This window comes from Rhodococcus sp. MPR-R1B (genome assembly GCF_058793255.1).
The window spans coordinates 53049-109027 of sequence record NZ_JBXAFO010000019.1 but is presented as its reverse complement, the minus strand read 5'-3'; the positions used below and the strand labels follow the sequence as shown (position 1 = coordinate 109027).

Below are 55979 nucleotides of genomic sequence, written 5' to 3'. Positions count from 1 at the left end.
GGCGGACTGCACGAGTGTGGTGACCATTGATGGTCAGCAGGCGACGGATCTGGATTCTCTTGGCATCCCGTTCGGAGAACCTCCGCTAGCTGCACCGGTCTTGCTGCAGCACAATCTTCGCTACGTCCTGTCTACCGAGCCGCAAAAACGGGCTGCGTACTTCCGTTCGATGCTCGAGCTGATTGACCTCGACATTGTGAGAGATGCGGTTAGCCGCGCCAAGGATCGGGTTGCGAATCTTCCTTCGCTAGTGCGGGTGGGTGCGATGAACGGGCTTGCGCAGGGAAACACGCCTGCGACGGCAGCGATCGACAAGGCTGCGAAAGCGAAAGACCAACCAACTCTGACAAGCCATCTTCTGACAGCCGCCAGCGCTCTTGGCTTGCCGTTGTCCGGTACGAATGCCGAAGACGCCATCGCTGATCTGCAGAAGATCAAGGCACAGGCAGAGGAGAAGGTCTTCCCGATCGGTGCTCTGACGCCGAATCTGACTCAGATACCCACCGATGTGGACACCTCGCGCTTGAGCCTGCACATCGTTACCTACTCCGACCGGCTTCAGGCTATCGATGCGGAGGCGGCCCGTCTGCTACCTGTTTTCGAGGCCGTTCTTGCACATCAGGACCTCGGCGCGGTGGCGGCGCCGACCAGTTGCCCCGTTTGCGAAGACGGAACTCTCCGTGCAGAGCGTATCGAGCAGATGCGTGAGCACTTAGCTGCAACTACGGGCATGCAGGAAGCAGCAAGAGCCGTCGTTGATGAGCTACAGTTCGCGCTCCGAGAAGTCGATCGAGTTGGGGTTGCGCTCAAGTCTGTGCTTCCTGCGGCTCAGTCTTGGCAGGACCACCAGTGGGCCGATGTCTCAGCGCACCTGGAGGCATTCGCGGCCGGTAGTCATACGGGCGCACCGGGATTGGATTCCGGGGACTCAGCCCGTGGGCATATCTCTCGTGCCGCCGGCGAAGTGCAGCGGCTCAGAGATATCCGGGATCAGATTAGGGACTTGGTTGCCGCAGGAACCCTCAAAGTTAGCGAGCGCACAGAGATTCGAGATGAAATTTCGCTTCTGCTCAAGCAAAGCAACGAGTGTATCGCCATCGTGCAGAAGGAAACACAGGCACTGAAGAAGCTCGTCGCTGACCTACACGAGGGGCTGGGTGAAAAATTGCAGGCGGCGTTGATGCCCGCCGGGACTCGGGAGATCCTCGAACTCTTGGAACACCGGGACGACCTTTACCGTGAACTACGAGTCCAGGCGCAGAGGAAGAAAGCGAAGCAGCGTATCGATGCGCTCGGTCGCGCTATCCAGAAAGCCGAGCAAGCACTCCTCGATGACCGATTCGCCAAGATGGGTGATGAAATCGATAGGTGGTGGGCTACCCTTCGCCCCGATGAGTTGGTCCGGTTCGGTGGAGTTGGACGACGGGCATCGGGACGACGCTACGTGAATCTGACTGCCGAGCTCGCAGTATCGGACGAGGCTTCGCCGCAGGTACGTGACGCCGTCGGTGTATTCAGCGACAGCCAGCTCAACGCGCTCGGGCTGGCGGCCTTCTTGGCGCGACAGCGTTTGCTTGGAAGTCCTGTCGTAGTCCTGGACGACCCGCTCCCTGGGTACGACCCCGAACATCGAATTACTTTTACTCTCAACACCTTGAGCGCCCTCATGGATGAAGGTGTGCAGGTGATCGTTTGTACGCACGATCCCAAGTTGGCAGTCAATATCGTCGAAGGCCATCGGCATCGAGGTTTGGAGCACTACGAGTTGGTGCTCTCGGACATGAGCGAGGGCACGGCTGTGACCAACGAAAGCGATGTCTTCGGAAGACATCTGTTGGAAGCCCAAGATGCCATTGCCAGTCTCACCGTCGAGGGGAGGCGCAATGCGGCCAATGCTCTGCGGCGAGCCGCCGAACGACTAGCGAAGCAGATCATCGCCACGGGACGGACACAAGCCGGCACGCCTACCCGAGTGTCTGAAGTTGGTGACAAGATTCTTGGCGAGTTGATCCCTGATGTGCTTGGTTTTGCGCTGGGTAATGACGAGCGCGGCCGCTGGACTCTCTGGAAAAGTTGTTTGAATCCTGGGGCCCACGATGACGATGTACCGCCGCCTCAGACCTTGAAGACCGTCCTTGGTGACATCAAGAAGCTGAAGAAGAACCACGAGAAACATTGGCCAGATGGGCTGTTGAAGTGAGTTCGAGTCCGCTTCACGTGGCCGTCCACAGTGTCGGGAAGATCTTCGCCCATCTCGGCAGGATGCCAATTCTGGTCGCGGAGTAGATGGCACCCGCCTGTAGGCGGCCCGGTCCGCAAGTGCATCTTCGATCGGCGGCCGCATCACCCCGTTGGGTAGACGGGCTGACTATCCGAGCTTTGGCGCGCAAGCATGAGGTCCTGAGATTTCAAGCCCCTGAAGCGCAAAGTAACTAGTTTTAAGAGCCGACCGTTCGGTCTTTGGTTCGATGGCACGTCCCGCCGCGCCATCGACCCCAGGGGGTTTCTCTGCAGCGGCAGTTTTAGTACCTCTGCGATGTGCATATTTCCCACTGCAATAGTCACGATGTACACGATTTTTGCAGTAGCAGACGGACACTTTGTCGGCACTATCAGGCTAGGTGCTTCAAATAGGTTCACCGAATCTGCAAAAATAATGCTCAGTGATACTATTGCAGTATGGCTCAAGGCTATTCCATCGTTGAACTAGCGGATCTTGCCGCTGGCCAATGGGGTCTGTTCACTACCGCCCAAGGCAGAGCGATCGGGTTCTCAACCCAGCGCATCGCACGGCTTGCCCGTAATGGCACCGTGGAGCGGATTCGCCACGGTGTGTACCGGGTTAGTGGCGCGCCGAGCGTCCCAAACGAACAGCTTCGAGCTGCCTGGCTCGTCATCGAACCCAGATTCACCGCAGGTGAGCGGCTCGATGGTAAGCATCCCGCCGTGGTTTCCCATCGCTCCGCTGCACGGGTCCATAACCTTGGAGACCTGGACGCGGATGTCATGGAGTTCACGGTCACTCGTCGGAAGCAGTCCCGGCTAGACGATGTTCGGTATCGCGTCGCAACACTGGACCCGGGCCGATGGACCCTAGTTGACGGACTTCCCACCACCACCATCCTCTCCACGATCGACGATTTGGCCACTGATCATCTCGACGGTGGGCATCTCGCCAGCATCGTTCGCGACGCCGTCACCACCGGTCGCGCCGACGCAGACGCTGTCGTTACTGTGCTGCGGCCACACGCTCACAAGTACGGGGTCGCCCTCGGTGATGGATCCGGTCTACTCGACCGGTTCCTCTCCGAGGCCGGAGTGCCGGAATCGACGCGGGCCCTTAGTCGACGCGTAACAGCCAGCGCCAGCGAATCGAATGTTTGGTCCAGGCTCGGCCAGACTGCGGCGTTCCGGGAGGCGCTGGAGACTCAAGGTGTCCTCGCCGGACTCAGTGAGAGCACGGCGTTCAGGGAGGCACTGGTCAACCAGAGTGCGGCGTTCCGGGAAACTAAAGATGTCCTCGCCCGACTCAGTGAGAACACGGCGTTCAGGGAGGCACTGGCCAGCCAGAACGTGTTCGCTCAAGATGCCCTAGTCGGCCCTGTGCAGTCTATGCAGAAGATCGCCCCCGAAAGGGTCAACTGCGGTGGCGAGGAGAAGCAACTTGAAGACTCGGATCTCAACAGTAAGGTCAACCCGCTCAACGGTGACAGCGACAGTCTCAGTTAATCGGGGCGAGATCAATGTCCACTTCACCGGCTGATCGGAAGGCACTATGACCAACGACAGACCCTCGCCAAACAACACGGCCGCGTTCATTCGCTCCTTCAAGGATCGTCTCCGAAACCAGTCCACGCTGCGCGGCCGAACGATCGAACAACTGCGTCGTGAGTTTTTCCTACAACGATTCCTCGCGCGAGTTTTTTCCGCTCCAGGGGATCGGTGGATGCTCAAGGGTGGGGCTTCGCTACTGGTGCGACGACCGGATGCACGGTACAGCCAGGACATCGACCTTCTACACACCTCAGCATCTGTCGCCGATGCGCTCAAGGAACTTGAAGCAATCGCGCAGATCCCCACCGACCTCGACTTCTTCCGGTTTGTATTTGACCCTCCTCGGCTGATGACAGGCGGTGTCGCGGGAGCCAGCGTGAAAGTGAGGGTCTACCTCGGCGTCACAGAACTCGCCGACTTTCCGATTGATCTGTCCACGGAACTTGATCCAGTAGGAATCGTGGATTACCACCCTCCGCTCCCAGTCCTTGAGTGGGAGGGGCTGGGGGCGATGCCTAAGTTTGCGTTATACCCACTACCGCAACAGATCTCAGACAAAACCTGTGCGATGTACGAACGGTATGGCGAGCTGAGACAACCCTCGACGCGCTACCACGACCTCGTCGACCTCACACTTATCGTCACTGCCTGGTCGATCGATGCCGCCATAACCCGTACCGCGCTTGAATGCGAGGCCGCTCGACGCTCGTTGGAACTGCCATTCGCACTGACGTCGCCTGCTCCGCCCTGGCCTGTCGGGTACAACAAAATCGCCAAGACGGTTGCTGGGCTGCCAGAGGAAGCGAAGAGTATTGATGGCGCCCTCAGCATTGTTGGCGCATGCCTTAATCCACTGCTCAGTAAGCATCTCGATGCTGGATCGTGGGATCCGATCGAGGCGAGATGGTCGTAACGGCGGGCACAGATTAACTCTCTGGCTCGGCTCGGTTCGGCTCCGCTTGGTTCGTCATTGACTTGTTCTGGGAGGATCTGAAACGCAGTTGAGTGTTCGGGCAATTAACACGGTTGCGATGATCCGATGCACTGCTAACGGCCAGTGTGTTGGCGTTCTTGGCTGCGGCCTTTGCCCGGACGTCCTTTCCTTGCGGCCGGTGGTTTACCTGTCCCGGTCTGCACCGCTCCTCGGGGATGCTTGGCCTGGTCGAGGTCGGCCGTCATCCGGGCCCCGATCGTTTCCTTGTCCACTCCTCCGGCGTTCATGTCGGCGGCGAGTGCATCGCGCCGTTCAGCCGAGTCGTACTCGGCTTCCGCGGCCGCCCGATGAGCGTCTGCGTCTTCGGCGATTTCAGTTTCGGCCGGCGTGCCTTCGGCTTCTGTTGCCGTCTTGTCGAGCCGATCGGCTTCGGCCATCAGCTCGGAAGCCTTCACGTTCTCGCGTTCGGCGAGTTCCTGTTCGGCGGCAGCGGCCCGCTTGGCTTCTTCGGCTGCCCGGAGCAGGTTCTCGATTTCTCGCGGGTCGATCCCGGGGGCGCCCGCATCTATTCCGTACCGTGTCTGGACTTGCGTGCGGATGCGATCTGCGGCGTCGGCCGCGGGCTGCGAGTGGTCCTGCCAACCGCGGGCCTGCTGCCAGCTGTCGGCGATCTGCGCGTGGGAGGCGTCCTCCCACCAGCGGTCCGTCATCACCGGACGTAGCTGTGCCTCGATCACGCTGCGCTCGGCGACGAGCCGTTCGCGCAGTTCCCGGGCCGCCTGCACGCTTTTGGCTTCGGCGTCGCGGATCTGCTTCTCACGTGCGCGACCCATCTGCTCTGCGAGACGGGACGCAGACTGCAAGCCGACCCGGAACATGCGCGTGAGTTCTTGATTGACCTCACCGATTTCGTCGTGCTCTGACATCAGTTGTTGCCTTCCTTGTGGGGTGACGCCGCTGTGGGCGCGGATTCAGGGGAAAGACGCATGTCGGGGAACATCGACGACGGTGCGGGTTCAATCGGCAAGGGCACGATCGCGAAGTCGCCGCCGGCATGACCGCCGCGGACCGAGCACGCTTTGAACGTGCCCTCTGGATCGAAAAGCTGTGCCATGTGGTGGTCAGCGTGATCGCGCCACCACACACTCATCCCGGTCGAAGGATCCAGGCGCAGACGCTCCCATGCGCGCCACAGGGCTTCCAACCGGGAGATAGCTTCGGCGTGTTTCCACCACTGCGTGCACCAGTTCCTTGACGTCCCCTCGATCACCTCACGCCGATAGACAGGGGCGATGCGTTCGCGCACGAACTCCTCTACCGATCCGAACACCAGTTCCGGTTCTGACGGCTGCTCCGGCTCCGGCTCCGCCTCCGGATCGGCGAGTGAAATCTCGAGCTGCGCCAGCAACCGGGCCGCCGCCGCGGCTTCGAGTCGCGCGTACAGCTCTGGAGTGAGGATTTCCGCCCACTTCGCTTCAGCGATCGCGTCGGCTTCCTTCTGGATGCGTTTGAGAACTGCCTTGCCGACCATCGCCTCGAGGTTCTCGCTCAGCGGCGCTTCGACGTTCGGTTCATCTCCTCCGCTGAGGGGCGTGTACGCGGATGGGGGTGGATAGTCCGCATCATCGGGCGGCAGATAGTCAGCCTCACCCGGATCGAAATCGCCGGCCGGTGGTGGCTCGAACGGCGCGTTCACAGCGACACAGCCTCACGCGCAGCCCCCGCGTGGTCTGGCTTGAGCCATTCGGACAGGCCTTCTTCTGCTTCCGCCAACCTCGCCGGGGCTGCCGGATCGTGGGCTTCGATTGACGCCCTGATCTGGTCGGCGTGCGGGCCGGCCATCCACGGCGCCGTCCGTACGATCACAGGCCGGTTACCAGAGGAACGTACGATCGCCCGGCCACGTGGCAGTGCTTCGAGTTCGGATTCGGTGAACGTACGAACTTTGGTGCGCTGCTTGGAAGTGGATCGGCCTTGCGAGGAGGCTGTGACCGACCCGGTGATCTCCCAATGGTCACCGATCGCGGTGGACATGTCCCGAAGGAACACCCCGTCATCGACGGCTACACCACCGCCGTAGACCTTGACGTTCGCCGCCGACCACAGTTTCTTCATCCCGCGTTCGCCCCACACCTCCACACCCTGTGACCAGGACTGCAAGATCGCCATGATGATGATTCCGCGAGAACCGTAGTGGCTGTAGAGGCTAGGCAGCTTGGACCAGCGCACGACGTTGGCCACCTCGTCGAGAGGAGCGACGAGAGGAACAGGCAGACGTCCCTTCGGCGAGGTGGTCGCGATTTCTTCGGCTGCGTCGATCACGGCGACGGTCAACGCCGTCACCAGTGGGCCGGCCGAACCGTTGCCCTCGCGGGAAAGGCTGTAGAGCGTGCCTCCGGAACGAACGAACTCGCGAGGATCGAAATGCGGCCGCGGATCGGACGAACCATCCGACGTCACCCAGGGATGAATCGTCCTGATCTTGAGCGAGCGGATCATCTTCTTGGCAGTACCGAACACACCGCCGCGTTGTTTGTCGGGTGCGTTGTACTGCCCGGCCAGGCCGTCGGCCTGCAATCCGTACCCATGTTGGCGAAGGATCTTCACCGCTTCCTGGTTCTGCACGTCCGTGACCCACGTATATGCCTGTGTGATCGGGCGGCGATCGAGTGCCGCAGCCAGGAACAGTGCCGCCAACAGGTCCTTTCCTTCCGGATCGAAGAACGCGTCCGTCTTCGCTTCGAGTCCGTCGTCACCGGAGGCGAAATGATCGGCCAGGTCGGCGGCCCTGACTTCGTCGGTCACCCACGTGAGCGGATTCCACCACCAGCTCGGTTCCTCATTGGCGACCCTCTGCGGATCGAACACCCAGACTTGCGAACCCATTGCCGCTCGAACGTCGCGGGTCGCGTCGACGACATCGCGCTTGTTCGAGGTGGTCAGGACTGCGCCGGGAGCATCGAGAACTGCGGGGATGACGCGACTGGTCGACTTACCGGTGCGAGGACCCCAAATATCGACGTGCAGGTCCTCCCAGCTGCCGCGCAACATCGGGGCCGACCCGAACACCGGCTTGCTCGGCAGCAACAGGTACCCGAGCTGAATGCCGACAACGTCGTCGGGACGGAGCCGCACCTGCAAGGATTCGGCTTTCGCCCGGCATGCCTGTTCCGTCAACGAAGCGATGTCGCGACCGCGGCCCATGTACTTGGCCAGCTCGTCGACGCGGGTGCTGTCCCGCTTGCGCAGGATCAACAACCACATGCCCACCGCAACCAACACGATCAACGCCAAGGCGAAGGCAATCGCCACTACGCTCGCACCGGACTCCCACACGAGATCGCCCTTGATCAGGCCCGCGACCATCGCCATCGGATTGACCGGAACATCCTGCTCGGTGCCGAACTGCATCGCGACGGAGGCGCCGACGACGCCGGCAACCGCGATCCCGGCGCACACACCGAGCACCTCGAACGCCACGTCACCTTGACTGGGATCACGCACGGAACCCTTACTCATGATTTACCTCCTGCGGTGTCGGAAACTGTTTACAGAGAAGAACTTCGGCGGAAAATTGTTGGGCACAGCTGTGGGTTGATTACTTCGGTCAGGACATGAGGCGCAGAAGGACGACGAGGGCGACTGCGGTCAGTGAAAAGACGATCAGGCGGAGGCCGTTGACGTTCGGTGATATGCGCGGTTTCCGGCCGGTCTTGCGGACGTACGCGGCGTCGGTGATCGCGGCTAGTCCGAACCAGCACACTGACTGCTGCGATCACGAAAACGGCTATGGTCAGGCCGGTGATGACGCTCTCCAAATGCACACCAGCTTGCCCGTCACTCGGGCCACTCGCGGATCGTCCAAACATGATGTTGTTTCCCAACTGTCGGATTTACGTGTTGTCCGTCGGTATCTCGACGACGGTGGTCAACGTGACGGCGTAACCGGCACGTGGTCTGCTTGTCAACGATGTTCCCGTTACTTGAGCGGGGATGACGGTGTGTGAATGTCCTTGTACTGCAACGAATCGGTGTTTCGTTTCGAGGTCGGCGACCAGGTCGTGCATCTTCTGTACTGCACTCTGCAATGCGGCCGACGGCTCACCGGCTTCGGTGGCGGTGCTGTAGAGGAAGATATGCGTCATTTACAGGCCTCTGTTCGCGGCGATCAGTTCACGGTTCACTTCGCGTAGTGCTTCGAGTTCGACGCGGAGGGAATGTATTTCGGAATTCGGGGCGCACGGTTGTGGTTTCACGGCGTCCGCGCCTTCCCGCTGCCGTAGCCACGCCCGCACGGTGGAGGTGTGGATTCCGGTATCGGCGGCGACACGCTCAATCGTTGCCCACAGAGACGGATACTGAGGGCGCAGCTTGTCGACCAAAGCGACTGTGGCACTGCGCACCTCTGCTCCGTAGCGGTTGCCGCGAGTGCTGCGTTTGCCGCTCATGCCGCGTTGTCCTTCGCTGTCTGTGCCGCGTGTCCGGCGTCGGTGGCGTCGACGAACCGACTGTCGGTGTCGTGCCACTGGTATTTCAGTTCCGTGGGGGTCAGGACGGTCTCGAAACGGTGCCCTGGAATGCGTTCGGTGCCCTGTTTGAGCAGGAAAAACCCTCGGCCTGGGGGTGGTCCTGGCTTTTCGAGTTGGGCGTCGTAGCCGGCTGGGGACGACAGCGCGGAGACCCATGCCTTGTCTGCGCGGGTGAACGGAATGATGGAGTCGAGTTTGTCCATCTCGTCCGAGGTCAGGGCTCCCACGATCAACGCTCCGGCGCGTTCGATGAAGCCCTTGGCTTTCATGATGTCGAAGTCCATTTCGAGCGATTCGAGGTCCTTGACGGTGTGGGTGATCATCACCAGCGCCGTTCCGACGGTGCGGGTCAGGCGGGTGAGGGCGTCGACGCGGCTGACCATTCCGGGGCCGGCGAGAACTCGCCAGAATTCGTCGAGCACTGCCAGGAAGAGCAACCGGTCGCGAAGTCCGCAATCGGCGAGGACGTGTGCGGCTTCGATGGCGCCGAAGCCGTCCTCCCAGCATGCGGCCATCACCGCAGCTTCGAGCTTGGTGTCACCGTGGCTGAGCGCTGAAATGTCCACGCACACCCCGGTCGGTCGATCCTCGCCGGTGAAGTCGATCGGGGTGGTCGTCTGCTGGGAGAACACCTCACCGAGATCGCCGTCGAGCAGCGCGGACAGCGTCTCGAGGAGGGATTCGACCTTGGCGAGGTACTTGTCCTTGTCGCGGGTGTACGCCTTGCGCATCAACTCTTCCGGCGGGTTCTCGATCAACGTGAGCAGATCGGAGATAAGCGGCGGGTTGTCGTATCCGAAACGGGGGTCCTTTTCGAGTAGGCGCAGCGCCGCGGTGATGATGTTGCGTTCGGCCTGTGTCAGCGCTGTTCCGCGCTCGATTTCGCACAGCGACTGCATCACTCGCTTGCGGCGTTGGTGAACCTGTTTGATCACTTTCTTCTGCAAGTCGGGGAAGTCCGCGAGCAGCGGAATCACCGACCCGAGAGCTCCGATCGCGAGCGGGTTGAGGTACCCCTCGCCGTGTCCCAGGCGCACGATCTTGCCGCGATCGCCGCAGATGATTTCGATTTCCTTGGTGAAGTCGGGTTTGGTGTCGGCGAACACGAACGGGATGTGACCTTGGGCGACGGCCCCGCTGACGAGTTTGCGGCCCACCGTGGACTTGCCGTTACTGGGCAGGGCGAGCATGAACACGCTGGGGGTGTTCTGTCGGCGTGAACGGTAGGTGGCGGTGATCGGGTCGTAGTGGAACGAGATGCCGTCGGGATCTTTCCCGAGCGGGGTTCCGACCATTGGATAGGTGCTGCCTACTACCCACGGGGAGAGCCCACATGCCTGCACACTGGTGCCGCGGAACTCCGGCGGCTTGGGTACGACGCCCATCTTGCCGCCGCCGTGGCCGGCGAAACCGCGGTCGGTGAGTTTGGGGGCGCGGCGCCATTTCGGTTCGGTTCGGGAAGGATCGCGTGCGAGTTCGGCGGCTTTCGCTGCTGCCTTCTCGTCTGCGATGCGTTGTTTTTCCTCTGCCTGGCGGCGTTTGCGTGCCGCTGCCATCGGATCGCGTAGGGAAGCATTCTGCTTCTTGCGTCCGGGTTCGTACGTGCCGGTCAGGTCTGCGATCCGGCGGCGCAACATCAAACTCATCGTTTTCTCCTTCTCGGTGGTGGTTGGCCGGTTCAGGCCTGCAAGGTTTTCGCCGTCGTTGCGTGGTCTTGGAGATAGACCCCGACTCCGACGCCCGAGAGAAATGCCGCTGCCTGGTATCGCCATGCGGGCCGTACCTTCGTCGAGCACCCGGCGACCAGGGATTCGATCGTGTCGGCCTGAATGTCGAGCTGGGCTTCGGTACTTGCCGACGCGGTGACGATCAGCGAGACCGCTGTCGCGCCGGCACCGTTGCCGACCTCGACGCGAGTACGGTCTGCTGCCTTGACCTTGAGGTCTGCGCGGACCGACCCGATACCGCGTTGGGCATTGCGTTCACCGACTGCGTAGACGTAGCCGCTCTCGACTGCGTTCACGGCGTCGGCCGGGGACATCGGCCGGTGAATCAGTGTCACGCGCTTGCGCGGGACGTCGCCGTGACCTTCGAGAAGTGCTTTGAGGATCCGTTCGTTGCGGGCACCGGACGGGGGTGCGTTCATCACCCAGGTCCGCGAGGCCGTGCCTTCGTGGAAGTAGGTGTTTTTGGTTTCCTCGGCCGTCATCGGGCCGGCATCGAGCCAGTCGACGTACATCTCTCCGCTGCGCAGTGACGATTCCACCTCGGCTTCGACAACCGGGCGGGGATCGTATGCGCGGCGCACGACTGCGGAGATTTCGTGATCGGACATCGGGACAGCGGTCACGCGGAATGTGCCGAGGTTCGCGCAGATCGACGGAAGACGTTCTGCCAGATCGGCAATCATCGCCATCGGATCCTTGCGTTTGGCTTCCGTGTTCGCGGTGAAGGTGAGCGCCATGTGGGTGTGCAACTGGATTCCGTGACGTACGCCGGTGCCCGATTCGCGGACCACCGCTTGTGCGAGTTCAGAGGTGCCGGGTTTGCACAGTCGCGAGATTTCCGCGTCTTGCCGCGCGCCTGTCTCCGGGAGGGTTTCGATGATGGTGGCGATCGCTTCGATGTCCGGCGTCTGTCCGCTGAGGTTGATGAACTCACCCCAGTTGGCGACGTCGAGGTCGACCTGACCCTGTTCGACACCTTTGTATCCGGGCACAGAGCAGCGCAGCCTGATCGTGTACTGATGCAGTTTCGGTAGATGACTCATTCCGAATCGTCGGCCCAGTTTGTCGATTCCCCACCACATTTCGATCGGAGCGCCGATTCCCGGGACTCGGGTTCGGCCTCCGGGCGCGTTCGAGAGAGAACCAGCGCGCAGGATGTGCTGGCCGCGCCGACGCTGCTTGCTCCACCCGGTGAGTTCAGTGGCGAATTCGTACCCTGACTTGCCGCCGATGCGTGCAGCGAGCGGCGCCCAGGTCAGCACCACTACGCCGAGGATCACCGCTCCGGAGACGAAAAACCCCGCGAGCAGTGCAACGATGCCGGCCACGATGCCCGACGCGAAGACGTAGAACATTTTCTTCGACACACCGAACAGGTACGTCGAGGGGGCTTCGTGAAGACCGCCGTAGGTGTTCGGGCGGCCCGGTGCTTCGGTGCTCATAGCTGCTCCTTGAAGATGGAATCAATGAGGTCAAACGGTGCGGTGCGGTGTGCGCTCATCCGGACCGCCCGCCTTGCGGCTCGTCCGGAACGTCCGCTCCCCCACTTGCTCCGGCGGCGCTGTCGCCGATCGTCGACGCGACGGCGCCCATAGCGCTGCTGATCCGGTCGGAGACTTCCTGCCCGACGGCGACGGCCGCACCGACAGGACCAGCGGCCGCGGCCGCGCCGCTCGCCGCGCCACCGGATGCTGCTCCGGATGCGCCACCGGATGCTGCTCCGGACGAACCGCTCGCGGTCGCTGCCCCAGAGGGACCGCTCGATGCAGCTTCCGTGCCACCGCCCGAGGGCGCCGGTGAGCTCGACCCGGATGAGGGAGTGCTGGAGCCGGTCGGTTCCGTACTCGGGCCGCCCTGAACGCTCGACGACGAAGAGGACCCGGAATCCTGTTCAGCCGAGGAGGACATCGACTGGATCATCGAAGCGCCCATACTCGCGCCGGTCGCGGCGAGCATTCCGCCCAGCACCGCGCCGCCGTTGCCGCCGGCCATCGAACCCATCGCAGGAACGATCAGCCTCGCCAACGCCGGCATCGTCAGGCACGAGAGTGTCAGCAGGATCATTCCGGCAAAGACACCTTGTGCGTCGGTAGCACCGGCGGCCGAGAGGAAAGCGATCCCGTACACACTGGAAGCGACGAACGGGAACAGTGCGAACACCACCGCCCAATTCCGTAGCTTCGTCCAGGCCTGCATTCCGGCGCTGCCGATTCCTGATGCGGCGGCCGCGATCGGCGCCCATCCGAGGACGAGGCGCAGCATCGCGATCTGCATCATGATGAACACCGCTTGCACGGCGGTTCCGACGATGCCCAAGATCGCGAAGACGAAGATCAAGCCCGGACCCAGGAGAGGGCCGACTTCGGCGACGGCGAGGAGTTTGTTCGCCGCTTCGTCGATGTTCTCTCCGACCATCGCTTGAACCAGCCACACACCCGCTGCTCGGGAGAGTTCGTCACCGGCGAGGATGAGCGGAACCAGAGTCCAGGACGCGAACACTGTGCGGGTCAACATCATTGCCGTTTCTTCGGCATGTTGCTGCGCCAGACGCGATTTGGCCCAGGCGAGTTTGAGTGCGGAGATCCCGACCGAGATCATGAACGCCGCTATCTGGAATATTCGCAAGAATTGGTGCACTTGCCAGACTGTGTTCTCGGTGTCACTGTTTCCGACCGCGCCGGTGACCGAGTTGGTCATCCACCACGTCAGCATGAAAGTGATGCCCTTTTTCCAACCGTCGAGGAACACTTCGGCGGCCTTGCCGACGCCCGATTTCCACATCCCGTCGGCGAACTCGCCGGCCGCGTCCTGTGGATTGGCCACAGCAGTGCCCAAGTCGCAGAACCGTTCGAGGAACCCACCGACGACCGGTACGGAATCACCGACGTCGCGGCAACCGGCATACATGTCGTCGTCAGCCGGCGCCTGCCCGGTTTCCGAAGTGCCCGGATCATCTGCCGGGGGCTGGGCATGCCCGAGCGCGACCGGCCCGAAGACCAGCACAGCCAGGAGCAGAGCCGCGATCGCAGCCAGACGCTTCACCATTGGGTCCACCCCGTCAGCGAAGTGATCGTCTGCGGCGGAAGCTGGGTGGACGGGCGACGGATCTTCCAATCACCGTCCTGCCAGACGACCTCGAAGCGAGTGGTGAACCAGGAGCCCGGAGTCTTGTCGCGGGCCGCGACCTCCACGACCGCAAACGAGTTGTCAGCACTCCAACCGGAAATCTTGAATGCCGCCGGGATGTACTGAGGGGGCAGCTGGCTCCAGTCGATCCACTTCTTCGGCGCCCACGACGCCTTGTTCCCCCGCGTCGAGGGTTCGATCTGGTTGTCGAAGACCGCATCGAGTGATTCCTGGTCCATGACCGTCCGCATGCTGATCTGCCAGGCAGCGAGCGCAGCGCCCTGAGGGGTGCGAGCGAAACCCGTGGCCAATGGGCCATCTACTCGAGTGGGACCGTCGGAGGTCGAGAACGGCAGGATGAACGGACCGACTTGCTGCCACATCAACCCCTCCGGAGCGGGGACCGGGTCACCTTCCTTGAACGAGGGGCGATCTGCCGGCGACTGCGGCAACGCCTGACCACGCGGGTTGACGGGGTTGGCGATCACGCGGCCGAACAGATCCGCCGACGGAACGCCGAATGCAGTGCCGCTGTCGGGTTTTGCTGGTGCCGTCGCGGGCGGCTGGGTGGCAGTGGGGGCGCCGGCGCCGGCGGAATCGTCGTCGCGGGTGACGGCGATGAACACGGCCACGGCCACGACCACCGCGAGAAGCGCGCAGAACACGGCAGCGGCAATCCCGGTCGTGCGGCTGGTCGCCAACCACTCGCCGGTGCGGCGAAGGCGCGATCCTTCTGTCGTCTCGCGGGGTTCGGTGCGGTTACTCACGGGTGGCTCCTGAAAAGTCGGGGGAAGATCAGTCGGCGTAGGAGAAGGCGGTGTATCCGTCGAGCGAGGTCAACGGCACGGGATCGGTGGGCGCAGCGTCGGAGGTCTCGGGCTGCGGATCAGGGAGAGTGATCTTCCAATCGCCGTTTTGCCAGATCAGCGAGGTCGGCGACGCAGACAGTGCAGCGTCCGGCATCCGTGTCGCCAGCCACACCACGGCTTCGTCGGGGCTGTAGTCCTCGATGCGGAATCCGGCGAACTGGGCTGTCTGAGCAGGATCGGCTTCGGTGGTGATGGAGGTCATCACCCGCGCCACGGCGTACGCGTCCCGGCCCCGGCCAGGGGCGGTCAGCAGTTGTGCGGTCTGCGCCCAGGTCTCGTCCGGTGCGAGTGCGAGACGGCTCTGGCCCTGAATGGCGGCCATCACCACCCCTTGGGGTGTTCGGCTGTATCCGAACGGGATCTTCGCCGAAACGCTCGTCGGTCCGTCGACAGCGGAGACAGGGACAGCGACACCGCGGTAGCTCTCCCACGTCACCTGCTGCGGCGCTGCGCTGGTGTCGACCGCCGCGCCGGTGCCGGTTCCGGGGTCCTCCTCCGACGATCCGCACGCGGTAGCCACCGACAGCGCGAGAGCTGCGGCGACGAGAGCGCCGACGAGGCGGTAACGGTGAATTGCCATGATTTCCTTCTTTTTTCGCAAAGTGAGTAGTGGAATCGAGACGGGCTAGATGAGGAGCCATCCCGCCCACGTGATTGCGGAGGCGGTGACGATGGCGCCGATGGCGATCGAGATCAACCGCCGGATTCCGGGGCCGGTGACTTCGCCGTCGTCGAAGCGGTGCGCGACTTCGACACCGGCGCGCATCGCGGCGACGATCAGACCGGCGGCGACGAACCACAGGAACACGCCGAGCATCTGTCCGAGCGGGACCAGCACGTCTTCGCCGGGCATCTTGATGCCGCCGCCTGCGGCCAGTATCGAAGTACTCACTCCATGAACCAGGTGACGTACGAGGCGGCGGAGGACGTGATGATCGCGCCGACGGCGACACCGACCACCATCATCTTTTCGCCGCGTCCAGCGGTGCCGTCGGCGAACGACTGGGCGAACTTGACGCCGGCCATCATTCCCAGTCCGATCAGGAAAGCTGTTGCCGCCCACAGGCCGACGCCGAGCAGGACCTGAAACTTGTCGCCTGACGGCGGAGTGGTCATCTGAACGTCGATCACGTCCCCGCCCTGTCCAGGCGAGGGGAAGGGCGCGGGCTGCTGAGCGAGGATGTAGGTGTTGAGGGTGTGGAGTGCGTTCATGAGAAAGTGCCTTTCGAGTTATGTTGCGGAAGAACTGATTTCCTTCACCCGAGCTGCTGCTGCGACTCGGATCTGGTCGTGGAGAGCGATGACCGGGGCGACGGGGTATCTCGTCGGGTCACGCGCCGCTTTCTTGTCGGCCGGCAACGTCGAGGACGGAGACCACTCGGGAAGTTCGCGAGGAGGCATGACCCGCCAGGGCTCGAGCCACGGCACGTCCCAGCAGTGACCGGCCAGCGAGCGCGCCAGCGACTCGACGACGGCCAGACGGTTCCGGACCGGCTTGGACAGTGGGCGATCACTGTCGGCGACGGACACGACGCCGAGGATGTGTGTTCCTTCCGGCGTGCCACCGGCGGCGTGTTGCAGAAGCAGTGAATGAGCACGCTCTACGCCGTGCATCGTCGTGCGAAAAACGAGCACCACCAGCGGTGAGTCCGCGCCCGGTAGGTCACCGATGTATCCGGGCCAGCCGCGCTGGCAGTCCCCCGCGTACGCGAGGGAACGCGTCAGCGAGGAGACTCCGGCGCCGCCGGTAGCTCCGAGAAGCCAGACAAGCGGCCGGGCGGGGGTCAGAGCCTCACGTTCGATCGGGCCTTCCCAGATCGGAGCGGATTCATCGGTCGCGGGCATCACAGCCCCCGCGATGCGTGGACCGCTCGGCATCGGAGCACCGCGACGCGGAACATCGGCATATGCGCTGGTCATCGGACCATCACCGCGCTCACGCGCCACACACCGAGCTTGGTGGCGGTCATGTACGCCGCGAACGGAACCCGATCAATCTCCCGGCCGCCGGCATCGACGGCGGTCACCGTCACGGCCACGACTCGCGAGACCTTCGCAGGCTTGTCCTCGGGGTGATTATCGGCGGTCACCGTCGCCGTGGCCGTGGCTACCGCGTTCTGCTCACGCCAGGACTCCCATTGGCGACCGGTGATCGGTGCCAAAGCAATGAAGGACGACGCGTTGTCGGTGTAGTACCGCTCGTCGAGCAGCGGTGCTGCCCGGTTCGCTGCGTCGATCTGGTTGGTGTCCGCCCCGGGGGTGTACGAGAACAGAGCTTGCGCGGCCGCGACCATCACGGCTTCCGGATCGCTTTGATCGACCGAGGAAAACGGTTCCGGCAGAGTGGGATCGGCGGGAACAGTCAATGATTGAGTGGGGCCGCCCTCATCCATCGGGTGGTCGTGGTCATCGCTGCGCCCGCATCCGACAAGTGCGAGAACAGCGAAGGTCATGGCGGCGAACGCGGTCAACCTCATCGGTCTGCGGTCAGTCCGGTTTGTCATCGTGCCTCCTGCGGTTGCGGTTGTGATGCGCCGAAGCGGCGGACGTGCATTTGTTCTCCCGACATCCCCGACAGCGGAGCGATGGTGACGGTCTGGCCTTCGGTCGGAGCGTGAAGCAACATCTCTTCGCCGTTCTCGAGGCCGTAGTAGATGCCGACGTGGTGCGTGTTCGAGGCGGGGCCGAAGAAGATCAGGTCGCCGGGCTGTTTCTGGTCGATGGGGACCTCTGCGCCGCGTGAGTCGTAGAGCTGTCCGGGATCTGCGGTCGATCCGGTGAAGTGCGGCAGGCTGATTCGTCCGCCGGATGCCTGGTAGACCGCGTACAGCGTCAGACCTGAGCAGTCGAATCCGCCGCCGGTGGGGCCGTTCGTGTCGCCACCGCCCCAGACGTACGGGGTACCGATCCAGCGCGAGGCAGCCAGGATGACGGCTCGTCCGAACTCGCTGGCCGGACCCTCGCCGCCGCCGCTACCGGGTGCGGGCTGCTGATCGTTGCAGGCAGCGCTGCCGCCGTCGGCGACGGCGATGGCTCCACCAGCTGCGATGGATGCGAGGTCGGCTTCGGACATGTTCGCCCCGGCGCCCTTGAACTTGGCCGCCAACGTGGTGGCGATCGGCTCGTCGTCGGCGTACGCGTCCGGGTACAGCGATCCTTGAACGTTCTGTGCTGCGACGGTGATCGGTAGCGATTCCCACCCGCTCTGCTTGGCCAGCGCTTCGTAGAATTTGCGTGATGCAGTGGCCGAGTTCATCAGTTCTTCGAGCGTTCCCCACCACGGGTACTGCTGTTGGAACTGATTGACGGAGCCGTGATCTCGTCCGACCGCATCGTGTGGGAAGTCCAGGGATCGGCCCACGTCCTTCTGATCGGCTTCGAGGCGAGGATCGGTGCCGTCGTTGGCGTACATGCGAAAGCCGGATTCCTGACTTGCGGTTGCGAGCGCGACGATGACGCCGCGATCGGGAATGCCCATGACTTCACCGACCGCGACGATCTGCTTCGCGATCGCCAACTGTCGGCCGTCCAAACCTCCGAACCCGGAACCTTCATCACCCGCATCGCCCGAGCCCGGAGATGTCGGTGCGGGCGCAGCGGGAGCCTCGCCGGGTTCGGCGGCCTTGTCGATCCACGGTTGCGGATCCACCGCGGTACCGGCGCCGTCGGGTAGACGACCGCCGTCCCACACCTCGAAATGAAGGTGCGGCCCGGTCGAGCCGCCGGCATTGCCGATCGCCCCGATCTGCTGACCTGCACGGACCTGCTCTCCGGCGCGGACCATCACACCGTCGTCGAACATGTGCCCGTAGACGCTGCTGTATACGTGGCCCTCGATTTCGTGATCGACGATGATCCAGTTCCCGAAGCCGTCAGCGGGACCGGCTTCCCGAATGCGGCCGTCGGTGAACGCGTAGATCGGGGTACCGACCGGACCTGCACGGTCGAGTCCTTTGTGTTCGGTGCCCCATCGCGGACCGAACGGAGAGGTGTCCGTTGTTTCGGACGACTTGGTGGGCTTGACCAGCGAACCGGCAGCGGCGACCTGGCCGCCCCCGTTTTCGACGGGAGCGCACTCTTCGTCCTCGGAAACGAGAACGACCACCACGGCCATGATCATCAGAAGGAACGCGACGGCTGCGGCACCGACAACGACGATGGCACCGCCGACGCCTCCGCTGCTGCTGTCATCTGACACGAGATGGTCCCTTCGGTTGGAGTGGGACGTCAGTGCGTCCCGGGGTTTGCTGGGCGGCGGCGCAGCAGAGGAGTTCCGTGCGCCGCCGACCGATCACTGCGCGGGCGGTGCGGCGGCAGGCGCCTGAGTGGGAGTCGGGATCTGGGCAGGCGCGAACGCGCCGCCCGGCCCGACGATTTCGGGAGAAACCGCCGAGGTCGTGGCGAACACCGAGCTGGTCAGCGGCGTCGACGACGAGGGGGCCGCAGAGGGCGTCCCGCTCGGACGAGTCGTCGGCGAGGCTGTTTTCGTGGTGCTCGCCCCGGCCGACGTGGATCCGGACGAGAGTTCTTTCGCGAGGGTGGAGAACCACTCGACGGTGAACTTCGCCGGGGTCTGCCCCTGTCCTCCCACGGGAATCGAGTCGTAGGTGCCGTGGTTGCGGGCCGTGTCCCAGTACTTGACCTGCGTTGCCATCTTCAGCAGGTCCTTGTTGTCGGAAATGCCGCGCTGGACTTCGTTGTAGATGTACTTCTGGATTTGGGTGCCGGTGGACGGCGGGAACAAACTCATTGCCGCGTCCCCGACTTTCGCTGCCAAGATGCCCAGTGCAGCAGGGGGATTGGCCATGCCGACGGTGGCGAGGGTGCCGATCGTGTCCAGTGTGAGGACTTTCTTCGCGACCGCGATGCCCGCTTGCAATCCCATGACACCGGTTTTGATGACTGCCCGGATGACATCGGCGTCCGCGTCCGGAGTGGCGGAGCGCGGATCGGAATTCGTGGACAGGCGCCCGAGGATGGTCTTTCCGGACGACTGCACGGTGAACCGGCCGTTGGAGAAGTTGATGTCGTCGTTGACGACGTCGGCGGCGGTACGAATTGTCGCCCCACCCAATGCACCCGCGAGGTCGACCAGAGTTTTCTGCGGATCCTGCTGCTCGAGGTGCAGCTGCCCAGCGATATTGGTGACCGTGCGGGCCAGCGTCGCATCTTGTGGTGTCGCGCATGCGAGGTCGCCGTCGGTGCAGAACGAAGCGACACGGCCGGCAACAGAGCCGTACCCGGACGAGGCGGCGTAGTTCGGGGCTATGCCGCCGCCGTCAGCAGGGGTCGGGGTGGTCACCGTCAGATCCGACAAGGCAGAGGTGGCAACGCCCTTGGGCGGTGTCGGTGAACTCTGCCCGGACGAGCCGCCGGGGAAGGTACCCGCACCTTGCGGGCGATTCGGGGACGAGAACAATGCACCGGCGGCGAGCTTGTCCGCTGTGATCGGGCCTTTGCCGCTGCCGATATTGCGGATGACGGTGTCCGCTATCTGCGCGCCTTGCGAATATCCGGTCACCGCGATCATCGACGAGGGGCACCTATCGGCGTAATCGGAGATCGCTTGGCTGGTCTTGTCGACCCCCTCGGTCATCGACTGCTCGTACGTCGCTCCCCGCCAACCGAAGTCGGCGGCGTACGGGACGAGCATCCGTGAGACCTCACCGGCAGCGGACTGGAGCAAGGGCACCATCACCGACATGCCGAGGAAGCCGCTGTCGATGGTGGGGTCGGCATCCGGAGCGGACTGGTTGGTCCCCTGAACACCGAAGACTCCCAAAGCGGTGCAGGGCATCGGTGCGGAGTCGCCTGAGGTGGGTGCGGCGTTCGCCAGACTGGTTCCTGCCAGTGCGAGGACGACCGTGGCCGTCACCGCTGTGGTGATCCCTCTCGCATATCTCATGCGGATTTCCCTTCGGATGTGTTTGTTCACTGCGTCGGCGCGGCTGCACCGAGGTTTCGTACGTCGGCGGCGAGAGCGGTGAAGTCCTGCTCGACACCGCTGCCCATCGCCGAGGTCACGATCGGTCCTCCTGCGGCCAACGACCGGTCGTGACCGATCAGGCGCACCGCTCCGATCCGGCCCGCCATATGGGCACTGAGGTGATCGGCCACCGGCGTCGAACCGGGACGGACCTCGACGACGGCCACGACGACCGATGCCAACGTGTGTGCGCCGAGGGTGCTCTCGATCCATTCCAGGACGGAGGGAAGACGGTTCACGGAGTCGCCGCGACTGGACACCACCAGGACGATCACGACCGACGCATCGGCTAGGAGCGGAGCGAGATGCTGTGCACGCAAAGGGTTTCCGGCGTCGTAGATCGGAAAATGACCGGACGCGGTCAGGAGTGAGTGAACGGACGCGAGCGCCGCAGCGTCGCCGCTCAGCTCCCCGAGCGTGCGGCGACCCCACAGCACCCCGTGCTCGGAGACCCATTGGCCGGGGTTCAACTCGCGCCCGCAGCCACGCTCGGACAGGTCACCGCCGGCGGGGGTCGTATCCACGGCGGCAGCAGTGACGAGTTCGGTGTGCAATGCACTCGCCAGGCCGACCGCTGTCGTGGTGGCTCCGACTCCACCGGCAACCCCGGCGATCAGCACAGCAGAAGGCGGTGCCAGCGGAATCAGTGCATCTTCTGGCTCAGGCACGTCATCGACCGGGGCTTCTGCCTCGGACCCGGGCACGAGCGGCGGTGCGGTGTCGTCGACCGGTGCCGACGGCTTCTCGTCGGATTCGTTGTCTTCTGTCGGCTCGCCCTCGAGCCAGTCCCCTGCCCACGTCACGGCGTGCCTACGCTCTCGTTGATGGCCGCGATCAGCGTCTTTCCGTCACGCACGGTCGTGCTGATGGTTTGCGCGTATCGCACGATCGCGCCGTCCGCGGCTTTTTGGACCATCTCTACGGCGAAGACACCCGGCTGACCGGACGGTCGGATCAAAACGCAATGCTCGGTGCCGACCGGGACGCCGTCGTCGATGCCGGCTTGCAAGGTCGACAGTTGGGTGGCCGCAGCTTCCGGAGTGGCGAAGCCTCGCGCTTTGTCCGCATTGCGATCGACGTAGAAGGCGTGCTGAAATCCGAGGATCGCATCAGGGCCAGATCCGGTACCGCCAGGTCCATTCCCGCTGATGACATCACCCTTGACGCTGCTCGGGCACCAGGACGAGGCGGCCTGCGCCCCGGCGACAGACGTCCCCGCCGCTGGCGGGGCCGTAGTGGTTCCAGGTACTTCGAGGGAGGCTGGAGCGTCCGGTTCGTCGGAACCGGAGGCCAGCGCGATTGCGGTGCCGCCCACGAGGACAGCCAGCACGGCCGCAGCGGCTCCCCCGACAGCGGCTTTCGTGCGGCGGCTCCGGCCACGCGCCCGGTCGGATCCAGGGAGAGGTTCGGGGATACCGATCCGCTCCCCCGCATCCGGGGTGGTCGGTGTCGGTTCCGGATCGGTGGCCGGCAGCTCCCATTCCGATGCCCAATCCGGTTGTGTATTCAGATCACTGACAGCGAGAGTGACGACCGGGAGCGTGCGGACAACACCGACGGACCCGGCGATCGGATCGGTCGCCGGTCCGGTCTCGTCCTCATCTGCGAGTTCGAATGTGGGAGTGAGGTGTTGGGTGGGTCGGCTCACCGCAGCGACAACGGTCTCGTCTGCCGAGGGAGCGTTGCCGGTGGAAACCGGTTCGCTCTCAACAGTTTCGGCATGGTCGAGTAGGGAGTCGGGTTCTGATTCCTCATCGGGGTTTTCGGACTCGGGCTCGGAATGTACGTCGGCGTCTGGGGTTTGCTCTCCCGTGTCCACTTCGTCGGCGAACTCGGTCGGGTCCAACGGTGGAAACCAGTTCTGACCTGACATGTCGATATTTCCTCTCGTGCAAAGAAAAAGAACTTCGACTAACACCGCCGGGGCCGAAGCCCCGACCCCGGCGGCGGTAGTGATTACGCGGGGGTCGCTCCAGCGGCAGCAGCGCCGAGGGCTTGGCCGATCAGATCGGCGGTAGGTCCGAAGGCGTAATTCGCTTCGACGGCCGCGTTGTCGAGTGCGGCGATGACCTGATCGCCACCGGGCTGAGCGAGGACGGTTTCACGTGCAGTAGTGAGCTGCGCGTTGACGTTCTCGGTGATCTGCGGAACGGACGCCACAGCATCGGTGACGACCTGCGCGACTTGCGGGGCCTGCGCCGCCAGCGCGTCACTGGTCTGCGAGGTGATCGCAGGTGCGTCCGGCTCAGGAAGGTTCGGCACGTCGATGTGGCGAGGCTCGGCATCGGTGTCACCGGCACCGATTGCTCCCGCCGTCAATCCGCCCACCACAGCGCCGCCCACGGCACTGGGAATCCCGAGAAGCAATCCACCTGCACCGGCACCGATCGCGGTGCCGACGACGCCTGTCGTCGCTTCCGGCAGTGGCGGCGGAAGCGGAACCAGACCGCCCATACCGGCCCCGATCAAACCGCCCACTGTGCCGCCACCCAATGCGCCCACTGTGAACCCTGCGGTTCCGGCAGCCAAGGCACCTGCTGCGGCTCCGCCGAAGGTTGCAGCCGAGACACGCTGTGAACGATCGACGTCGACGCCGACACTGGACCAGAATGTCGCGAACTGTGAAACACCGACAGATGCAGTGTTATTGGTGCGTTCGAGATACTCGTCGGACATCCAATTGGGCTTCGGCCCGACGTAATCACCCAGCTGCAACATCTGGGGCGGTGCTTCGATCGGAGCGATGATTTCGACTTCGGTCGGGAGATGGAGTGCCCCCACGTCGATCGGGTCACCGTAATACGCCGGCGCTACATAGTTCCCGCTGCTATCCCCTGCATTGTTCGGGGACGACTGCTGCGTCGACGGCGAAGGCTTCCACTGAATGTTGTCGTACTCAGCCGGAGGCGGAGTCCAGTACGAACGATCGGACGTCGGTGCAGGAACCTCAGGGGCAGTAGTAATACCCGGCTGCTCCGACGCAGGCGGAGGCGTCGTAATGCCCGGCTGCGACGGAGCGGTGATGCCCGGCTGGGTCGGCGCTGCGATCGCAACTCCGGCATTGACGAAGGCGGCTCCGACCATCGCCGCCAACGTCACGGCTGCGACCGCACCCGTCGACGGTGACCGATGACGACCACCGGACCGTGGTTTCTTGAACTGCTTCATGACATCCCTTCAATCGTGTTGTTTTGCAAACACTTAGGTGGATTCGTGGATGGGCCGGCCGCGAGAGTTGTGATCTCGGGCCATTAATCCCGGTAGGACGTACCGGGAAGCTGATGCGCGGCAGAGATCACGCCGTCGGCCGCGAAGCGTTTGAAGAAGCTGGACGTGGTCGGGAGTTGGGTGTGTCCGAGTGGGCACCGGTGGAAGAAGCCGGGAATCGGAAGGCTCACACAACCGCTGCTCGGACTGCGCCCCATGCAGTGGACGACGTTGGCGAATAGAGGAATGCAGCGTGCACGAAAAGGTGCACCCACCCGCTTCCCGGGCAGGGGAAGCGGGGTGGGTGCGTTACGGTCCACGTCGCCGGACAGCGCATGGTGAGGCGCTGGGCGAATGGCCGAGTCTGGTTTCGTAGCAAGGCATTCGGAAGCTCCACGGTCACCCAGAGCTAAACCAGGAGACTCGGGAGTTGCTGGGGTTAACCCAGGGCGGTAGCTGATTTGCGCAGGACCAATACCCACGGCGGCCTCCAGGCGCTGGTTGCGGTTTCAACCAGATCGCCTAGGCTTGGTGCCCTGCGGTCTGGACGCCCATGTGCGTGCTGCACCGTGGGCTGAAAGGGACCCCGGGGGCGGAGAGCGACGCCAATCACAAATCCGTCTCTGGGGCTTTTTGCATGACAAGGACCGGCCCGATTCGTATCTGGCCGGTATTCGTCGTTCAGTCGAGTGTCACGAGCAGGTCGAATGCCGCTCTGTGTGAGAAAAATAGTCAAGATGCCTGCCCCTGCCCGGGAGAAAGTGGGCACGCCTGAATAGGGCTGTGCCACTTGCGTGGTGCTGCATCTGGAACCGACCTCGACAAGATCCAGGAAACCCCCGGGTGGGAGCGCGCTCGAAGCGTATGGCAAACCGGCTGGTTTGTGCAACTTATACACGCGCCTTCACCTCGATCCTCGCTACGCTCACTGACGCTCCGGGCTAGCATTGCTGTCAACAATAACACGCAACGATGACGCGGGCTAGTGGCGGGTACCACTCCAGGGAGGCGCAAGAATGAGCGAGCAAGCAGGCGATCTGACCCCAGGAGTTGATGAAGTGCCACGGAGTGGAGTGCGCGGCTTTCGGGCCGACAGGCTCCGTGAGTTGCGTGTCAAAGCGGGGCTGACGCCAGACGATTTGTCTGTTCGACTAGGGTCCAGCCGTCAATCCGTTTCCCATTGGGAGACGGGGCGTTCCACGCCAGCTCCCCCGGTGCTCAAGCAGATTGCACAGGAACTCGACGTGTCGATCAGTGTGTTGGTTCCGATTCCGGACAACAGATTGCGCATGGGCGACCTTCGGGTGCGTGCCGGCCTAACTCAAATCCAAGCTGCCGAACGTCTCGGGATCTCGCCCACCTCTCTTGCCGAGATCGAAAAGGGCATGAAACCGGTGAATGACCAGCGTGTCTCCGCGATTGCGGAGCTTTACAACGTCGAGACGGCGCAGGTGGTCGAAGTTTGGGAGCGTGGCCGTGAGACACGCGAGACACGCGCAAGATCTAAGTAATAAATCACGCAACAAAATCACGCTCTCGCGGCATTAATTCGGTGATCTAACATTCAGTGCGGCGTGTCACGCGAACGAAACCGCCAACTTGGCGCAAGATGGCGGTGAACCTGGCGCACGTTCAGGCGCAGGATCGAAAGGAGAGGCATATGCCTAACCCAAGTAAAGGCAATCGCACTCGCGTGTCGACACGCCTTCCTGTGGACGTGGCCCAGGCGCTCGAAGAGCTTCGGGCCAAGACGGGTGTCAGTTCGGAGAGCCAACTCGTAGCCGATGTCTTGGCACTGGTAACTGGTCACTCTGAACTCGTGGTCGAGCTTGACCAGGGAATCCTGTTCGATCTTGGACTCGATCAAAAGCTGCACCGTGAGGAGGTTCTGCCGCTGACTGCGTAGCGAAACCCCTTCTCCGGCAGGAGAATACGTGACAATTTCACACGCTTTGCAGTAGCACGAACCCCCTAGAAATCGAAAATCCCCCGGCGGGCAGGCCGAGGGTTTCGAAGTGGGTGAGAGGTTGAGCTGGTAACTCGCGCTCTCGGTGGTACTGCGCTTCCCCGAAGGGACAGTCTTGGAGGACTGGTCTCAGGGTACATCGCGCCCTGTTGCAGATTCAATAACTGATTTTTCGCGTGTCTTGGTGATGGAACACGCGCCCACATCCGAACAACGCCCGTACTGCGGGAGCAGCCCCACGCGTCGCCGGTACGGCACAGCCCGCGCACCCCGCACAGTCCGCGGGCACGTACGCGGGCATCAGTGCCAATCGCTCACGCCGATGTTCATCAAGGCCCTTGGCGGGCCGAAAGAAGCGTGCCGGCGGTACTGCCAGATGCGGCTCGACCTCGGCGACGGCGCATACAACGGCATCCCCATTTGGCAGGGCGCTCAGCACTGGGTGGAAATCGCTGTCCGCGAGGCATATACGGCCGAATACAAAAACATTCGCCCCGCCCTGGTCAAGACGACAGGCGGCGGAATCAGCCTCAAGACTCTCCTAGCTGTCGCCACAGTCATGGCGTCAGTCGCTGAGTTCGACACTGGCCGTGAATCACGTTTGTCTCTCGATAAGACCATCGAACGCACGGGCAAGGGTGAGAGAACCGTGCAGCGTGCCCGCCAGGCCCTGAAACTGCTCAGAGTGGCCACCGAGGTCTTCCGTGGACGGCTTCGTAGGAAGAAGGGTGAACGACAGGGTTCATACCGGGTGGGCGACAAGGGCCGAGGATGGGCCTCAGTCTGGGCACTTCACCCGCGTAAGCCTGTGGATAAAACCCGTGTCTACGTGGACGGATCTATAAAGATGGCACCCCATCCCCGTAGGGGTCATCTTTTATCTCTTCCCTCTCGTAGAGAGGTTCTTAATACAAAACGATCTGTGAATAAACGAGCCGCTCCGCGGCGCAAGGAGTCCAAGGCCGAGGTCGAGAAGGTCGAAGCCATCCGGAAGGGCCTGTTGCTTGCATCCAAGTGGCTCAGCAATTCGCGAACGCCGGTCTGGGCGCGTCGGCACACCCCCCGAGGGTGGGCATCGGCACTGACCGAACTAGCCGCGCACGGTTGGACGGCAGCGGATCTGAACGACACGATCGACGCCTGGGCGAACGCCCAGAACACGGTTCCGACCCCGAAACACCCCATCGCATTCATCCGTTGGCTCATGAAGCAGCAGGATCTGGCCTTCGCGCCGCATGTTCTCGCTCAGATCGCCGCTGACCAGGAGAAAGCTGAACGTGAACGCCAGTCTGCGGCGTTCGAGCTGGAGCGAGAACGCTACGCATGGGCCGCGCCCGAGGACTCCCCCGGCCGCCAAGCAGCGCGTTTCGTTGCTCGTCGAGCAGCCGACACGGCTCGCCGCCGCAAAGTGGATACCACAGCTCGTGAGAACGCCGCGCAGCCTGTGTGGATCACGCATTTGCGCGACCTCGGACCGCAGTGAGCAGCCGCGATCAGCTTTCAGTGAGCGGAGAAATCTGCACGATCGCCAAACGCTCGGTCAAAGGTCCTGGGTACGGGCTGATCCGCAAGGTCGAAGGACGCCAATCATCATTTTCAGTCCGAAGACGGGCCACGACGTGGACCGGATCGGTCGAGCCCAGATTGAACTTGTCCTGTGCCGAAGACAACAGATGTCGATCGTCAGCGTGGATGACCTGGTTCGCGCCAGGTATGTCGCGCCACTTCACCCACGGCGCTGGTTCGGGCAACCACAACGCCAACACTGCGGTCTGTGTGCAGAACACGGCCGTGTAGATGCCCGAATCCTTCACGCTCTCCTGCAACCCCAACTCAGCGAGTGTCGGCCGGCGCGGCGGCGTCGTATCGGTCACGTCGTGCCAGAGCAACCGCAACCCGCGCTCGCCTTCCTCCACACACCCCCGCGCCCACATATGCCAACGCATCACGCGGCCGTCCGCGTGCAGGACGCTCATATCGGCGTCGAAGGTCTGATCGTCGACCGGATTGAGGCCGGCCGCGAGCATGGCCTCCGAATCGTCGAATTTGATCGCCTTCGCGTAATACTCCGCAGGCGTGCGCTCCGGAACGTGATCCTCCGGCTTAACTCCCGACATCAGCGCAGCTTCGAGGGTTTGCGCGATGACGAAACGCTCGAGCAGCCAGGAGAACCCGGAAACGATTCGCGGCGGGGTCGGTGTGACGTCGGGGTCGCCGATCCACAGCTGAACAGCGTGAACCTTGCCTGTCGGGCCGACAACAGGAAGGCATTCGATTCGGTAGCTCCGCTTGTCGCGGGCGCTGTCGAGGGCCGGCAGGACGATTTTGGTTCCGCTGCTCCGAACCTGCTCGATGATCGGGTCGATTCGCACGTCCGCGCTCGGCGAGAGCCGTTTGGTAGTTGCCCAGTTCTTGACGTTGCCACCGACGCTGACGACGGTCGGACTCTTCCCCAGCGTTTCGATCAAATGCCACTCGTTCACAGACACCTCGCTTACCGCTGCCACCCGCCCCCGCGGGAGCTGCCCCACCCGGGAAGACCCGGACAATTACGGCAACTCGGCAGACTACCGGCCAGTAGCGTACTCGGCGTTACAGACGTTGCAAGGAGAGCTCGAGCCCGACTGGCTTGAGCGTCAGCGCTTCTCGGACGTCCAACTTATATTCCGGATCCGATTGAAAGCTGTAGCGCTGCAATATGGTTGCCAACGACAGGACCGCTTCGTGCAAAGCGAACTGCCGACCGATGCAGGACCTTGGTCCTGTTCCGAACGGACGGTAGGCGTGAGCTGGGCGTTTCTTCACATTCTCCGGCTTGAAGCGGTCCGGGTCGAAGGAATCCGGATTCTCACCCCAGACCGGGTCGCGGTGCAGCTGTGGGAGGAGGACGAATACCCATGATCCCTTCGGCATCGCGTAGCGACCACCCAGGGTCGTGTCGGTACGGACTTTGCGGAAGTATCCCGGAGCGCTCGGCCACAGGCGCAGCGTCTCGTCGACGACTCGGCGTAGGTACCGCATTCGGGCTACGTCTTCAAAGGCCGGTGTTTCACCACCAGTGATGTCCGCGACCTCCGCACGAGCAGCGTCAGCGATCTCAGGATGCCGAGACAAGAAGTACAGCGCGAAGGCGATAGCGCCGGCGGTTGTCTCGTTGCCAGCGACGAGAAACGTCAGGACCTGGTTCCGAATGTTCACCGGGTCCAGCTTCTCGCCCGTCTCGTCGTCGATGTTGTTGAGCATCAGGTCGAGCAGATCGTCCTGATGCTCCCCCGGCTTTGCCTGACGCTCAGTGATTACGTCGTCGACGACCGTCCGAACAAACGCGATGTCCTTCTCGTATTGCAGGTCAGCGCCGTTTCCGCGCAACTTCCGAAGGAATGGAATGTCGTTAGAGGTGCGGTTTACGTGCTCGAGAACCCTCGACATCGCACCGACGAACGGGTGCTCATCGCCATCGAACGACGCGAAGTCATAGCCGAAGCCAGCCAGGCCGATCACGTCCAAAGCGAGCTTGTTCGCATCAGCGGTGGCATCGATTTTTCCGTCGGCGGCCGCCGCCGCATCCCACGCTGCCGTGAGTCCGTCCAAAGCTCGCAGCATCGACGGGTGGTACTTACGCAACGCTGCCTGGCTGAACCCGGCGTTGAGGATGTTGTGCGCCTTCTGCCAGTTGGGTTCGGAGTTGAAAGCGGTGAAAAGGCCGTCCTCCGCGACTGCCCGCAGCTTTCGGATCGGCAGACCCACCGATTTCGCCCACAATGCCTCGTTGTTGACCTCGGCGACCAGCTCCACCCCGGAGACCACGGTCAGTCGGTGATTGATGATCTTGCGCTCGAAGATCGGCCCCAGCCTCGAAGCCATGACCATTTCCTTCTGGACAGGCTTCACCGAGTCGACGCTGAGCAAGTCCCCCAACACAGGCAGCCGCCAGGACGGCGACGGAATCGACTCGAACTCAAGGACTGGTTTGACCGCGACCTCGCTGGTGGGTGTCTCACTGCTCGGATACGGGCACTTGTCGGAAGACATGGTGGACAGTCTTGCATCAGTTCCGGACTGGATGCCGACTCGACGCAAAATGTGCGATGGAACGCAAAGCCGCCATCCAGGATGGAGCAGCGCGCCAAGAACCATGCAAACCAGCGCTACTTGCGCAGACAAGCGGAAGTCGAACGTGCCGTTGTTCCCCCTCATCTTCACTTCCCCACTGCTCTACGGAACCTTCTGAGCTGGCATTTTGCATGATTTCCGAGCCCCGGAACCAGCTATACAGTTTTACGGCTAAGAGGAAAAATGTTTTACGGCAAACCTGGAAACTGTAAAACCGTATAGACGGCTACCCGGCAAAACGGTATGCTGTCTATACGGATAGACGGGAAACCGGATGCCTGGGAAACTGGCTAAGTGCGTATACGGCTAACTGGCAAGCTGGGAAGCTGTTTTACAGGTAACTGTTTTTACAGCTTTCCGGCAAACCGGGAACTGTAAAACCGGCAAACTGGGAACTGTAAAACCGGCAAACTGTAAACAAGCGAAAGGGCCCTTCTCGATGATCATCAGTCTCGTCAACACCAAAGGCGGAACGGCCAAGACGACGAGCGCGATCTACCTTGCACTCGCGTTTCATAATCGGGGGAGGAAGGTTGTCGTCCTCGACTTGGATAAACAGGGTTCAGCAACTGACTGGGCTGACCGCGCCACAGAGGCCGGAGATCCACTCCCGTTCCCAGTGCATGTCGTGAACATGAAACGGCTGGTGAAGTACGCCACCGATGGCGATGACCAGGTAGTAATCATCGACACCCCGCCCGGTGACGGGCAAGTTATCGACGCTGCAATCGGGGCGTCCAACTTCGTCATAATGCCCACGGCGGCTACAGGACTCGACACCGCCAGAGTCTGGGAGACGCTGCCCTCGGTGCAGGGCCGCCTTCCCTACGGAATCCTCATTACCTCCGCACGTCTCGGAACGAACCTGCTTGAAGATGCCAAGGCAGCGTTCGACAGCAACGACGCAGCCCGATTCGACACCGTCATCCCCATGCGCGAGCGCATCCGGTCAACATTCGGTACTACCCCCAAGCACGACGAAGGGTATTCCGACGTCGTCGACGAGATCACAGAGGCGCTGACAGCATGAGCATCCCCAAGGCAAAGACGACACCGACGCTCGGGCCCCGCAAGTCCGCGCCACCGATCGCGACGCCCTCAGTGACGTCCAGCTTCGTCGAACCGGACGCAGACCGCACGAAACTCACCGTCCAGATCGACGCTGAATTGCACCGACGCTTCAAAGCTGCTGTTGCAGGAAGCGGCAAGAAGATGCGCGACGTGGTCGAGGAAATGATCGAGCAGTGGACCGACGCGAACAGTGGTCGCTCATAACTCGGTGACGCTGTTGCGCAAAACCAAAGGGAGCCTCGCCGGTTGCACCCGACGAGGCTCCAGACCGGGAAACCCCTGGAAGGAAGAAACCCAGTCATGACCGACTTTAGCCTTCGGGCAGCTCGTATTCAGCTAGGCGCATTGCTCGCCGCACTGGCACTCGCGATCGTCATTGCGCTCGGTATCACCACCGGCGCATTCGTACTTTCCTTCGCCGTGCAACGCGACCTCGCACGGCAAGCACTGATCCCCGAACACCTGACTTGGATCTTCCCGGCGATTGTCGACAGCGCCATCCTCGGCGCCACGATCGCCATCGTCATCATCAGCAAGCTCAACATGAACAAGCGCGACCGAGGCTTCTACATTGCACTCGCAGTCAGCGTTGTTGTGATCAGCATTCTCGGAAACGCGTACCACGCCTATCACGCAGCAATCGCTGCACAGGAGTCGATCGATGGTGGGGGAGACCTTGGGTTCGTTCCACTGGCGCCCGCTATTGCAGCGGCCATTGCGATCATTCCGCCGGCTCTGGTCTTGGCGTTCACGCACGGAATCACGATCTTGGTGAAGGCAGTCGGAATGGCCTACGCCGCCTACCGTGCGATCGTCGAAAACGCCACCGAGAGTGAGGATGCAAAGACTGCTGCATCTGATCTGACCGCCGCCTGGGGGCCGATCCGAAACCCTCGCCTCCGCGATCGGGTTGCCCAAAATATCGCGGAACAACTAGAAGCGGAACGCAACGAGGCCACCGCAACGGCGGAGGCGCAGACCGACCCGCACGAAATTATTGCGGACTTTGCGGAGCCGTTTTCCGTGGACGAAACGATGAACGACCTGGACGAGATCCTCGACTCCCAAGACTCCGCTACGGAGTTCCCAGACCGCCGCGCCGCCGAAGAAGCACAGGCCGACACGGATGCCGACATAGACGACCTCATGGCTTTCATCGCCCGGTCGAATCTCGCGAAGAACGTCAAAGACACAGCGGTCCGCAAGCTGACAAACCCGAACCTCACGTGGGAGACCATCGCTCTGGAATCGAAGCCGCCTGTCGCGACATCGACCGCATGGCGCCGGTACGAGAAATTCGATTCCGCAGCCCGAGAAGCAGGATTCGACAGCCCACCATTGCCCGACCTGCGAGCCGCCGAGAACCCGATGCGCAGCGAACTCACCACCGTTTGACCCACACCCACCAATAAATGGGTGGCCCCGACAGTGCTGTAACACCGTCAGGGCCGATGACCACAGAAAGCACCTGTGACCATGAACAATCATACCGACCGCTCCGAAGGCATCGACCACGGCAAAACCGGCCGACCACCTATGCAGCCACGAGCGAAAATCACCCGAGAAGCGATCCTCGAGGTGTCCGCCACCCTGTTCAGCCAAACCGGGTACGCGGGCACCAGCATCAATGACATCCTGGCGATCTCCGAGACCACCAAAGGAGCGATGTACTTCCACTTCTCGAAGAAAGAATCCATCGCCCGAGAAATGCTGCATCGCTGGGAGAACGTCGTCTCGGAGACAGTGGGGAAGGCCGCAGCGACAGGGCAACCCGCTGACCGGCAAGTGGTGATGATCTACCGGGACCTCGCCCGCCGCACCCAAACAGAAGCGATCACCCGCGCCGGACTCATCCTGTCCGTCGACAAGTCGCTCAGTGATGCGTGCGCCACCTACGAATCGTGGACCGACGTGATCACACCGATCGTCGTCGACGCGATTCGTTCCGGCGCCCTCGAATGCGCGGAAAGCATGTCTCGGCTCGCAGACACTCTCTGCGCCGGATTCGTCGGCGCTGTACAGGTTGCCGCTAGCCTCGACGAGAACCACACCATCACCAGACGAGTCGACGATCTTCTGCTGATGTGGCGCGGAACCGACCCGGCCGCCGTCCGCATGGTCGAAGGAGCATCCCTGTGAACAGCCCCAACGAACCGGCACACACCCCGGAAAGCCCGGAAAGCACTGCCACCAAGAGAACCCGCCCCCACATCGGCCGCGCTCCCGGTAGTAAGAACTCGGCAATGCAGGACCGCGCAGTGCGAACACGCGAAGCGATCATCTCCGTCGCAGCCCAGCATTTCGACTCCGACGGATACGGTCACACCAGCATGAACACCATCATCGGAACCGGAAAATTCGCCAAAGGCGCGATGTACTACCACTTCCCATCCAAAGAAGCGATCGCCGAATACCTCATCTCGGACTGGAACCACATCCTCGCCGAAACCATCAGCGAAGCACTGGCGGCCGGTCCGAGCAGCACGGCAGGGGAGAAGCTGACAGCGATCTTTAGGTCGCTCGCACAGCGCATCGGCGAAGACACCAACCTGCGGGCCGGCATGAAACTCACCCTCGAACCCACCATCAACAACGCGGCCGGCTTCGCGCACTGGATCGACGCCATCAGCGACATCATCGAAACCGCCATCACCGAAGGCGAACTCACCGACACTCCCACCACACACCGACTCGCATGGAACCTGTGCGCCGGCACCGTCGGAGCCGCCAACGCATCAGCCGCCCTCCGAGTAGACGTCGACCTCGCAACCCGCATCGAAGACACCGTCACCGCCCATCTGAAATCCACCACCGCGTGAAGCACGACGGAAAACTGCCACCAGACGCTGCGATACTCGAAAGCAATCGGAGTGAGCTGCACAACCACAGCGTCACCAGGGGAAGAAGACGAAGAAGACACCATGAGTCGAACCCATTAGTCGGCAGCGGAAGCTGCTGCGTCGTAAAGGCTTGTAGCAATTCGATCGAGGTTATCCCGGTCCTTCGCACTCAGTGCCGAGAACGTATCGGCTTCGACGTGATCGAGCACTCGGTCACTTTCGGCGAGGATCTCTCGTCCAAGATCGGTGATCGTGACGATTTGTCGTCGTCTGTCCTTCGGATCACGTTCGCGGACGATATGTCCGTTGTTCTGCAGTCCGTCGAGGTAGGCGACGATGTCTCCTTGGTCGAGGACGACTCGTTGTGCGAGTTCTTTCTGGTGACACGGTCCAAGTTCCTCGAGTGTGCTCAAGATTGCGTGCTGGTTCGGCAAGAGACCTACTCCCGCGAGTGCTTCGGCATAGATCTGCCTAACCCGGAGAGCAGCGCGAATGAACACGAATCCTGGTCGGCGTGACAATCGGGGTGCGTACTCGGGCGAACTCATGACCCAATTGTAGGGCACCCTAATGTTTACGGTTGCCAATGATATTCGCTCGGCCGGCATCGGTGGCGTGCCCGAAAGGACCCGCCACCGATGCAGATCGACAGCGGCCTAGGCGCCGAGGTTGATCGTGCGCTGTTCGTTGGCGATCGCGCTGACGGTGCACGTGCCGATTGGTCCTTCTCTGTCGAACAAGACCGCGGACCCGACAGCGATACCGGATGCGCTGACGTGGTTGTCGGCCTCGACGCCCATCTCCCGACCGACAGGCTGGCGAGCCAAAACCAGGGTGAGGTCCGCGTTGATGAAGCTCAGCCCCCGAGTTCCCCAGTTCGTCACCAAACTGGTTGCTTCGCCGACAATGGCTGCAGCTACGAAGGGCGATGGTGTCTCCCCCCTGACAGCGGCGATCTGCTGGGACCACATACGTTTGCGGCTCGCCCCTTGGTGTTCATGGATGGCTACCGACCATCCATCAGGGTGCTCGTCACTGCCGAACAGCGGGACCTTGATGGCCTGTTCGAGGGCTGGCAGATCGACCGGGGGCGGCTGTGGGACCGACGAACGACCCCATAGTTGCCCGGCCGGTTGCACCGAGGGACGAAGGAACACCGCAGTGGCCCGGGCGATCACCACACCATTGTGGAGTACAGCGGCGTCGGCGACACGGATGCGGTTGCCATCACGGATACGCGTGGTCTCAATGGTCAGCGGTTCTGCAGGAATCGGCTGGCACAGATCGACAGTCAGTCGAGAGGGGACAAGGTGTTCTGCTCCGTGGTCGTTCTCGAGTGCGCGGGCGATGACCCCGCACGTTGCCGGCCCGTTGATGAACTTCGGGGACCAATGACTTCGCGCCAGTTCCGTCGGGACCAGTCCATCAGGGGTATTGGTGAAGAAGGCGTGATCTTCGCTCATATCGTTTCTCCAGTCGTCGATGGGGCGGGCATGGGCGTGTCAGAAGTCGAGGCCGTCGGTGACGCCGAGGGCACGCCGTCCCCAAGCGGAGATGCTGCGCTCGTAGTCGAACATCGCGTGCTGCGCGACCCCGTGGATGTCGCGCCAATGGCGTTGGATCGAACTGCCGGTGGACAGTGAACTTGCTCCCGATGCCAGGAATACGTCTTCGACCGCCTCGACTGCTTGACGGACCGCGAACGAGAAGTCGCGACGGTTGCGTACGCGAATAAATCCGAGGTCGGTGCCAGCGTCGACCTGTTCGGTGACCGCATCCATCGCGCGGTAGATCAGCAAGCGTGCTGCGTCGAGGCGTGCGGTAGCCTCCCCGATTTTGAAGTGGGAGATCGGCTGCTCGACGATCGGCGCACCTGTGTAGGCGTTGCGACGTTTGATGGTTCGATCGACCCAAGCATCGAGTGCACCGCGGGCGACGCCGAGGGCCGGGGCCGCGAGGTACGCCGGCCAGGTCGCGTCGAGTGGGGCCCGGTACATGGGGTTGGTGTGGAACTTTCCGCCCGGCGTCGTCCCAGCTTGCTGATCCGAAAAGTTCAGCAATCGATGTTCCGGCACGAAAACGTTCTCCAGTCGCACGCCGCTGGTACCGGTTCCGCGCAGCGCGGCGGTGTGCCAGTCGTCGAGGATTTCGTAATCTCCCTTCGGCACCAGCAGCGAAATCATCGACGGAGCACCATCCTCGTCGGAGCGGGGAGGAAGGACTGCATTGACGACGATCCAGTCCGCATGGTGTACGCCGGACAGGAAGGTCCACTTTCCTTCGGTGATGTGGACGCCCCCGTCGACCCAACTGGGTGACGGGCCGCCGACCGCTGAGGTGCAGGCGACTGCATCGGGATTCGAGCCCCATACGTCGTGTTGAGCTTGCAGGCTGAACAGCGAGAGGTTCCAGTTGTGGCTGATGTAGACGCCGGCGGTCCACGCGGTAGCGCCGCAGGCTCGACCCAACTCTTCGACAACCTCGACGTGGGTGGTCAGCGGAAGCTCGGAGCCTCCCCAGTGCATCGGCTGGGAGATTCGCAGGAGGCCGCTGTCGAGTAGGTCGGCCATCGTCTCATCAGGAAGATGGCGCAGTTCCTCGGTCTTCTCGGCGCGCTCGGCGAGTAGCGGAGCTAGGTCTTGTGCTCGCGCGACGGCATCGGCAGAGGTGATGGTAGTTGCAGTGGTCATCGTTGGTCCCGATCGTCTAGTGGTGATTGGCTGGTATGGGGATGGCAAGCAGCTCAGGCGCTCTTGGGTCTACTGGCGCGGGCAATAGCGTCGATGTACTGGTAGGCGCCGACCGGATCGAGGATCCAGCTGGCGGCATCACGCGGATCGTTCATGCACTCGGCGAATCGCCGGCCGATCTCCGGGAACTCTGCAGCTGCGACGTGCAGTTGTCGAGCGTGATCGGGGGTGGGGCTGAGGAACTGGTTGGTGAAGTCAGTGGCCGGCTCTGCATAGGACCAGAACTCATCGAAGGCCGTCTGCATGAACTCCTCGTCGAATTTGCCGATGTGCCGGGTGATCGCCCGCAGGTAGATATCGGCGCATTTGGTGGCGTTGTTGGCTCCTTGAGCGGTGATCGGATCGTTGATTACCGTCACATCGGCCATTCCCAGAACCACTGATCCCGAGGGCAGGGTGGCAACAGGCCGACGGACTGTGGGCGTCAAACGACCAACGAGGGTTGCGTTCTCGTCGATCAACGAGACCCTGCGGGCACGGACGGACTCCGAGGGAAAGTACTTCGCCAGCACTGCTTGCGCTCGGGTCAGGAGCTCCGTGCCGTCGGCAGCGCCGTTCCAGATATCCATGGGGCCACCAAGATTGGCTTCGAACAGCATGATGTCGCAGGGCCCGGTCTCCGCGAGAGCGGGGTAGGTGAGGTACTCGCCCACACCCGGTACGACATTGAACTCGACCAGCGCATCCCCGTCGGGCCGTTCGAGGCCAGAGACATAGAGCATCGCCAACGAGCGCTGCGGACTGGTGAACGGAGAACGTGATGTGTCCCGCTCGAACAGCTGGGCAATCTCCCCTTTGCCAGCTGCCACGATCACGAGATCGCTTTCCTGGCAATACTGTTCGAGACTAGCGACCGAAGCGGTATCGATGACAAGCTGACCGCCGCGACGCTCGAACTCCTCCATCCAGGTCGACATCTTCAAGCGCTGGTCCACCGATCGGGCCGGCCGCGCGAACCGAGCGGACCACTGGTTGAACAGTGCCGGGGGTTCCGTCGGCGCGAAGGCGGACACGCTCATCCCAGCGATCTTGGGGCATTCCTCGTCCCAGAGGCTCAGTCCGAAGGAACGCTCGATCCGGTTGGCCATGTCGAACATGCACTGACTCGACGTCACCCGGCCGTTTCTGATCTGATCCGGGGAGCGGTCCGAGACGATCGTGACTGTATAGCCGTACTGGAGCAGTCCGATACCCAGCGTCAGGCCAGCCTGTCCGGCGCCGACGATGGTGACAGCCCCTCGAAGCGAATTGTGTCGCACGTTGCGCACTCCTTTTGTGTCTGCGTCCCTGCGAAACAGGGCCTAGTCGAATACGAACTGCAGGTAGACGCCTGCAGGCGGAGCGAAGACTGAACAGCAGCGGTTCCGTTCCGTCGAAACCGGAACGCACTCCCGTGCACCGCAGACATTAACTGGCTGTGCCAATTATTGGCAAGGCTTTTTATTAATTCATGGCATTGCCAATAATTGGGTCATGCGTGTAGCTTCGGTTGAGTTGGAACACGGACGTTGGCGGAAGAACCTGTCGAATCGACATCCGCCAGATCGTCCCGATAGAAGGGGAGAGCGTGATGATTCAGGAACTGTCATACATCGGTATCGGCTCGCCACGCGCTGAAGAATGGCGCAGCTACGGCACCCAACTCCTGGGTGCGATGCTCGCACCGGACGGGCCCGACGGAGCCGTCCGTCTGGCCATCGACGACGTCAACTACCGCATCGCCGTCCACCCGGCAGCTGAGGACGAATTCCTCTACGCCGGTTGGGGCGTCGCTAACGAAACCGATCTGCACACGTTCGTCGCACATCTCGAATCCCGGGGCGTGACAGTGCACTGGGGCGACGAACAATTGCTACGTGAACGCGAAGTCGCAGAACTGGCATGGTTCGAGGATCCGTGGGGGACCCGGCACGAACTGAGCTGGGGAAAGGCTGCGACCCCATTGTCCTTCTCGACCGGACGCACCATGAGGGGCGGATTCGTCACGGGCGACCAGGGACTCGGCCATATCGTCTTCCAGGTTCCGAACATCGAGAAGGCGAACGAGTTTTATGTCGACATCCTCGGATTTCGATTGTCGGATCGCATCATCACCAAGTACGCCAATGTGCGCTTTTACCACATCAACGGACGTCACCACTCACTTGCTTTATCGGAATTCCCTGGCCATGTGGGCTTCAATCACCTCATGCTCGAGGTCGAGCATCTGGACGACCTCGGTCGTTTGATCGATCTCCTCGGCAAGCACGATGTCGACATCATGCAATCCCTCGGTCGCCACACCAATGACCTGATGACGTCTGTCTACATCGGAAGTCCCTCGGGCTTGCAGATCGAGTACGGGTACGGAGGGCTGACCGTCGACGACCTCAGCTGGGTGGCACGCACATACACCCGCCCCAGCTACTGGGGACACAAGCACTCCGAGGCCGCGAAGACCCAGCTGCCCGGTATCGTCAAACCACTGGTTCCCGCCGAAGTCTGACCAATCCGGCCGAAACCAACAATCGGAGTTCGCTCTCAAGTCCCACAGTCGGGGATTGTGATAGTGCGGCGCGAACAATGGGGCCGAGTCATGAACGAGATTCAATCCGGCGTCGCCAATATGAAAGGCAAGCGATGTGACGGACATGAGAACCTCCGCTGACGGCGAATCCCGTCCCTATGACTTGTCGGTGTTGACTCTCCCGAGCCAGCGCCTCAACCACATCGAGAATCAAACGGGTTGAGGCGCTGGCCCTTCCGTGGCAGAGGTGTCACGCGGACACGGTTTTTTGGCGCGAAAGTCGACTTTCTGGGCATTTGACTTTCGGAGGTATTTGGAACGGATAACGCGACGAGATCCGTCGAGCGATGACGCGACGGAGTGACTTCCGGCTAGTTTCAGAGTTCCGGGAGCATTCCAGCTTCCCGCTCGGTACGCGCCAACTCGATATTCGCGTACAGTGCCGAACGCTTCAAACCTGTATTCCTGCAAAGTGTTTCGATCTTGAACTGCCCGGTCTCGTACGTTTGCAGCAGGTACGCACGCTCTTCCGGCGTGAGTTTGTGCTGACGGCCCTTCATCTTGCCAGCCGCCGCAGCCGCCGCAACAGCATCCCGAGTCCTTGACCGGATCAGGTCCGATTCGAATTCGGCCATCAGCCCGAGGACGCCGATGAACATTTTTCCCATCGGATCTGATGGGTCGTAGATCTTCCCGTCGATCGACAAGGCAACACCCTTGTCTGCCAGTCGCCCCACCGTCTCGTGAAGGTCCTTCGCGGACCGGGAGAGCCGATCGAGTTTGGTCACGCAGAAGATGTCGCCTTCGCGGGCAGCGTTGATCGCGTTGTCGAGTCCGGGTCGCCGGGTCTGCCGGCCGCTGATTCCGTGATCGACGTAGACCCGGTCGCGGTCGACTCCCTCCTTGGCGAGAAGCTCGACCTGAATCGACGAATCCTGTGCCGCCGTACTCACACGGGCGTAGCCGATCTTCATTCCCGCTCCCGATCTTCGCCGTTCACGACGTCCCGGACACAAACTGTCCACTAGAAACTATGCCATACCGGACAGATCCAACGGACACCTATACCGGACAAGATCGCGAGAATTTCGCCACGTCAATTGTCAGTTTCAGAAGAGAGCAGCACGATTTCGAGAGTTCACTGCACTGATGCGGTTAAACGTACTCTGTCAGAGTCCAAGTTCAGGACATTCGATTCCGGGCTCGTACACTGCGATGGTTTTGTGCGCGGACCTTTTTCTACCCTCAGGTCCGACATAGTCACGGTCATTTCAGAAATTGCGCACCATCCAATTACCCCTGGGGGTACTCTGGCGGATTCGAGTACTACCCGGCCCGTGTTTTGGAGGAATGTGCGTAGATGGATTCATCTGAGTGGGATGCGCGTTACAGCAGCGTCGAGCATCCGTGGGGCTCGGCCCCGGCGGCTGCCCTGTCTGCGCGGTTCGCGGAGCTGACGCCGGGCCGGGCGATCGACCTGGGCTGCGGAGACGGCCGCCACGCTCGATGGTTGGCCGACGCGGGCTGGACAGTGCGCGCTGTCGACTTTTCTTCTGTGGCAATCGAATTGGCACGCAGCGGCGGCGAGGATCGGGCGATCGACTACACCGTCGCCGACGCCCGGACCTGGGAACCATCCGAACCGGTGGATCTGGTGGCCATCGGCTTCCTGCATCTACCGGTCGACGAGTTGGTCGCCGTCATTGCCGGTGCAGCGAGTTGGCTCGCACCGAGCGGACGGTTGCTGTATCTCGGCCATGCGCTCGAGAACTTCACTCACGGCGTCGGGGGCCCACCCGATCCGTCGATCCTGCCCGCCATCGACGACCTCGCCCGCGCCGCGAGCGGACTGCAGGTCCGCGAACTGGGACACCTGGTCCGCCCGGTCGGCGAGGGTCGGGCCATCGATGTCCTTCTCCACGCACAGCCCTGGGGCACCGCAGCTCACCGCGATCTGAAGAACGGAACCTTCACGTGACCGATCATCCCACTCCCCTGCGCGTGGTGTTCGCGGTGAACACCACACCCACCGCCGTGGTGCGAGCGATCCACAACCTTCTCGATGCTGCGACAGAGCCGGTGACGATCGAAGTCGTGTGCTTCGGACCGGGCCTCGATGCGGCCTTGCGCTGTTCGGATATCTCCCTGGAGATGCGGGCGTTGATCGACTCTGCCTCCATCACGGTGAAAGCATGCCGCAACAGTCTGGAGGGCAGAGGGCTCGGTGACGACGATCTGCTGATGGGTGTCGAAATGGTTCCCGCTGCAGTGCTCCATCTCGCTCGACGTCAGCGAGATGGATGGTCACAGCTCTACACCTGACGTCACATCCCCGCTCCAGTGTCGTAGGCACACCGTCTCAGAGAGTTCGGTCCTCGCGTTCACCGAGCTCGGAGGACTCGGCTGCGGTGTCGCGGTCTCGACCACGGACGATGCGCACCGTCAGGACTGCGATGATCACCAGCACTGCGATCAGGAGCACTGCGGTGTTCGGTACCGCGTCGGCCACGTCGCTGATCCAGACCTGCAGCGAGTACTGACTGTCGACCCCCATGACGCCGCCGAGGTTCGCTGTGCCCTCCGTGAGCAGGAACAGCACTCCGATACCGATGAAAAGCACCCCCGATATCAGAGACGTCGTGTGCGTTTTCAGCGGTCCTATGCTGATTTCCTTGCCGCGCAGCCACGTTCGTGATCCGAGCGAGAATCGGTCCCAGACCAGCGCCAGCACGAACAGGGGTATCACCATCCCCGCTGCGTAGAGTGCCATGAGCACTCCGCCGTATACGGCCTGACCGCCGGCGACGGCAACGGTCAGGACCGCGCCGAGCAGGGGTCCCGAGCAGAACCCTGCGAGCCCGTAGACCGCGCCGAGGGCGAACACCGATCCGGTGGAGGAGACGTCGATGCGCGCGGCTGCTCTCTGAGCGGACCCCAGCGCGAAGCCGCGACCGACGATGATCATCACTCCGAGGGCGATGATGACCACGCCGCCGATCATCGTGGTGACCTCGCGATACCGGGTGATCGCCGAGCCGATGGCCCCGACTCCAGCACCGAGGGGCACCAAGACCGCTGCCAGCCCGAGGTAGAAGATCCCGGTGCGGCCGGCGAGCTTGCCGGCCCCGTCGAAGGCGTACGCGAAGAAGGAAGGAAGTAGCAGGGCCGAGCATGGACTGAGAAGTGCCAGCAGCCCGCCGAGAAATGCTCCGAGAAGTCCGATCTGCGACATCGTGCCGCCCTACGCGCCGGCTGCCGCGTCGATCAGATCGACGAATTCCGAGAACGGTTGCGCGCCCAGAACCGGATCTCCGTTGACCGAGAACGCCGGAGTGGCCGGGATACCCAGCGACTGCGCTTCGGTGGAGTCGGCGGTGATCGCGGCGTCGAATGCGGTGCCGGTGGCGTCGGCGGTGAACCGAGCCATATCCGGTACCCCGGCCTGTTGCGCGTAGCTCTGCAGCGACTCCAGTGTCAGGTCTGCGTGACCGGTTTCGGGAGCATCGGCGTAGACGGCGCGGGTGAACTCCCAGAACTTGCCCTGGGCGGCGGCGGCGCGTCCGGCCCGGGCGGCGTCGAACGATTGTTGCCCGAAAATGGGTAGGTCTCGCCATTCGATGCGCAGGGTGCCGGTGTCGACGTATCGGTCGATCAGCTGCGGCTCGGTGTCCCGGCTGAATTGGGCGCAGAACGGACACCGGAAGTCCGAGAAGGCGATCATCACCACCGGGGCGTCGACGTCGCCGAGGGCCATCGGATCATCGGGCTCGCGGTGCGCCAGATCGCCGAGCGGTCCCATCACCGGCGGTCCGCTCGCGCTGCTCGACCCGGCGTCCGGTGCCGCCTCCGACTGCTCGTCGCCACCGGTCGTTCCGAGTACGAGAGCTCCCACGAGCACGGCCGCCACCACGACGGCGATGGCCAGGAGCACGATGTCGCGGCGGCGAGTGGAGCGAGATGTCGAAGTCATGCAATACCTTTCGGCAGTCGGATACTGGCAGCGATACCCATCTGGGTATAGCCTCACAGTGTCACCCTACTCACACAACTACACCTCGTAGGAGATCCCAGCCGATGACAGAGCCCGCCACCTCCGACCGTCTCGACGTCGATGCTGCCGGCCGTTCCGGTGACGGGGTGATCGCCGAGTCCGATCGTTTCCGGGGTTGGGGGGCGCGGGTACTGCGCGGCACAGTCGCCGGTGTGGTCACGGTGTTGGTGGTGGGCATTCCCACCGACATCATCGACACGCCGGTCTTCGGCCGTGAGGTGCCGGTGCGGGCGTGGGAGCTTCCGGTTCTGCTGGCCACGGCCCTGTTGACCGCACTGTGGTTCGGGATCGACAAACCCGCGCAGGTCGAGCGGACCGGCACACCCGCCGCTCTCGGTGTGGTCCTGACTTTCTTCGCCGTCGGGTGTCCGGTGTGCAACAAGCTGGTACTTCTTGCGCTCGGCACCTCGGGTGCACTGGGGTTGTGGGCACCGATACAACCCATCCTTGCCGGGGTGTCCCTGGCAATGCTGACAGCAGCGGTGATCGTGCGATGGCGCAAACGCGACTGCACCTCCGCGTCCTGCGCAGCATGACCGGGCGACGCCTGCTCACCCGTGCACCGACCATCGGGTGACCGGCACCCGAACCGATCGAAAGGAACCGAACGAACTATGACCGAATTGGCCATCGGTACCCGCGTGGACATGCCGTTCGAGGAAACCGTGGACGCAACCCGTGAGGCACTCGCCGAACAGGGATTCGGAGTGCTCACCGAGATCGACATGCAGTCGACGTTGAAGAGCAAGATCGACGCCGACATCGAACGCTACGTCATCCTCGGAGCGTGTAATCCGCAGTTGGCGAAGGCTGCGATCGACACCGATCGGCAGGTGGGGTTGCTGCTGCCGTGCAACGTGGTGGTGCGGGCCGATGGCAGCAGCACGATCGTCGAAGCGATGAACCCCCAGGTGATGGTGGGGCTCTCGGATGCAGCGGGCCTGGCCGAGGTCGCCGACCGGGCCACTGCACTGCTGCAGAGCGCGATCATGGCACTCGGCGGAGACAGCACCACCGCATAGATGGGTGCGCACCGTATCGGCAGAGCGGCGGCGGTGATCGGGACCGTTGCACTGTGCGCCGTCGCGCTGGCGTCGGGGTGCAGTTCCTCACCTGCTCCCGACACCACGGGCACCGATCCGGCGGCACATCCGTCGTCGCCGGCCGCGCCGCCGCCGGGCTTCGGAGACACGGCCCTGTGGTCGATCCCGTTCCTGTCGCAGCCTCACATCGTCGAGGACGGGTTCGTCGGAGTCGTCGACTCCTCGGACGCATCCGGTTCGCACCGGGTGCAGGTACTCGACGACACCGGCACACCACGATTCGGCGTGGACGTACCCGCCGATCGCGACGAGTTCGCGGTGACGAGCACACACAACCGTGAGCTGTTGATCACCGAGGACATCGATGATCCCGGTTCGGGTGCACCGGCCACGGTGACCGCCCGCGATACCCGCACCGGCGACCTCGTATGGGGCCCGGTCTCCGCTGCAGGCTGCCTGACCGGGTCCGGACTGCTGATCGACGCCGACTGCTCGCAGACAGCAAAGCCCGCGGCCGTGGCCGCCATCTCGGCGACCGACGGACACCGCACCGACCTGACGGGTGCGATCTCCGAATCCGGTGGATACGCGGTCACCGTCGACGGCGACACAGCGCGCATCGTGACCGCCGACACCGGCAACACCGCCTGGTCCACCGACACCCTCACCCCGCCCCCCGCAGCGATCCCCGGGACCGCACGATTCGTCGCCACCGCCGGCAATGCAGTGGTCGTGGCATGGACGATCCCGACCCGTCCCGAACCGATCCAGGCGGTCTATCGCCTCTCCGATGCCGAGCTCCGATGGATCAGCGGTAGCCGCAGTCCGATGGTGATGACCGCCGACAGCAGTAGCGGGGCGACGATGATCACCACCGCAGACCTCACCGACGACGGCATCGCTGTCCTGTTCGAGCAGTACGGCACCCGAGGTTTCACCGCCGATCAATTTCCCGGTGCCGACCGCTTCTCTCTGGTCGGCGGCATCGTCTACGGCGCGTCGGACTCGCGGGTGACTGCCATCGATGCGACCTCCGGCCGCGTCACCGGCACATCACCGAGCGCCGCACCGACAGCAGTGACCTCGAACGGTGTCGCATTGGCCCAGAGCAGCGACGGGTACACCGCATTCAAGGTGATCCCCCATTTCTGAGCTGCCCGCCCGCACACCCCGTTCAGGACGTCTTGGGACGACCTCGAAGATCGACGGAGAACAACGGACCGAGCAGACACACGTTGATCACCCCGGTCAGCACGAAGACACCGCCGATCACTCCCACCACGATGCCCCCGACACCGCCGAGCACGACGGCGACCACGATCAGAGCGATTCCCACCACGATACGCAGTGCGCGCCCGGCAGTACTGCGCATGAATTCGACGAACGACATGATGATTCCAGTTCTGTAGAGGGACTTTCACTGTTGGACGGGCGAGAACGCCGAAGTGGACCGATCCACGGCTCCTCGCGCGAACAGCCCAACCCCAACCCCAGCCCCGACCTCGACAGCGCGGCATACGACGAGCGCTTCGCGCGCGATCTGATCGACCAGGGCACGACTCTTCGTAGCTTCGCAGCCGCGATGACACGATCACCGGCCGATACCGACGATCTGGTGCAGGACGTCCTCGAACGCGCATGGCGCAACCGGAGAACGTTTCGATCCGAATCGGCGCTCACGACGTGGCTCTACCGGATCACGATCAACCGTGCCCGCGATGTGGCCGCACGCGCGGAGACTCAGCGCACCGAACCATCGGGCACGGGCGACATCGATGTATCGATCAGCGACCTCGAGCACCCCGAGACGGTCGCGCAGGCGCTCAGCGATCGATCCACGGTGCGAGCGGCGCTGGCGACGTTGACCGTCGAGGATCGAATGGTCCTGGCACTGCACGACGGCGAGGGCTGGACGGCGACACAGATCGGTGCGGTCGGCGCGCTCACCACCGCAGCGGTGTACAAGCGCATCCACCGTGCACGGGTGAAGCTGCTACGCGCCCTCGACGACGGTCCCGCACACCCGCGAAACGACTCCCAGGCGTGCCGGCGCACACTCGCCGCGGCATCGGACTACCTGGACGGGCGTCTCGATGTCGACGCGTCGGCCCGCATCGATACGCACCTGCGGCAGTGTCGCCGGTGCCCACCCATCGCACAGGCCCTGATCGGTATCAAGACCGCACTCGGCCTGCGGCCGTGGACCAGCGCGGTACCCGAACAGTTCGTCTACGACGTCGCCCACTTGGGCGGACCCCCGCCGCGATGACCGATCATCCCCGACACCCGGAAAAAGATACCCCATAGGGTATATTGAAAGTGAATTGTCGACCGAGGGAGAGACTCATGTGCAGGGCTGTCACGTGCAAGAAGTGCGGGAAAACGACGTGGGCGGGATGTGGTCAACACGTCGATCAGGTGATGCGGGGCGTTCCGGCGTCCAATCGCTGCAAGGGGCACGACTCCGATCCGAAGTCACCGGGATTGTTCTCCCGCATGTTCTCCAAGAAGTAGATCGCGGTCCGCAGCCCTGGTCTTGCCAGGGCTGCGACCCGAGTCGTCGTTCTTCGTGGTCTCGCCCGTCGCGGCGCGCCGACCGGCCAGACCGTGCATACGCAGGTCCGCATCGTAGTGAACGAACAGCCCCCACCCGATCAGGTGCAACACCACGACCACACTCGCCATCGCCGGCAAGCGGGGGCTCCGTCGCGGGAAAGTCGATGTCGCGCAGGCACACTCGCGTCGGTCACCGGCACAGCCAGCCGTCCGGCGGGCAGTCGAGGGTAGTTACGATCGACGTCTGCGACCCTGGAGTGGCTTTCGCCGCCGCGGGGTGCAGGCGAGGTTGCTCGATCAGCTTTTCCCGTTCCCGGACATATCGTCGTCGATGCTCGGACCGACCCCGACCCCGACCAAGGTCAACGATCGGCGATGGTGAGGATCGACCCACACCGAAATGGTGGCACCGGTCACCAGTGCGCGGACGGTCGACCGTTCTGCACGCACATCGCACCGGTACGTTCCGGACCCGGGCACCGTCACTTCCAGTTCCACCCGTCGTGAATCGATGTCGGTGCCCAGGACCACCGCCCACCCCTCGACGATGTCGTCCTCTCGGTCCGCCGCGGTGTCCCGGACCACGGATACCGCTGCAGGATGCAGCGGTGTGCGGGCTGCGAACATCATCGCCGCCATCAGCAGCACCGCGAAGCCGGCCACCACGGCAGCGGTGACAGCGGTCGCTGACCCGGGTGAGAGTCGAGGGACGAGGAAGGTGAACACCAGGATCAGCGCGAGCACGTAGAACCCCATGGCGACCGCGATCGCGTAAGACACCCGTCCCGGTACCAGGACAGCGGCACCTGTCGAGCGCCGTCTCCGCGCGCTCGTCACCGTCTCTCCCCTGAGGTCCCGCTGGCGGTGCCCTCTTCGACGCCGTCGGCGATCACTTCGGAGGGTGCCCGCACAGCGGCGGTGTGGCCCGTCAGCCCGACGTGGGCTTCGGTGCGCATGCGTTCGACCATATGAGGGTAGTGCAGCTCGAACGCCGGCCGCTCGGAACGGATACGAGGTATTTCGGTGAAATTGTGGCGGGGCGGTGGGCAGGTGGTGGCCCATTCGAGAGAGTTGCCGTAGCCCCACGGATCGTCGACGGTGGCGACCTCGCCGTATCGGTAGGACTTGAACACATTCCATACGAACGGCAGCGTGGACAGCCCGAGAATGAACGCTCCGATCGAGGAGATCAGGTTCAAGGTGGTGAATCCGTCGGAGGGCAGGTAGTCGGCGTAGCGGCGCGGCATCCCTTCGTTGCCGAGCCAGTGCTGGACCAGGAACGTCATGTGGAACCCGACGAACGTCGTCCAGAAGTGCCACTTGCCGAGGCGTTCGTCGAGCATGCGTCCGGTGATCTTGGGAAACCAGAAGTACACCCCGGCGTAGGTGGCGAAGACGATGGTCCCGAACAGTACGTAGTGGAAGTGAGCCACCACGAAGTAGGTGTCGGTGACGTGGAAATCGATCGGGGGGCTGGCCAGCAGCACACCGGTCAGTCCGCCGAACAGGAACGTGATCAGAAATCCGATGCTGAACAGCATCGGGGTTTCCAGGGTGACCTGTCCTCGCCACATGGTGCCGATCCAGTTGAACAACTTCACCCCGGTCGGCACGGCGATGAGGAAGGACATGAACGAAAAGAACGGCAGCAGAACAGCTCCGGTGGCGTACATGTGGTGCGCCCACACCGTGATCGAGAGCGCTGCGATGCCGAGGGTGGCGAAGATCAGACCCTTGTAGCCGAAGATGGGTTTGCGGCTGAAGACCGGGAAGATTTCGGAGACGATGCCGAAGAACGGGAGCGCGACGATGTAGACCTCGGGATGGCCGAAGAACCAGAACAGGTGCTGCCAGAGCACCGCTCCCCCGGTCGCCGGGTCGAACACGTGACCACCGAAGTGTCGATCGAACGCCAGCCCGGCCAACGCGGCCGCGAAGGTCGGGAACGCCAGCAGCACCAGCACCGAGGTCACGAGCATGTTCCAGGTGAAGACCGGCATCCGGAACATCGTCATGCCGGGTGCGCGCAGGCACACCACGGTGGTGATGAAGTTGACCGCACCCAAGATCGTGCCCAAGCCGGACAGGATCAGCCCCAGTACCCACAGGTCGGCACCGACGCCGGGGGAATGCAGTGCACTCGTCAGCGGCGTATAGGCGGTCCACCCGAAGTCCGCGGCACCTCCCGGGGTGATGAACCCGGCGAGCACGATCAGCGATCCGAAGACATACAGCCAGTACGCGAACGCGTTGAGTCGCGGGAACGCGACGTCCGGTGCCCCGATCTGCAGCGGCAGAATGTAATTGGCGAATCCGTACGCAACCGGGACGGCGTAGAGCAACAGCATGATCGTGCCGTGCATGGTGAACAGCTGGTTGTACTGCTCGTTGGACAGGAACTGCAACCCCGGTACCGCGAGTTCGGTGCGCATGAGCAGCGCCATCAACCCGCCGATGAGGAACAATCCGAACGAGGTGACCAGATACATCTTCCCGATCGTCTTGTGATCGGTGGTGGTCACCAATTGGAACAGCGTCGAGCCCTTCGGCTCGTGACGCATCGGATACGGCCTGGCCGCCTCAGGGCGGGGAATCAGTGCGGTCATCGACGATCTCCTCGATCCGGGTGTGCGATGCGCCGCATTTGCGTGCGCCGAAATAGGCTCAGTGATGCACAACGATGTGCGTTACAGGGCCATGGAGGCCTGGACGGTGACGTAGACGGCCACGACGAGCAACAAGGCGGCGAAGCTACGGGTGAGCGTGGTGGCAGAGACTCTGTCGCTGATGACTTTTCCTGCGAACGAGCCTGCAATTGCCGCGAGGGTGAACGGTACGACGATCTCCCACGGGATGGTGGCACCCGTGCCGAGACGCTCGGTGAAGGCCCCCGCACTGGTGATCGAGATGATCACCAGTGACGTTCCGACCGCGACGGGCATCGAATAGCCCAGTGCCAGAACCAGAGCGGGGACGATGAGGAAGCCGCCGCCCACTCCCAGAAACCCGGTGAGGAAGCCGACGACGAGCGCGGAGGCGACCAGCTTGACTACCTGCGACGTGGTGATCTTCACTTTCGCGGGCTTGGTGGCGACCGCGACGGCGCTCGGGCGTGTTCCCGCGGTCTCGGCCGGGTTCGGTAGGTCGGTATCGTGTCCGCGCCGGGTGCGGCGCAGCATCGCGCCGGCGGCGACGATCATCAGTGCCGCGAACGCGAGCAGCAAGATCTGCGGGTCGACCGATCGGTTGAGGATCGATCCACCGAAGGCGGTGACCGAGCCCAGAATTCCGAACACTGCCGCTGCCCGCCACCGAACGTGCCGTGCTCGCGCATGGCTGATGGCCGCGATGATCGAGGTGATTCCGACGATGATCAACGAGGCGCTCGTTGCCGACTGCGGTTCGACCGCCAGGAGATACACCAGGGCAGGAACAGTCAGTATCGATCCCCCACCACCGAGTGCGCCGAGGGAGAGCCCGATGAGAATCCCTGCGGCGACTGCGATCGCGAGGGTGGCGATCATGTCAGATCACTGCGCCGGGGGTGCCGTCATCGCGGACCACAGGGCGGCCGTCTTCGTGCCACGCTTTCATTCCGCCCGACAGATTGTGCGCTGTACGACCGGCATCGGCGAGGGCCGCGACAGCTGTGCTCGACCGAGCGCCCGAGCGGCACACCACGACCAATTTCTGATCAGGAGGGTAGGCAGCAGGATCGAGATCGCCGAGGCGTACATGGACGGCGTCCGGGGCGTGGCCGGCAGCCCATTCGTCGTCCTCGCGGACATCGATCAGGATGGCTCCCGATTCGGCGATCAGTGCATGTGCGGCGGCCGGATCTGCTTCCGGTGGTGCTTCAGTCATGAACAACGCTCCTTGGATCAGTGGGTGCTTACAGGGCGTGCAGCGGCGTGGCCGGCACGAAGCGATAGCCCTCGCTCGGTGAGAACGTGGCCGAGACGGTGAACCGATCTCCTCGAATCACTGTGTGCCGCAACTCCACCGGCCGGGAATTCATGCAACCCAAGCGGCGGATCGACAGCGCGGCGGTCTTCGAATCGAGTTCGAGTGCTGCCGCATCCTCCGGATCCGGGACGACGGCAGTGACGTCCTCGCGGCCACCGGTCAGGCGGATGCCGCAGCGTTTCTCGAGCTCGATGTAGAGAGCCGTGTGAGTGAAGTCCGCATCCAGGAGGTCGCGTGCCAGATCCCCCGGCAACCAGGCATGGTCGAGCGCCAACGGCATGGTCCCTGCCATACGGATGCGCTCCAGGTAGAGCAGCGGAGCCTTGGGACCGACCTGCAAGGTAGCGGCCACCGCGGGGTCGGTCCGCAGTTCGAGTGCACGCACCACGCTGTGCTGAGCAACACCCGTGGCTTCCACGGCAGCGAAGAGACTGTAGAGCGCACCGAGTGGCTGCTCGATCACCGGCGGAGCCGCCAACCGAGAAGGCCGGCCACGCTCTGCAATCAAGATTCCTTCGTTCCGCAGGTGCCGCAGGGCCTCGCGGGTGGTGTGACGACTCACCCCGTAGCTCGTCGTCAACGCATGCTCGCCCGGGAACTCGGAGCCGGCGAATTCGTCGTCACCGATTCGGCGGACCAGATCGGCATGCAGTTGCGCCCACAGCGGCATCGCACTGGAGCGGTCGAGCGCGGCACTGCGATCGGGTTCAACCATCAGAGGCCCTCCTGTCGATCTGTGTCGGAATCCGAATTCGAGCCGCCTGCTACTGGCCCTCGGGGCCACTGTACAACAAATGTACGTACATCCGTACGGACGGCAGTGATGCTCTCCACGCGTCGAAGCGATGTCGACCGAGGATCTCGGGGACCGCAACTCCCCCGTCCCGAGAAACCATCCGTCGGCGTCGCCGACACACAACGAGACAATGCTCGCTTCGAGAAAAGTTGTTTCCCACCACGAACGAGCGCCTGGTGGAGATCGCGCCGAACCTGGTGAATCCGCCCGCGTAGCGAGCGTCATCACGTCGCTTCCCAGTCGGTTCCGGATCAGGCCAGTCGGTGCCGGATCAGGAGTGTCGCGCGGGGGCTTTCTCGCCCTGGGTCTGCCCTACCGTCGGTGGCGCGGCGAGCCGACAGAGCGAGCACCGGACCGAACCGGGGGCGGACTGCACGACCGCCTCCGGTTCGGGCGGGTTCGATCAGACTGTTTCGAGGTTGCGCGCGGCCCAGGCGGCGTAGCTGCCCTCGAGTTCGACAACTCGGTAGCCGGCGCGGCGCAGGGCGCTGGCTGCGACCGCGTTACGGACGCCGCTCTGGCAATAGGTCACGATCGGACCGCCTGTGGGCAGTCCGTCGAGGTTCCACAGCAATCTGCCACCGCTGAGCTGTTCGGAGCCAGGTATGTGGCCGTCGGCGTGTTCGGTTTTGTTGCGCACGTCCAGCACCATTGCCGGGTCGAACGAATCCAGCTCGTCCGCACCGATCGTCTCGGGTGTCGTCGTGGGGAGTCCTCGTAGACTTGTGACGTATCCGGTCACCGTATCGATGCCGACCCGCAGCAGGTGATCACGTAGCTCGTCGGCGACGGCGTGGTCCTCGGCGAGCACCACCAGTGGAGTGCCCTCTCGTTCGGGGTCGTAGACCCAGGCACCGAACGAGGCTGCCTTGTCGATGCCGGGGATGTTGAGCGCTCCGGGGACAGCGCCGGCGTGCACCTCATCGTGGCTGCGGGTGTCGAGGAGGACGACCTCGTCGGAGTCGAGGGCGCGTGCCAATTCTGCGGAGTCGTACTCGCGCAGTGGAGACAGTGGCCCGAGAACGACCGGGCCCTGCTTGTTCTGACGCTTCATCCGGCCGAAGTAGGCGTGTGCATCCGGTTGGCCGTCGAGCATCTCGTCGACGAAGCCCTGCTCGTCGTCGCGCTCGACATACCCTGCCCACCAAGCGAAACGGCGTTCGTAGCCGACGCTGGTCGACGGAAGCGCGCCGAGAGCTTTTCCGCAGGCACTGCCCGAACCGTGACCGGGAAAGACCTGGATATGATCCGGCTGCGTGACGAACGACCGCTTCAGACTGCGGAATATCTGTTTGGCACCCTCGAAACGGGTGTCGACACCGTCGGCAGCTTCGTCGAGTAGGTCCGGGCGGCCGAGATCGCCGGCGAAGACGAAGTCGCCCGTCAACATGTATCCCGGAGCATCGGCGAAGGCACCGTCGGTCACCAGGAACGAGAGGTGCTCCGGGGTATGACCGGGCGTGTGAACGGCTTGCACGGTGATATTACCCAGAGCCAGCGTGTCGCCATCGTGGAGGCGTTCGGCCTCGAAGCCGTACTGCCAGTCGTCGCCGCCCTCTCCTGAGACGTAGGTGACCGCCCCGGTGGCCTTGGCCAGCTCGCGAGTGCCGGACAGGTAGTCGGCATGGATGTGGGTCTCGGTAACGGCGGTGATGGTCATGCCATGTCGATCGGCCAGGTCGAGGTACACACCGATGTCGCGGCGGGCGTCGACCACCACTGCCTCTCCCTTGGCCTGGCAGCCGATGAAGTATCCGGCTTGGGCGAGGTCTTCGTCGTAGATGCGTTCGAGAAGCATCGAAATCTCCTTGTCGATCGTGGTGGCGTTCGTACAGGTCTCAGAATTCATGGTACCCCGTGGGGTATTTCAGGAGGTTCTGTGCGACGAGGCGCACGGTTCCGATTCCTGCGGGGTGGAGGTGAAGTGGGCGGCATTCCACTGGGCGACCAAGGGCATCGCAACCGACTGATCCAGCGAGGCGCAACGACTCACAGCGACATCGCAGTGGTTGCCGACCATCATGTCCTCCTCAGCCGTCCGGCACTCGCCGACTCGGGGCGGACGAGGAAATTTCATTCGTCCCGAGTGTGGCGTTTGTCGGTATCGGCGACTAGCCTCACTCATAATGTACGTACATCCGTACGATCAATCAAGGAGAGGGCGACGTACACCTCGGCACGTGTCCTTGCACCACCTGCTCGAACGCCGGAATGACCTTCCAGCACGACTGCTGTGGATGCAGTGCACCTGGCCTCAATGACCACCAATGTCGTGACCACACGGCTCGCGCCCACACCGACGTCGAGCTGAACCACCCCGACACCAACCGAAATCGAGACAGCTCACCGAGCTCGTGTCTCGAACAGGAGGACCACATGTCCGCGCACACCATCGACCACAAAGTCGCGATCATCGGCGGAGGCAACGCCGGTATTTCGCTCGCAGCACGTCTGCGGCGAGCAGGAATGACCGACATCGGCATCATCGAGCCGGCAGAGACCCACTACTACCAACCTTTGTGGACGCTCGTCGGTGGAGGCCGCGCCCCGGCCGCGGAAAGTGCGCGTAGCGAGGCGTCGGTGATGCCCCAGGGCGTCGGCTGGATCAAGGATCGCGCCGAGGGGGTCGACCCGGATGCCCAGACGGTCAGCACCTCCTCGGGAACTACGATCCACTACGACCACCTGGTGGTGTGCCCCGGCATCCAGCTCGACTGGGATTCGGTGCCCGGTATGGCCGAATCGATCGACACCCCGCAGGTCTCGAGCAATTACCGCTACGATCTCGCGCCCAAGACGTGGCAGATGATTCAGAAGATGCGGTCGGGCACGGCGGTGTTCACGATGCCGTCCGGCCCCATCAAATGCGCGGGTGCCCCGCAGAAGATCGCGTACCTCGCGGCCGACTACTGGCGAGAGCAGGGCGTGCTCGATGCCATCCGAGTTGTCCTCGTCCTGCCCACACCCGGAATGTTCGGGGTACCGGTGTTCGCCGAGGAGCTCGAACGAGTCGTGGCGCGCTACGGCATCGAGGTGCGCAAGAACAGCGAAGTCACCGCCGTCGACCCGGACGGCCGATCGGTGACGATCACTGATAACAGCGCAGGTACCACCGACGAGCTACCCTACGACCTGCTCCACGTCGTACCGCGCCAATCCGCACCGGACTGGATCAAGGCCAGCCCCATAGCGGACCCCGACAATCCCGCCGGATACGTCCAGATCGACAAGAACACACTGCGGCACAGTCGATTCGACAACGTCTTCGCCCTCGGTGACGCCGGATCGTCACCGAACTCCAAGACCGGTGCCGCCATCCGCAAGCAAGCACCCGTGGTCGCCGAGAACCTGCAGGCGAGCATCGCCGGCCGTCCACTGACCGCACAGTACGGCGGGTACGCCTCCTGCCCCTTGACCACCTCTCGCAAAACGATGCTTCTGGCCGAGTTCGACTACACGATGCAGCCGGCTCCCTCGATACCGCTGATCGACACCACCCGCGAACGCCGCGACATGTGGTTCCTCAAGAGACGCGGACTGCCGGCGTTGTACTGGAATGCCATTCTCACCGGCCGAGCGTGAACGGTCGACCGCCGCACAGCTACGACCGCGAGGGCGACCTGAGCCACTACCGGTCGGTGTTCGAGGCCATCGAACGGCGCGTGATACCGGAGGTGGTGATCACCCGGCTCACCCCGTATCTGCTCGTTCTGGTGTCGGCGGCCGTGCTCGGAGTGGTGCTTCCGCACACCGGCGGCGCACACGGGTACGACGTTCTTCTGCGCACCGAAAGCGCCGACGCGGAGTCAGCGGGCGTGTTGGCGACGCTGTTCACCGCATTCACTCTCACGTTCACCGTCGTAGCGGCCTCGATCGCGCGTCTGGTTCGGCGTTTTCGGTGGGCTGCTCTGGCTTTGGCGGGCAACGGTGTCACCACGGTGTTCGGTGTGCTCGCGATCTGGGCTCGGCAGTCACTGGCACCGACCGCGACGGTGGCGGGTCCATCGATCGGCCTGTATCTGGGCGCGGTGGCAGCTCTGCTGTCCACCGTCCTCTGGGCACGTGTGGTGTTCACCCGCCCACCCGAGCAGCCCGGTCCAGCGCACAGGGGCTGACACGTCGCGGGCCCGATCACCACACCTCGAACCGGCTATCCCGCCTCGGTGGGG

Annotated in this window: 59 protein-coding genes and 1 pseudogene (1 of these 60 only partly in view); 22 read left to right on the top strand and 38 right to left on the bottom strand. The window is 63.1% G+C overall.

Annotated features, from left to right (window positions below):
• The 4 genes and pseudogenes from AC1Q61_RS23690 to AC1Q61_RS23675 form a co-directional block, all read left to right on the top strand.
• Window positions 1–2200 carry the 3' portion of an AAA family ATPase gene (locus tag AC1Q61_RS23690; protein ID WP_492654906.1) on the top strand. Its footprint begins 362 nt before the window's first position, so 2200 of the gene's 2562 nt are visible here — the last part of the coding sequence; the start codon falls outside the window, past its left edge; it ends in the stop codon at window positions 2198–2200.
• 479 nt (window positions 2201–2679) lie between these two features.
• A pseudogene (locus tag AC1Q61_RS23685) lies at window positions 2680–2832 on the top strand (type IV toxin-antitoxin system AbiEi family antitoxin domain-containing protein); the annotation flags it as partial.
• A gap of 114 nt (window positions 2833–2946) precedes the next feature.
• Window positions 2947–3729, top strand: coding sequence for a hypothetical protein (locus AC1Q61_RS23680; protein WP_492651296.1), 783 nt, complete (start codon window positions 2947–2949; stop codon window positions 3727–3729).
• A 46-nt stretch (window positions 3730–3775) separates the two neighbouring features.
• Window positions 3776–4687: a nucleotidyl transferase AbiEii/AbiGii toxin family protein gene (locus AC1Q61_RS23675; protein WP_021334574.1), complete on the top strand. Its 912-nt coding sequence runs from the start codon at window positions 3776–3778 to the stop codon at window positions 4685–4687.
• Between the two features lie 134 nt (window positions 4688–4821).
• Here AC1Q61_RS23675 and AC1Q61_RS23670 read toward each other — a convergent pair whose 3' ends face one another.
• The 21 genes from AC1Q61_RS23670 to AC1Q61_RS23570 all read right to left on the bottom strand — a co-directional run bounded on the left by AC1Q61_RS23670 (window position 4822) and on the right by AC1Q61_RS23570 (window position 24343).
• Entirely contained in the window at window positions 4822–5634 is an 813-nt protein-coding gene (locus tag AC1Q61_RS23670) for a hypothetical protein (RefSeq protein WP_492651284.1), read from the bottom strand.
• On the bottom strand, window positions 5634–6404 hold the full coding sequence (locus AC1Q61_RS23665) for a DUF4913 domain-containing protein (protein WP_492651285.1): 771 nt from the start codon (window positions 6402–6404) through the stop codon (window positions 5634–5636). Before AC1Q61_RS23665 ends, AC1Q61_RS23670 begins: the two co-directional genes overlap by 1 nt.
• Window positions 6401–8227 (bottom strand): type IV secretory system conjugative DNA transfer family protein, encoded by a 1827-nt coding sequence (locus AC1Q61_RS23660; protein WP_492651286.1) that lies wholly within the window; start codon window positions 8225–8227, stop codon window positions 6401–6403. The genes AC1Q61_RS23665 and AC1Q61_RS23660 overlap by 4 nt, the downstream gene beginning before the upstream one ends.
• 88 nt (window positions 8228–8315) lie before the next feature.
• Window positions 8316–8471, bottom strand: coding sequence for a hypothetical protein (locus tag AC1Q61_RS23655; protein ID WP_182262777.1), 156 nt, complete (start codon window positions 8469–8471; stop codon window positions 8316–8318).
• A 130-nt stretch (window positions 8472–8601) separates the two neighbouring features.
• The gene (locus AC1Q61_RS23650; RefSeq protein WP_182262778.1) at window positions 8602–8853 is read right to left on the bottom strand and encodes a hypothetical protein; all 252 of its coding nucleotides are present in this window, start codon (window positions 8851–8853) and stop codon (window positions 8602–8604) included.
• Window positions 8854–9156 carry a transposase gene (locus AC1Q61_RS23645; RefSeq protein ID WP_492651287.1) on the bottom strand — a complete coding sequence of 101 codons (303 nt, stop codon included), beginning with the start codon at window positions 9154–9156 and terminating at the stop codon, window positions 8854–8856.
• On the bottom strand, window positions 9153–10883 hold the full coding sequence (locus tag AC1Q61_RS23640; RefSeq protein ID WP_355334658.1) for a putative type IV secretion/conjugal transfer ATPase: 1731 nt from the start codon (window positions 10881–10883) through the stop codon (window positions 9153–9155). The genes AC1Q61_RS23645 and AC1Q61_RS23640 overlap by 4 nt, the downstream gene beginning before the upstream one ends.
• Before the next feature lie 32 nt (window positions 10884–10915).
• The gene (locus AC1Q61_RS23635) at window positions 10916–12406 is read right to left on the bottom strand and encodes an SCO6880 family protein (protein WP_492651288.1); all 1491 of its coding nucleotides are present in this window, start codon (window positions 12404–12406) and stop codon (window positions 10916–10918) included.
• A 55-nt stretch (window positions 12407–12461) separates the two neighbouring features.
• Window positions 12462–14009, bottom strand: coding sequence for a hypothetical protein (locus tag AC1Q61_RS23630; protein WP_492651289.1), 1548 nt, complete (start codon window positions 14007–14009; stop codon window positions 12462–12464).
• Window positions 14003–14857: a DUF8175 domain-containg protein gene (locus AC1Q61_RS23625; protein ID WP_492651290.1), complete on the bottom strand. Its 855-nt coding sequence runs from the start codon at window positions 14855–14857 to the stop codon at window positions 14003–14005. The genes AC1Q61_RS23630 and AC1Q61_RS23625 overlap by 7 nt, the downstream gene beginning before the upstream one ends.
• Window positions 14858–14885: 28 nt before the next feature.
• Entirely contained in the window at window positions 14886–15539 is a 654-nt protein-coding gene (locus AC1Q61_RS23620) for a DUF8175 domain-containg protein (RefSeq protein ID WP_492651291.1), read from the bottom strand.
• Between the two features lie 45 nt (window positions 15540–15584).
• Complete coding sequence (locus AC1Q61_RS23615; RefSeq protein WP_019750044.1) at window positions 15585–15851, bottom strand: hypothetical protein; 267 nt, start codon at window positions 15849–15851, stop codon at window positions 15585–15587.
• Window positions 15848–16171: a hypothetical protein gene (locus AC1Q61_RS23610; RefSeq protein ID WP_042925324.1), complete on the bottom strand. Its 324-nt coding sequence runs from the start codon at window positions 16169–16171 to the stop codon at window positions 15848–15850. The genes AC1Q61_RS23615 and AC1Q61_RS23610 overlap by 4 nt, the downstream gene beginning before the upstream one ends.
• 18 nt (window positions 16172–16189) lie before the next feature.
• Window positions 16190–16879 (bottom strand): hypothetical protein, encoded by a 690-nt coding sequence (locus AC1Q61_RS23605; protein WP_492651292.1) that lies wholly within the window; start codon window positions 16877–16879, stop codon window positions 16190–16192.
• The gene (locus AC1Q61_RS23600; protein ID WP_240952879.1) at window positions 16876–17463 is read right to left on the bottom strand and encodes a hypothetical protein; all 588 of its coding nucleotides are present in this window, start codon (window positions 17461–17463) and stop codon (window positions 16876–16878) included. The genes AC1Q61_RS23605 and AC1Q61_RS23600 overlap by 4 nt, the downstream gene beginning before the upstream one ends.
• Complete coding sequence (locus AC1Q61_RS23595) at window positions 17460–19157, bottom strand: peptidoglycan DD-metalloendopeptidase family protein (RefSeq protein ID WP_492651293.1); 1698 nt, start codon at window positions 19155–19157, stop codon at window positions 17460–17462. Before AC1Q61_RS23595 ends, AC1Q61_RS23600 begins: the two co-directional genes overlap by 4 nt.
• 93 nt (window positions 19158–19250) lie before the next feature.
• Complete coding sequence (locus AC1Q61_RS23590) at window positions 19251–20864, bottom strand: cutinase family protein (RefSeq protein WP_492651294.1); 1614 nt, start codon at window positions 20862–20864, stop codon at window positions 19251–19253.
• 26 nt (window positions 20865–20890) lie between these two features.
• Window positions 20891–21748, bottom strand: a complete 858-nt coding sequence (locus tag AC1Q61_RS23585) for a hypothetical protein (protein WP_475845853.1) — start codon at window positions 21746–21748, stop codon at window positions 20891–20893.
• Window positions 21745–22818, bottom strand: coding sequence for a DUF8176 domain-containing protein (locus AC1Q61_RS23580; protein ID WP_475845852.1), 1074 nt, complete (start codon window positions 22816–22818; stop codon window positions 21745–21747). The genes AC1Q61_RS23585 and AC1Q61_RS23580 overlap by 4 nt, the downstream gene beginning before the upstream one ends.
• 83 nt (window positions 22819–22901) lie before the next feature.
• Entirely contained in the window at window positions 22902–24113 is a 1212-nt protein-coding gene (locus tag AC1Q61_RS23575; protein ID WP_475845851.1) for an insoluble domain protein, read from the bottom strand.
• An 83-nt stretch (window positions 24114–24196) separates the two neighbouring features.
• Window positions 24197–24343, bottom strand: coding sequence for a hypothetical protein (locus tag AC1Q61_RS23570; protein WP_192804736.1), 147 nt, complete (start codon window positions 24341–24343; stop codon window positions 24197–24199).
• Between the two features lie 825 nt (window positions 24344–25168).
• Here AC1Q61_RS23570 and AC1Q61_RS23565 point away from each other — a divergent pair.
• The 3 genes from AC1Q61_RS23565 to AC1Q61_RS23555 all read left to right on the top strand — a co-directional run bounded on the left by AC1Q61_RS23565 (window position 25169) and on the right by AC1Q61_RS23555 (window position 27601).
• The gene (locus AC1Q61_RS23565; RefSeq protein ID WP_125461368.1) at window positions 25169–25663 is read left to right on the top strand and encodes a helix-turn-helix domain-containing protein; all 495 of its coding nucleotides are present in this window, start codon (window positions 25169–25171) and stop codon (window positions 25661–25663) included.
• Between the two features lie 149 nt (window positions 25664–25812).
• A complete protein-coding gene (locus AC1Q61_RS23560) occupies window positions 25813–26058 on the top strand; it encodes a hypothetical protein (protein WP_206029854.1) in 246 nt (81 codons plus the stop codon).
• 982 nt (window positions 26059–27040) lie between these two features.
• Complete coding sequence (locus tag AC1Q61_RS23555; RefSeq protein ID WP_475845849.1) at window positions 27041–27601, top strand: hypothetical protein; 561 nt, start codon at window positions 27041–27043, stop codon at window positions 27599–27601.
• Between the two features lie 10 nt (window positions 27602–27611).
• Here AC1Q61_RS23555 and AC1Q61_RS23550 read toward each other — a convergent pair whose 3' ends face one another.
• Both AC1Q61_RS23550 and AC1Q61_RS23545 read right to left on the bottom strand, forming a co-directional pair.
• Window positions 27612–28601, bottom strand: coding sequence for a GAF domain-containing protein (locus AC1Q61_RS23550; RefSeq protein WP_475845847.1), 990 nt, complete (start codon window positions 28599–28601; stop codon window positions 27612–27614).
• A gap of 109 nt (window positions 28602–28710) precedes the next feature.
• The gene (locus AC1Q61_RS23545; protein ID WP_475845845.1) at window positions 28711–30150 is read right to left on the bottom strand and encodes a cytochrome P450; all 1440 of its coding nucleotides are present in this window, start codon (window positions 30148–30150) and stop codon (window positions 28711–28713) included.
• A gap of 520 nt (window positions 30151–30670) precedes the next feature.
• Here AC1Q61_RS23545 and AC1Q61_RS23540 point away from each other — a divergent pair.
• From AC1Q61_RS23540 to AC1Q61_RS23520, 5 genes are all read left to right on the top strand, one after another.
• Window positions 30671–31261: an AAA family ATPase gene (locus AC1Q61_RS23540; RefSeq protein WP_003941234.1), complete on the top strand. Its 591-nt coding sequence runs from the start codon at window positions 30671–30673 to the stop codon at window positions 31259–31261.
• A complete protein-coding gene (locus AC1Q61_RS23535; RefSeq protein WP_019749798.1) occupies window positions 31258–31506 on the top strand; it encodes a plasmid partition protein ParG in 249 nt (82 codons plus the stop codon). The genes AC1Q61_RS23540 and AC1Q61_RS23535 overlap by 4 nt, the downstream gene beginning before the upstream one ends.
• A gap of 96 nt (window positions 31507–31602) precedes the next feature.
• Window positions 31603–32697, top strand: a complete 1095-nt coding sequence (locus tag AC1Q61_RS23530) for a DUF2637 domain-containing protein (RefSeq protein ID WP_475845843.1) — start codon at window positions 31603–31605, stop codon at window positions 32695–32697.
• A gap of 81 nt (window positions 32698–32778) precedes the next feature.
• Window positions 32779–33441: a TetR family transcriptional regulator gene (locus AC1Q61_RS23525; protein ID WP_042950619.1), complete on the top strand. Its 663-nt coding sequence runs from the start codon at window positions 32779–32781 to the stop codon at window positions 33439–33441.
• Window positions 33438–34121: a TetR family transcriptional regulator gene (locus tag AC1Q61_RS23520; protein ID WP_042950608.1), complete on the top strand. Its 684-nt coding sequence runs from the start codon at window positions 33438–33440 to the stop codon at window positions 34119–34121. Before AC1Q61_RS23525 ends, AC1Q61_RS23520 begins: the two co-directional genes overlap by 4 nt.
• A gap of 116 nt (window positions 34122–34237) precedes the next feature.
• Here the strand turns inward: AC1Q61_RS23520 and AC1Q61_RS23515 are convergent, their stop codons facing one another.
• From AC1Q61_RS23515 to AC1Q61_RS23500, 4 genes are all read right to left on the bottom strand, one after another.
• Complete coding sequence (locus AC1Q61_RS23515; protein ID WP_192804732.1) at window positions 34238–34690, bottom strand: MarR family winged helix-turn-helix transcriptional regulator; 453 nt, start codon at window positions 34688–34690, stop codon at window positions 34238–34240.
• Window positions 34691–34798: 108 nt separating this feature from the next.
• On the bottom strand, window positions 34799–35605 hold the full coding sequence (locus tag AC1Q61_RS23510; protein ID WP_151531864.1) for a thioesterase family protein: 807 nt from the start codon (window positions 35603–35605) through the stop codon (window positions 34799–34801).
• A gap of 39 nt (window positions 35606–35644) precedes the next feature.
• Window positions 35645–36832, bottom strand: a complete 1188-nt coding sequence (locus tag AC1Q61_RS23505) for an acyl-CoA dehydrogenase family protein (RefSeq protein ID WP_475845840.1) — start codon at window positions 36830–36832, stop codon at window positions 35645–35647.
• Window positions 36833–36885: 53 nt separating this feature from the next.
• Window positions 36886–38151, bottom strand: a complete 1266-nt coding sequence (locus AC1Q61_RS23500) for a styrene monooxygenase/indole monooxygenase family protein (protein WP_475845839.1) — start codon at window positions 38149–38151, stop codon at window positions 36886–36888.
• A gap of 311 nt (window positions 38152–38462) precedes the next feature.
• On the opposite strand from AC1Q61_RS23500, the gene AC1Q61_RS23495 reads away from it, so the two are divergent.
• Entirely contained in the window at window positions 38463–39377 is a 915-nt protein-coding gene (locus AC1Q61_RS23495; RefSeq protein ID WP_135000178.1) for a VOC family protein, read from the top strand.
• 398 nt (window positions 39378–39775) lie between these two features.
• Here AC1Q61_RS23495 and AC1Q61_RS23490 read toward each other — a convergent pair whose 3' ends face one another.
• Window positions 39776–40372, bottom strand: a complete 597-nt coding sequence (locus AC1Q61_RS23490) for a recombinase family protein (RefSeq protein ID WP_151531866.1) — start codon at window positions 40370–40372, stop codon at window positions 39776–39778.
• Between the two features lie 386 nt (window positions 40373–40758).
• Here AC1Q61_RS23490 and AC1Q61_RS23485 point away from each other — a divergent pair, with 386 nt between their 5' ends.
• Both AC1Q61_RS23485 and AC1Q61_RS23480 read left to right on the top strand, forming a co-directional pair.
• Complete coding sequence (locus AC1Q61_RS23485; RefSeq protein ID WP_006898208.1) at window positions 40759–41376, top strand: class I SAM-dependent methyltransferase; 618 nt, start codon at window positions 40759–40761, stop codon at window positions 41374–41376.
• On the top strand, window positions 41373–41720 hold the full coding sequence (locus AC1Q61_RS23480; protein ID WP_006898207.1) for a DsrE family protein: 348 nt from the start codon (window positions 41373–41375) through the stop codon (window positions 41718–41720). The genes AC1Q61_RS23485 and AC1Q61_RS23480 overlap by 4 nt, the downstream gene beginning before the upstream one ends.
• Window positions 41721–41757: 37 nt before the next feature.
• Here AC1Q61_RS23480 and AC1Q61_RS23475 read toward each other — a convergent pair whose 3' ends face one another.
• Window positions 41758–42630, bottom strand: coding sequence for a cytochrome c biogenesis CcdA family protein (locus AC1Q61_RS23475; RefSeq protein WP_068575088.1), 873 nt, complete (start codon window positions 42628–42630; stop codon window positions 41758–41760).
• A gap of 9 nt (window positions 42631–42639) precedes the next feature.
• Window positions 42640–43368, bottom strand: coding sequence for a DsbA family protein (locus tag AC1Q61_RS23470; protein WP_006898205.1), 729 nt, complete (start codon window positions 43366–43368; stop codon window positions 42640–42642).
• Window positions 43369–43472: 104 nt separating this feature from the next.
• Here AC1Q61_RS23470 and AC1Q61_RS23465 point away from each other — a divergent pair, with 104 nt between their 5' ends.
• The 3 genes from AC1Q61_RS23465 (at window position 43473) to AC1Q61_RS23455 (ending at window position 45644) form a co-directional block, all read left to right on the top strand.
• Complete coding sequence (locus AC1Q61_RS23465) at window positions 43473–43985, top strand: hypothetical protein (RefSeq protein WP_006898204.1); 513 nt, start codon at window positions 43473–43475, stop codon at window positions 43983–43985.
• Between the two features lie 78 nt (window positions 43986–44063).
• Window positions 44064–44471 carry a DUF302 domain-containing protein gene (locus AC1Q61_RS23460; protein WP_006898203.1) on the top strand — a complete coding sequence of 136 codons (408 nt, stop codon included), beginning with the start codon at window positions 44064–44066 and terminating at the stop codon, window positions 44469–44471.
• Window positions 44472–45644: a PQQ-binding-like beta-propeller repeat protein gene (locus AC1Q61_RS23455; protein ID WP_006898202.1), complete on the top strand. Its 1173-nt coding sequence runs from the start codon at window positions 44472–44474 to the stop codon at window positions 45642–45644.
• A gap of 22 nt (window positions 45645–45666) precedes the next feature.
• Here AC1Q61_RS23455 and AC1Q61_RS23450 read toward each other — a convergent pair whose 3' ends face one another.
• Window positions 45667–45882, bottom strand: coding sequence for a YgaP-like transmembrane domain (locus tag AC1Q61_RS23450; protein WP_006898201.1), 216 nt, complete (start codon window positions 45880–45882; stop codon window positions 45667–45669).
• A gap of 33 nt (window positions 45883–45915) precedes the next feature.
• Here AC1Q61_RS23450 and AC1Q61_RS23445 point away from each other — a divergent pair, with 33 nt between their 5' ends.
• Together AC1Q61_RS23445 and AC1Q61_RS23440 are read left to right on the top strand one after the other, a co-directional pair.
• Window positions 45916–46761: a sigma-70 family RNA polymerase sigma factor gene (locus AC1Q61_RS23445; protein ID WP_182262003.1), complete on the top strand. Its 846-nt coding sequence runs from the start codon at window positions 45916–45918 to the stop codon at window positions 46759–46761.
• Between the two features lie 77 nt (window positions 46762–46838).
• The gene (locus AC1Q61_RS23440) at window positions 46839–47006 is read left to right on the top strand and encodes a DUF8730 family Cys-rich protein (protein WP_085950765.1); all 168 of its coding nucleotides are present in this window, start codon (window positions 46839–46841) and stop codon (window positions 47004–47006) included.
• On the opposite strand, the gene AC1Q61_RS23435 is transcribed toward AC1Q61_RS23440, so the two are convergent.
• The 7 genes from AC1Q61_RS23435 to AC1Q61_RS23405 all read right to left on the bottom strand — a co-directional run bounded on the left by AC1Q61_RS23435 (window position 46968) and on the right by AC1Q61_RS23405 (window position 53608).
• On the bottom strand, window positions 46968–47177 hold the full coding sequence (locus AC1Q61_RS23435) for a hypothetical protein (RefSeq protein WP_039868159.1): 210 nt from the start codon (window positions 47175–47177) through the stop codon (window positions 46968–46970). The genes AC1Q61_RS23440 and AC1Q61_RS23435 overlap by 39 nt on opposite strands.
• A 168-nt stretch (window positions 47178–47345) precedes the next feature.
• A complete protein-coding gene (locus tag AC1Q61_RS23430; protein WP_492651295.1) occupies window positions 47346–47885 on the bottom strand; it encodes a hypothetical protein in 540 nt (179 codons plus the stop codon).
• Complete coding sequence (gene ctaD / locus AC1Q61_RS23425; protein WP_404650653.1) at window positions 47882–49654, bottom strand: aa3-type cytochrome oxidase subunit I; 1773 nt, start codon at window positions 49652–49654, stop codon at window positions 47882–47884. The genes AC1Q61_RS23430 and ctaD overlap by 4 nt, the downstream gene beginning before the upstream one ends.
• 81 nt (window positions 49655–49735) lie before the next feature.
• A complete protein-coding gene (locus tag AC1Q61_RS23420; RefSeq protein WP_161121496.1) occupies window positions 49736–50572 on the bottom strand; it encodes a TSUP family transporter in 837 nt (278 codons plus the stop codon).
• A 1-nt stretch (window position 50573) separates the two neighbouring features.
• Complete coding sequence (locus AC1Q61_RS23415) at window positions 50574–50912, bottom strand: rhodanese-like domain-containing protein (RefSeq protein WP_347873406.1); 339 nt, start codon at window positions 50910–50912, stop codon at window positions 50574–50576.
• Window positions 50913–50940: 28 nt separating this feature from the next.
• Window positions 50941–51729 carry a GntR family transcriptional regulator gene (locus AC1Q61_RS23410; RefSeq protein ID WP_347873407.1) on the bottom strand — a complete coding sequence of 263 codons (789 nt, stop codon included), beginning with the start codon at window positions 51727–51729 and terminating at the stop codon, window positions 50941–50943.
• Window positions 51730–52213: 484 nt separating this feature from the next.
• Window positions 52214–53608, bottom strand: coding sequence for an MBL fold metallo-hydrolase (locus AC1Q61_RS23405; protein WP_347873408.1), 1395 nt, complete (start codon window positions 53606–53608; stop codon window positions 52214–52216).
• A 578-nt stretch (window positions 53609–54186) separates the two neighbouring features.
• Between AC1Q61_RS23405 and AC1Q61_RS23400 the strand changes: the two genes are divergently transcribed.
• Window positions 54187–55392 carry an FAD-dependent oxidoreductase gene (locus tag AC1Q61_RS23400; RefSeq protein WP_161121492.1) on the top strand — a complete coding sequence of 402 codons (1206 nt, stop codon included), beginning with the start codon at window positions 54187–54189 and terminating at the stop codon, window positions 55390–55392.
• Window positions 55389–55925 (top strand): Rv2732c family membrane protein, encoded by a 537-nt coding sequence (locus AC1Q61_RS23395; RefSeq protein WP_161121491.1) that lies wholly within the window; start codon window positions 55389–55391, stop codon window positions 55923–55925. The genes AC1Q61_RS23400 and AC1Q61_RS23395 overlap by 4 nt, the downstream gene beginning before the upstream one ends.
• Window positions 55926–55979: the final 54 nt, after the last annotated feature.

What these genes read in the sequence shown, in the direction of transcription:
- AC1Q61_RS23675 (WP_021334574.1), top strand. Translation starts at nt 3,776, where the DNA reads ATGACCAACGACAGACCCTCGCCAAACAACACGGCCGCGTTCATTCGC.
- AC1Q61_RS23660 (WP_492651286.1), bottom strand. Translation starts at nt 8,227, where the DNA reads ATGAGTAAGGGTTCCGTGCGTGATCCCAGTCAAGGTGACGTGGCGTTC.
- AC1Q61_RS23635 (WP_492651288.1), bottom strand. Translation starts at nt 12,406, where the DNA reads ATGAGCACCGAAGCACCGGGCCGCCCGAACACCTACGGCGGTCTTCAC.
- AC1Q61_RS23475 (WP_068575088.1), bottom strand. Translation starts at nt 42,630, where the DNA reads ATGTCGCAGATCGGACTTCTCGGAGCATTTCTCGGCGGGCTGCTGGCA.
- AC1Q61_RS23605 (WP_492651292.1), bottom strand. Translation starts at nt 16,879, where the DNA reads ATGACCAGCGCATATGCCGATGTTCCGCGTCGCGGTGCTCCGATGCCG.
- AC1Q61_RS23530 (WP_475845843.1), top strand. Translation starts at nt 31,603, where the DNA reads ATGACCGACTTTAGCCTTCGGGCAGCTCGTATTCAGCTAGGCGCATTG.
- AC1Q61_RS23510 (WP_151531864.1), bottom strand. Translation starts at nt 35,605, where the DNA reads ATGAGCGAAGATCACGCCTTCTTCACCAATACCCCTGATGGACTGGTC.
- ctaD (WP_404650653.1), bottom strand. Translation starts at nt 49,654, where the DNA reads ATGACCGCACTGATTCCCCGCCCTGAGGCGGCCAGGCCGTATCCGATG.
- AC1Q61_RS23415 (WP_347873406.1), bottom strand. Translation starts at nt 50,912, where the DNA reads ATGACTGAAGCACCACCGGAAGCAGATCCGGCCGCCGCACATGCACTG.
- AC1Q61_RS23490 (WP_151531866.1), bottom strand. Translation starts at nt 40,372, where the DNA reads ATGAAGATCGGCTACGCCCGTGTGAGTACGGCGGCACAGGATTCGTCG.
- AC1Q61_RS23400 (WP_161121492.1), top strand. Translation starts at nt 54,187, where the DNA reads ATGTCCGCGCACACCATCGACCACAAAGTCGCGATCATCGGCGGAGGC.
- AC1Q61_RS23545 (WP_475845845.1), bottom strand. Translation starts at nt 30,150, where the DNA reads ATGTCTTCCGACAAGTGCCCGTATCCGAGCAGTGAGACACCCACCAGC.
- AC1Q61_RS23620 (WP_492651291.1), bottom strand. Translation starts at nt 15,539, where the DNA reads ATGGCAATTCACCGTTACCGCCTCGTCGGCGCTCTCGTCGCCGCAGCT.
- AC1Q61_RS23575 (WP_475845851.1), bottom strand. Translation starts at nt 24,113, where the DNA reads ATGAAGCAGTTCAAGAAACCACGGTCCGGTGGTCGTCATCGGTCACCG.
- AC1Q61_RS23465 (WP_006898204.1), top strand. Translation starts at nt 43,473, where the DNA reads ATGACAGAGCCCGCCACCTCCGACCGTCTCGACGTCGATGCTGCCGGC.
- AC1Q61_RS23610 (WP_042925324.1), bottom strand. Translation starts at nt 16,171, where the DNA reads ATGAACGCACTCCACACCCTCAACACCTACATCCTCGCTCAGCAGCCC.
- AC1Q61_RS23560 (WP_206029854.1), top strand. Translation starts at nt 25,813, where the DNA reads ATGCCTAACCCAAGTAAAGGCAATCGCACTCGCGTGTCGACACGCCTT.
- AC1Q61_RS23640 (WP_355334658.1), bottom strand. Translation starts at nt 10,883, where the DNA reads ATGAGTTTGATGTTGCGCCGCCGGATCGCAGACCTGACCGGCACGTAC.
- AC1Q61_RS23405 (WP_347873408.1), bottom strand. Translation starts at nt 53,608, where the DNA reads ATGCTTCTCGAACGCATCTACGACGAAGACCTCGCCCAAGCCGGATAC.
- AC1Q61_RS23505 (WP_475845840.1), bottom strand. Translation starts at nt 36,832, where the DNA reads ATGACCACTGCAACTACCATCACCTCTGCCGATGCCGTCGCGCGAGCA.
- AC1Q61_RS23565 (WP_125461368.1), top strand. Translation starts at nt 25,169, where the DNA reads ATGAGCGAGCAAGCAGGCGATCTGACCCCAGGAGTTGATGAAGTGCCA.
- AC1Q61_RS23540 (WP_003941234.1), top strand. Translation starts at nt 30,671, where the DNA reads ATGATCATCAGTCTCGTCAACACCAAAGGCGGAACGGCCAAGACGACG.
- AC1Q61_RS23420 (WP_161121496.1), bottom strand. Translation starts at nt 50,572, where the DNA reads ATGATCGCCACCCTCGCGATCGCAGTCGCCGCAGGGATTCTCATCGGG.
- AC1Q61_RS23670 (WP_492651284.1), bottom strand. Translation starts at nt 5,634, where the DNA reads ATGTCAGAGCACGACGAAATCGGTGAGGTCAATCAAGAACTCACGCGC.
- AC1Q61_RS23630 (WP_492651289.1), bottom strand. Translation starts at nt 14,009, where the DNA reads ATGGTGAAGCGTCTGGCTGCGATCGCGGCTCTGCTCCTGGCTGTGCTG.
- AC1Q61_RS23600 (WP_240952879.1), bottom strand. Translation starts at nt 17,463, where the DNA reads ATGACAAACCGGACTGACCGCAGACCGATGAGGTTGACCGCGTTCGCC.
- AC1Q61_RS23650 (WP_182262778.1), bottom strand. Translation starts at nt 8,853, where the DNA reads ATGACGCATATCTTCCTCTACAGCACCGCCACCGAAGCCGGTGAGCCG.
- AC1Q61_RS23460 (WP_006898203.1), top strand. Translation starts at nt 44,064, where the DNA reads ATGACCGAATTGGCCATCGGTACCCGCGTGGACATGCCGTTCGAGGAA.
- AC1Q61_RS23440 (WP_085950765.1), top strand. Translation starts at nt 46,839, where the DNA reads ATGTGCAGGGCTGTCACGTGCAAGAAGTGCGGGAAAACGACGTGGGCG.
- AC1Q61_RS23435 (WP_039868159.1), bottom strand. Translation starts at nt 47,177, where the DNA reads ATGGCGAGTGTGGTCGTGGTGTTGCACCTGATCGGGTGGGGGCTGTTC.
- AC1Q61_RS23410 (WP_347873407.1), bottom strand. Translation starts at nt 51,729, where the DNA reads ATGGTTGAACCCGATCGCAGTGCCGCGCTCGACCGCTCCAGTGCGATG.
- AC1Q61_RS23495 (WP_135000178.1), top strand. Translation starts at nt 38,463, where the DNA reads ATGATTCAGGAACTGTCATACATCGGTATCGGCTCGCCACGCGCTGAA.
- AC1Q61_RS23535 (WP_019749798.1), top strand. Translation starts at nt 31,258, where the DNA reads ATGAGCATCCCCAAGGCAAAGACGACACCGACGCTCGGGCCCCGCAAG.
- AC1Q61_RS23455 (WP_006898202.1), top strand. Translation starts at nt 44,472, where the DNA reads ATGGGTGCGCACCGTATCGGCAGAGCGGCGGCGGTGATCGGGACCGTT.
- AC1Q61_RS23470 (WP_006898205.1), bottom strand. Translation starts at nt 43,368, where the DNA reads ATGACTTCGACATCTCGCTCCACTCGCCGCCGCGACATCGTGCTCCTG.
- AC1Q61_RS23485 (WP_006898208.1), top strand. Translation starts at nt 40,759, where the DNA reads ATGGATTCATCTGAGTGGGATGCGCGTTACAGCAGCGTCGAGCATCCG.
- AC1Q61_RS23450 (WP_006898201.1), bottom strand. Translation starts at nt 45,882, where the DNA reads ATGTCGTTCGTCGAATTCATGCGCAGTACTGCCGGGCGCGCACTGCGT.
- AC1Q61_RS23525 (WP_042950619.1), top strand. Translation starts at nt 32,779, where the DNA reads ATGAACAATCATACCGACCGCTCCGAAGGCATCGACCACGGCAAAACC.
- AC1Q61_RS23590 (WP_492651294.1), bottom strand. Translation starts at nt 20,864, where the DNA reads ATGAGATATGCGAGAGGGATCACCACAGCGGTGACGGCCACGGTCGTC.
- AC1Q61_RS23580 (WP_475845852.1), bottom strand. Translation starts at nt 22,818, where the DNA reads ATGTCAGGTCAGAACTGGTTTCCACCGTTGGACCCGACCGAGTTCGCC.
- AC1Q61_RS23515 (WP_192804732.1), bottom strand. Translation starts at nt 34,690, where the DNA reads ATGAGTTCGCCCGAGTACGCACCCCGATTGTCACGCCGACCAGGATTC.
- AC1Q61_RS23645 (WP_492651287.1), bottom strand. Translation starts at nt 9,156, where the DNA reads ATGAGCGGCAAACGCAGCACTCGCGGCAACCGCTACGGAGCAGAGGTG.